Source organism: Corynebacterium sp. HMSC072G08 (assembly GCF_001809185.1).
In the GTDB taxonomy this organism is placed as follows: domain Bacteria; phylum Actinomycetota; class Actinomycetes; order Mycobacteriales; family Mycobacteriaceae; genus Corynebacterium; species Corynebacterium phoceense.
Genome location: NZ_KV796420.1, coordinates 1 through 57,671 on the forward strand (window position 1 = coordinate 1; position 57,671 = coordinate 57,671).

The 57,671-nt window shown below is 64.8% G+C and carries 52 protein-coding genes (1 of these 52 running past the window's edge); 12 read left to right on the plus strand and 40 right to left on the minus strand.

Features of this window, described 5'->3' with window-relative positions; genetic code table 11:
- Positions 1-176 precede the first annotated feature (176 nt).
- On the minus strand, positions 177-854 hold the full coding sequence (locus tag HMPREF2559_RS04880) for an NAD(P)H-binding protein (RefSeq protein ID WP_066493275.1): 678 nt from the start codon (positions 852-854) through the stop codon (positions 177-179).
- Between the two features lie 53 nt (positions 855-907).
- On the opposite strand from HMPREF2559_RS04880, the gene HMPREF2559_RS04885 reads away from it, so the two are divergent.
- Together HMPREF2559_RS04885 and HMPREF2559_RS04890 are read left to right on the plus strand one after the other, a co-directional pair.
- On the plus strand, positions 908-1,177 hold the full coding sequence (locus HMPREF2559_RS04885) for an ACT domain-containing protein (protein ID WP_066493272.1): 270 nt from the start codon (positions 908-910) through the stop codon (positions 1,175-1,177).
- A gap of 6 nt (positions 1,178-1,183) precedes the next feature.
- Positions 1,184-2,548 (plus strand): PFL family protein, encoded by a 1,365-nt coding sequence (locus HMPREF2559_RS04890; protein WP_066493269.1) that lies wholly within the window; start codon positions 1,184-1,186, stop codon positions 2,546-2,548.
- Positions 2,549-2,603: 55 nt separating this feature from the next.
- Here the strand turns inward: HMPREF2559_RS04890 and HMPREF2559_RS04895 are convergent, their stop codons facing one another.
- The 13 genes from HMPREF2559_RS04895 to HMPREF2559_RS04960 all read right to left on the minus strand — a co-directional run bounded on the left by HMPREF2559_RS04895 (position 2,604) and on the right by HMPREF2559_RS04960 (position 15,326).
- Positions 2,604-3,683: an ATP-binding cassette domain-containing protein gene (locus HMPREF2559_RS04895; RefSeq protein ID WP_070539733.1), complete on the minus strand. Its 1,080-nt coding sequence runs from the start codon at positions 3,681-3,683 to the stop codon at positions 2,604-2,606.
- On the minus strand, positions 3,674-4,354 hold the full coding sequence (locus HMPREF2559_RS04900; protein WP_066493265.1) for a CbiQ family ECF transporter T component: 681 nt from the start codon (positions 4,352-4,354) through the stop codon (positions 3,674-3,676). Before HMPREF2559_RS04900 ends, HMPREF2559_RS04895 begins: the two co-directional genes overlap by 10 nt.
- A gap of 4 nt (positions 4,355-4,358) precedes the next feature.
- On the minus strand, positions 4,359-5,120 hold the full coding sequence (locus HMPREF2559_RS04905) for a glycosyl transferase family 9 (RefSeq protein WP_066493263.1): 762 nt from the start codon (positions 5,118-5,120) through the stop codon (positions 4,359-4,361).
- A 99-nt stretch (positions 5,121-5,219) separates the two neighbouring features.
- Positions 5,220-5,429, minus strand: coding sequence for a hypothetical protein (locus tag HMPREF2559_RS04910; RefSeq protein ID WP_066493261.1), 210 nt, complete (start codon positions 5,427-5,429; stop codon positions 5,220-5,222).
- Between the two features lie 188 nt (positions 5,430-5,617).
- Positions 5,618-6,559, minus strand: coding sequence for a nucleoside hydrolase (locus HMPREF2559_RS04915; protein ID WP_066493259.1), 942 nt, complete (start codon positions 6,557-6,559; stop codon positions 5,618-5,620).
- Entirely contained in the window at positions 6,559-8,190 is a 1,632-nt protein-coding gene (locus HMPREF2559_RS04920; protein WP_066493256.1) for an ABC-F family ATP-binding cassette domain-containing protein, read from the minus strand. The genes HMPREF2559_RS04915 and HMPREF2559_RS04920 overlap by 1 nt, the downstream gene beginning before the upstream one ends.
- 594 nt (positions 8,191-8,784) lie before the next feature.
- Positions 8,785-9,195: a metal-sulfur cluster assembly factor gene (locus tag HMPREF2559_RS04930; RefSeq protein WP_066493253.1), complete on the minus strand. Its 411-nt coding sequence runs from the start codon at positions 9,193-9,195 to the stop codon at positions 8,785-8,787.
- Complete coding sequence (gene sufU / locus HMPREF2559_RS04935; RefSeq protein ID WP_066493252.1) at positions 9,192-9,650, minus strand: Fe-S cluster assembly sulfur transfer protein SufU; 459 nt, start codon at positions 9,648-9,650, stop codon at positions 9,192-9,194. The genes HMPREF2559_RS04930 and sufU overlap by 4 nt, the downstream gene beginning before the upstream one ends.
- 11 nt (positions 9,651-9,661) lie before the next feature.
- Positions 9,662-10,930: a cysteine desulfurase gene (locus tag HMPREF2559_RS04940; RefSeq protein WP_066493250.1), complete on the minus strand. Its 1,269-nt coding sequence runs from the start codon at positions 10,928-10,930 to the stop codon at positions 9,662-9,664.
- A gap of 118 nt (positions 10,931-11,048) precedes the next feature.
- Positions 11,049-11,807, minus strand: coding sequence for a Fe-S cluster assembly ATPase SufC (gene sufC / locus HMPREF2559_RS04945; protein WP_066493245.1), 759 nt, complete (start codon positions 11,805-11,807; stop codon positions 11,049-11,051).
- 53 nt (positions 11,808-11,860) lie between these two features.
- Positions 11,861-13,060: a Fe-S cluster assembly protein SufD gene (sufD, locus tag HMPREF2559_RS04950; RefSeq protein WP_066493244.1), complete on the minus strand. Its 1,200-nt coding sequence runs from the start codon at positions 13,058-13,060 to the stop codon at positions 11,861-11,863.
- A 3-nt stretch (positions 13,061-13,063) separates the two neighbouring features.
- Positions 13,064-14,470 (minus strand): Fe-S cluster assembly protein SufB, encoded by a 1,407-nt coding sequence (sufB, locus tag HMPREF2559_RS04955; RefSeq protein ID WP_148138780.1) that lies wholly within the window; start codon positions 14,468-14,470, stop codon positions 13,064-13,066.
- Positions 14,471-14,525: 55 nt separating this feature from the next.
- Positions 14,526-15,326 (minus strand): helix-turn-helix transcriptional regulator, encoded by an 801-nt coding sequence (locus HMPREF2559_RS04960; protein WP_083297780.1) that lies wholly within the window; start codon positions 15,324-15,326, stop codon positions 14,526-14,528.
- Between the two features lie 232 nt (positions 15,327-15,558).
- Between HMPREF2559_RS04960 and mptB the strand changes: the two genes are divergently transcribed.
- The 5 genes from mptB to HMPREF2559_RS04985 all read left to right on the plus strand — a co-directional run bounded on the left by mptB (position 15,559) and on the right by HMPREF2559_RS04985 (position 21,172).
- Positions 15,559-17,346: a polyprenol phosphomannose-dependent alpha 1,6 mannosyltransferase MptB gene (mptB, locus tag HMPREF2559_RS04965; protein ID WP_070539737.1), complete on the plus strand. Its 1,788-nt coding sequence runs from the start codon at positions 15,559-15,561 to the stop codon at positions 17,344-17,346.
- A 6-nt stretch (positions 17,347-17,352) separates the two neighbouring features.
- Positions 17,353-18,276 (plus strand): ABC transporter ATP-binding protein, encoded by a 924-nt coding sequence (locus HMPREF2559_RS04970; protein WP_066493325.1) that lies wholly within the window; start codon positions 17,353-17,355, stop codon positions 18,274-18,276.
- Between the two features lie 25 nt (positions 18,277-18,301).
- Positions 18,302-19,084 carry an ABC transporter permease gene (locus tag HMPREF2559_RS04975; RefSeq protein WP_066493235.1) on the plus strand — a complete coding sequence of 261 codons (783 nt, stop codon included), beginning with the start codon at positions 18,302-18,304 and terminating at the stop codon, positions 19,082-19,084.
- A gap of 166 nt (positions 19,085-19,250) precedes the next feature.
- Complete coding sequence (locus tag HMPREF2559_RS04980) at positions 19,251-20,186, plus strand: COX15/CtaA family protein (RefSeq protein WP_082723340.1); 936 nt, start codon at positions 19,251-19,253, stop codon at positions 20,184-20,186.
- Between the two features lie 20 nt (positions 20,187-20,206).
- The gene (locus tag HMPREF2559_RS04985; protein WP_066493232.1) at positions 20,207-21,172 is read left to right on the plus strand and encodes a quinone oxidoreductase family protein; all 966 of its coding nucleotides are present in this window, start codon (positions 20,207-20,209) and stop codon (positions 21,170-21,172) included.
- 96 nt (positions 21,173-21,268) lie between these two features.
- Here HMPREF2559_RS04985 and HMPREF2559_RS04990 read toward each other — a convergent pair whose 3' ends face one another.
- Positions 21,269-22,213, minus strand: a complete 945-nt coding sequence (locus tag HMPREF2559_RS04990; RefSeq protein WP_070539809.1) for a heme o synthase — start codon at positions 22,211-22,213, stop codon at positions 21,269-21,271.
- A 353-nt stretch (positions 22,214-22,566) separates the two neighbouring features.
- Here HMPREF2559_RS04990 and tkt point away from each other — a divergent pair, with 353 nt between their 5' ends.
- The 5 genes from tkt to pgl all read left to right on the plus strand — a co-directional run bounded on the left by tkt (position 22,567) and on the right by pgl (position 29,380).
- Positions 22,567-24,699 carry a transketolase gene (gene tkt / locus HMPREF2559_RS04995; RefSeq protein WP_070539739.1) on the plus strand — a complete coding sequence of 711 codons (2,133 nt, stop codon included), beginning with the start codon at positions 22,567-22,569 and terminating at the stop codon, positions 24,697-24,699.
- Positions 24,700-24,734: 35 nt separating this feature from the next.
- Positions 24,735-25,820, plus strand: coding sequence for a transaldolase (gene tal / locus HMPREF2559_RS05000; RefSeq protein WP_070539741.1), 1,086 nt, complete (start codon positions 24,735-24,737; stop codon positions 25,818-25,820).
- 198 nt (positions 25,821-26,018) lie between these two features.
- A complete protein-coding gene (gene zwf, locus HMPREF2559_RS05005) occupies positions 26,019-27,557 on the plus strand; it encodes a glucose-6-phosphate dehydrogenase (RefSeq protein ID WP_082750359.1) in 1,539 nt (512 codons plus the stop codon).
- A gap of 48 nt (positions 27,558-27,605) precedes the next feature.
- The gene (locus HMPREF2559_RS05010; protein WP_066493224.1) at positions 27,606-28,589 is read left to right on the plus strand and encodes a glucose-6-phosphate dehydrogenase assembly protein OpcA; all 984 of its coding nucleotides are present in this window, start codon (positions 27,606-27,608) and stop codon (positions 28,587-28,589) included.
- A 29-nt stretch (positions 28,590-28,618) separates the two neighbouring features.
- Positions 28,619-29,380: a 6-phosphogluconolactonase gene (gene pgl / locus HMPREF2559_RS05015; protein WP_070539743.1), complete on the plus strand. Its 762-nt coding sequence runs from the start codon at positions 28,619-28,621 to the stop codon at positions 29,378-29,380.
- Positions 29,381-29,811: 431 nt separating this feature from the next.
- Here pgl and secG read toward each other — a convergent pair whose 3' ends face one another.
- The 25 genes from secG to carB all read right to left on the minus strand — a co-directional run.
- The gene (gene secG, locus HMPREF2559_RS05020) at positions 29,812-30,048 is read right to left on the minus strand and encodes a preprotein translocase subunit SecG (RefSeq protein ID WP_066493216.1); all 237 of its coding nucleotides are present in this window, start codon (positions 30,046-30,048) and stop codon (positions 29,812-29,814) included.
- A 158-nt stretch (positions 30,049-30,206) separates the two neighbouring features.
- The gene (tpiA, locus tag HMPREF2559_RS05025) at positions 30,207-30,986 is read right to left on the minus strand and encodes a triose-phosphate isomerase (protein ID WP_070539745.1); all 780 of its coding nucleotides are present in this window, start codon (positions 30,984-30,986) and stop codon (positions 30,207-30,209) included.
- Positions 30,987-31,052: 66 nt separating this feature from the next.
- Entirely contained in the window at positions 31,053-32,270 is a 1,218-nt protein-coding gene (pgk, locus tag HMPREF2559_RS05030; RefSeq protein WP_070539812.1) for a phosphoglycerate kinase, read from the minus strand.
- Positions 32,271-32,523: 253 nt separating this feature from the next.
- Positions 32,524-33,531, minus strand: a complete 1,008-nt coding sequence (gap, locus tag HMPREF2559_RS05035) for a type I glyceraldehyde-3-phosphate dehydrogenase (protein WP_066493213.1) — start codon at positions 33,529-33,531, stop codon at positions 32,524-32,526.
- A 664-nt stretch (positions 33,532-34,195) separates the two neighbouring features.
- The gene (gene whiA, locus HMPREF2559_RS05040) at positions 34,196-35,179 is read right to left on the minus strand and encodes a DNA-binding protein WhiA (protein WP_168162235.1); all 984 of its coding nucleotides are present in this window, start codon (positions 35,177-35,179) and stop codon (positions 34,196-34,198) included.
- A gap of 147 nt (positions 35,180-35,326) precedes the next feature.
- Positions 35,327-36,310: a gluconeogenesis factor YvcK family protein gene (gene yvcK / locus HMPREF2559_RS05045; protein WP_070539748.1), complete on the minus strand. Its 984-nt coding sequence runs from the start codon at positions 36,308-36,310 to the stop codon at positions 35,327-35,329.
- Positions 36,311-36,478: 168 nt separating this feature from the next.
- Entirely contained in the window at positions 36,479-37,360 is an 882-nt protein-coding gene (rapZ, locus tag HMPREF2559_RS05050; protein ID WP_066493206.1) for an RNase adapter RapZ, read from the minus strand.
- A gap of 27 nt (positions 37,361-37,387) precedes the next feature.
- Positions 37,388-39,502: an excinuclease ABC subunit UvrC gene (gene uvrC, locus HMPREF2559_RS05055; RefSeq protein ID WP_066513350.1), complete on the minus strand. Its 2,115-nt coding sequence runs from the start codon at positions 39,500-39,502 to the stop codon at positions 37,388-37,390.
- An 8-nt stretch (positions 39,503-39,510) separates the two neighbouring features.
- Entirely contained in the window at positions 39,511-40,053 is a 543-nt protein-coding gene (locus tag HMPREF2559_RS05060) for a PH domain-containing protein (protein WP_066493202.1), read from the minus strand.
- 20 nt (positions 40,054-40,073) lie between these two features.
- Positions 40,074-40,562 (minus strand): 6,7-dimethyl-8-ribityllumazine synthase, encoded by a 489-nt coding sequence (ribH, locus tag HMPREF2559_RS05065; RefSeq protein ID WP_066493198.1) that lies wholly within the window; start codon positions 40,560-40,562, stop codon positions 40,074-40,076.
- A gap of 12 nt (positions 40,563-40,574) precedes the next feature.
- Positions 40,575-41,834, minus strand: a complete 1,260-nt coding sequence (locus tag HMPREF2559_RS05070) for a bifunctional 3,4-dihydroxy-2-butanone-4-phosphate synthase/GTP cyclohydrolase II (RefSeq protein WP_066493196.1) — start codon at positions 41,832-41,834, stop codon at positions 40,575-40,577.
- A 30-nt stretch (positions 41,835-41,864) separates the two neighbouring features.
- On the minus strand, positions 41,865-42,500 hold the full coding sequence (locus HMPREF2559_RS05075) for a riboflavin synthase (protein ID WP_066493193.1): 636 nt from the start codon (positions 42,498-42,500) through the stop codon (positions 41,865-41,867).
- 124 nt (positions 42,501-42,624) lie between these two features.
- On the minus strand, positions 42,625-43,644 hold the full coding sequence (gene ribD / locus HMPREF2559_RS05080) for a bifunctional diaminohydroxyphosphoribosylaminopyrimidine deaminase/5-amino-6-(5-phosphoribosylamino)uracil reductase RibD (protein WP_066493192.1): 1,020 nt from the start codon (positions 43,642-43,644) through the stop codon (positions 42,625-42,627).
- A complete protein-coding gene (gene rpe, locus HMPREF2559_RS05085; RefSeq protein WP_068801794.1) occupies positions 43,644-44,309 on the minus strand; it encodes a ribulose-phosphate 3-epimerase in 666 nt (221 codons plus the stop codon). Before rpe ends, ribD begins: the two co-directional genes overlap by 1 nt.
- Positions 44,310-44,349: 40 nt before the next feature.
- Positions 44,350-45,894 carry an RsmB/NOP family class I SAM-dependent RNA methyltransferase gene (locus HMPREF2559_RS05090; RefSeq protein WP_070539750.1) on the minus strand — a complete coding sequence of 515 codons (1,545 nt, stop codon included), beginning with the start codon at positions 45,892-45,894 and terminating at the stop codon, positions 44,350-44,352.
- Positions 45,891-46,838: a methionyl-tRNA formyltransferase gene (fmt, locus tag HMPREF2559_RS05095; protein ID WP_068801796.1), complete on the minus strand. Its 948-nt coding sequence runs from the start codon at positions 46,836-46,838 to the stop codon at positions 45,891-45,893. The genes HMPREF2559_RS05090 and fmt overlap by 4 nt, the downstream gene beginning before the upstream one ends.
- Before the next feature lie 26 nt (positions 46,839-46,864).
- Positions 46,865-47,362, minus strand: coding sequence for a peptide deformylase (def, locus tag HMPREF2559_RS05100; protein WP_070539752.1), 498 nt, complete (start codon positions 47,360-47,362; stop codon positions 46,865-46,867).
- Between the two features lie 448 nt (positions 47,363-47,810).
- The gene (locus HMPREF2559_RS05105) at positions 47,811-49,841 is read right to left on the minus strand and encodes a primosomal protein N' (RefSeq protein ID WP_066493183.1); all 2,031 of its coding nucleotides are present in this window, start codon (positions 49,839-49,841) and stop codon (positions 47,811-47,813) included.
- Between the two features lie 27 nt (positions 49,842-49,868).
- The gene (gene metK / locus HMPREF2559_RS05110) at positions 49,869-51,095 is read right to left on the minus strand and encodes a methionine adenosyltransferase (RefSeq protein ID WP_066493180.1); all 1,227 of its coding nucleotides are present in this window, start codon (positions 51,093-51,095) and stop codon (positions 49,869-49,871) included.
- Positions 51,096-51,208: 113 nt separating this feature from the next.
- Positions 51,209-52,462 carry a bifunctional phosphopantothenoylcysteine decarboxylase/phosphopantothenate--cysteine ligase CoaBC gene (gene coaBC, locus HMPREF2559_RS05115; protein ID WP_068801798.1) on the minus strand — a complete coding sequence of 418 codons (1,254 nt, stop codon included), beginning with the start codon at positions 52,460-52,462 and terminating at the stop codon, positions 51,209-51,211.
- A 77-nt stretch (positions 52,463-52,539) separates the two neighbouring features.
- Positions 52,540-52,836 carry a DNA-directed RNA polymerase subunit omega gene (rpoZ, locus tag HMPREF2559_RS05120; protein WP_066493173.1) on the minus strand — a complete coding sequence of 99 codons (297 nt, stop codon included), beginning with the start codon at positions 52,834-52,836 and terminating at the stop codon, positions 52,540-52,542.
- 56 nt (positions 52,837-52,892) lie between these two features.
- Positions 52,893-53,471, minus strand: a complete 579-nt coding sequence (gmk, locus tag HMPREF2559_RS05125) for a guanylate kinase (RefSeq protein WP_066493168.1) — start codon at positions 53,469-53,471, stop codon at positions 52,893-52,895.
- Positions 53,472-53,496: 25 nt separating this feature from the next.
- Positions 53,497-53,817: an integration host factor, actinobacterial type gene (mihF, locus tag HMPREF2559_RS05130; protein ID WP_066493167.1), complete on the minus strand. Its 321-nt coding sequence runs from the start codon at positions 53,815-53,817 to the stop codon at positions 53,497-53,499.
- Between the two features lie 372 nt (positions 53,818-54,189).
- A complete protein-coding gene (gene pyrF, locus HMPREF2559_RS05135) occupies positions 54,190-55,035 on the minus strand; it encodes an orotidine-5'-phosphate decarboxylase (RefSeq protein ID WP_197418412.1) in 846 nt (281 codons plus the stop codon).
- A gap of 22 nt (positions 55,036-55,057) precedes the next feature.
- Positions 55,058-57,671: the 3' portion of a carbamoyl-phosphate synthase large subunit gene (gene carB, locus HMPREF2559_RS05140; RefSeq protein ID WP_070539754.1), read on the minus strand. It continues 722 nt past the right edge of the window; 2,614 of the gene's 3,336 nt are visible here — the last part of the coding sequence; its start codon lies beyond the right edge, outside the window; the stop codon is at positions 55,058-55,060.

Here is a 57,671-nt window from a genome sequence, read left to right on the forward strand (position 1 = left end):
GCCCGAAATCGCCAACTATAGTGTGCAACCGAAAAAGTTCTCCACAGGCTTTCCTGAGAAAAACTTGCGTTGTGGTGCGGATTCGGTACTATGGCGCGCCCGCGCGAGGCACCCTCATGGTGGGCGGAAAAACTACGGCCCGGCGGCCTGCAGAAGACCGCCGGGCGGATACGGATCTAGATGGACGCGACGGAGTCGGAGCCGTCAATGAACGCCAGCGGCGACTCCGGGAATGAGTCGCGGGAAACGACCTCCGTGACGACGTCGGCGACAAGCTCGCGCGAGGTGTGCGTGTCCTTGGCGCCGGAAGCCTCGTCCGGCACGACCTTTAGGCCGCCGGCGGGTTCCTCGGTGAGCGCGGAGGGGCCGAGAATGAGGTAGTCGAGCGAAGAGATGTTAAGGCGGGCATCGACAGTCTTCTTCGCCGAAACGTAGGCGTCCCAGGAGTTGCCCTCCAGCGACGGGGAATTCTGAGTCGCCCCGATGTAGGAAATCATGACCAACTTAGGGACAGCGCGGTCCGAGGCGGCGAGAGCCTCCAAGGCGTCGATGACGGTGAGCGCACCATCGCGGTCCACGGCGGTGGTCAGCTCAGCGCCGCCGCGGCCGCCGTTGCCGGCGCCCCAGACCACGACGTCGACGCCGTCGAAGAGCTTCTCCCAGTCCGTCTGCGTCAGCGAAGTAATGTCGCCGAGTACCGGCTGCGCCCCCAACTCCCGCAGCTCGTCGAAGTATTCTTTCTTGCGCACGAGCGAGCGCACGGTGTGACCCGCGGAGACGAGCTTCGGTGTGGAAAGTAGCCCGATCTTGCCGTGGCCGCCGATGTACATGACAGTTTTAGTAGTAGAGGGCATGCCGCCCCACCGTACCACCGACGTAGGAGCGCAGCCGTATAGAATACACAGACATGTATGCCATCATGACTGTCACCGGTGCAGACTCCACCGGCATTATCGCCGCCGTCACCACCGCGATCGCGGAGAAGAACGTCAACGTCGTCGACGTCTCGCAGACCCTCATGTCGGGTTTCTTCACCATGATCCTGCGCGTCGAGTTCGACGAGAAGGAAACGACCATCGCGGACCTCCAGACGCACATGGCTCCGGTCGCCGAGGCCACCGGCCAGGCCATTCGCCTGCAATCCGAGGCCATCTTCACCGCTATGCACGAGGTCTAAGCAGCCATGTCGACACGTTTTAATACCTCCGGTGTCATCGACACCATCGAGATGATCGACAAGTACCGTCTCGATATCCGCACCGTGACCATGGGCATCTCCCTGCTCAGCTGCGCGCGTTCCACCATGGCGGAGACCGCGCAGGCCATCTACGACCACGTCACCCGCCAGGCTTCCCGCCTCGTCGAGGTGTGCGAAGGCATCGAGGCCGAGCTTGGCATCCCCATCGTCAACAAGCGCATCTCCGTCACGCCCATCGCGCTCGTCACCGCCGGCGTGGACGGCAGCCCGGTTGAGGCCGCCAAGGCGCTCGACAAGGCGGCCAAGGAAGTCGGCGTCAATTTCGTCGGCGGCTACTCCGCCCTCGTCGAGAAGGGCGCGACCACTGCGGACAAGCGTCTCATCAACTCCATCCCGGAGGCCCTCGCCAACACGGACGTCGTCTGCTCGTCGGTCAATATCGCGTCGTCGCGCGCCGGCATCAATATGAACGCCGCCAAGCGTCTCGGCGAGATTATCAAGGAGTCCGCGGAGCTTACCAAGGACGATTCCGCCATCGCGTGCGCGAAGCTCGTCGTCTTCGCCAACTCCGTAGGCGATAACCCGTTTATGGCCGGCGCCTTCCACGGCATCGAGGAGCCGGATTGCGTCGTCTCCGTCGGTGTCTCCGGCCCTGGCGTCGTCGACCGCGCGCTCGGCTCGCTCGAGGGCGCCACCCTCGACCAAGTCGCCGAGGAAATCAAAAAGGCCGCCTTTAAGATCACCCGCGCCGGCCAGCTCGTGGGCAACCTCGCGGCGGAGCGTCTCGGCGTGCCGTTCGGCATCATCGACCTCTCGCTTGCCCCCACCGCCGAGCTCGGCGACTCGGTAGCGCACATTCTCGAACACATGGGCCTGGACCAGGTCGGCACGCACGGCACCACCGCGGCGCTCGCGCTGCTCAACGACGCGGTGAAGAAGGGCGGCATGATGGCCTGCTCCCGCGTAGGTGGCCTCTCCGGCTCCTTCATCCCGGTCTCTGAAGACAAGGGCATGATCGACGCCGTGCGCTCCGGCAGCATGAAAATCGAGAAGCTCGAGGCCATGACGGCCATCTGCTCGGTGGGCCTCGACATGATTGCGATCCCGGGCGACACCTCGGCCGAGCTTATCGCCGGCATGATTGCGGATGAGGCAGCCATCGGCGTCATGAACCATAAGACGACCGCCGTGCGCGTCATCCCGGTTCCGGGTACGCAGCCCGGCGACGAAGTCAACTTCGGCGGACTCCTCGGCTACGCCCCGGTCATTCCGGTCAATCAGGTGGGCAATTCCACCTTCATTCACCGCGGCGGCTTCATCCCTGCCCCGGTCCACGGTTTCCGCAACTAGCTTGCCGATGCCCCCTTCTCCCCGCCGCCGCAGCCCAGCGCGAGCCCAAGGACGGTCACACGGTGTTGATGCTGCACTCGCGCACCGTGGCATAGGCCGTGATCTCTGCGACGAATGCTGGGTCATGGCACGTGATGATAAGCGCGGAGCCGGCGCTGAGCGCGCGGTACAGGAGAGAGTGCAGGGCGGTGCGGCCGGTGGCATCGGCAAGCGTGTCGGGCTCGTCGAAGACCACGACTTCGCGGCCCTGCGCTACGGTGGCCGCGACCTGGGCTACGCGCAACTGCGAGGCCGACGCGTCGAGGGGATGCTCGTCCGGCGGAAGCCCTAGCTCTGCGGTGAGCGCGGCGTCGCCCACGAGCTGCGCGAGCGTTGGGGTAATCGCCTGGTCCATGGGCGATTGAAGGGCCATGCCGAGCGAGGAGTGCGCGGGCTCGTGGCCGTCGAGTCCCGCGGCGGCGCGCAGAAGCGTCGTCTTGCCCGAGCCGTTGCCACCGCGCAGCCACGTGACACCGCCATGCTGCACCGGGATGGTGACGGGGCCGACGGCAAACTCGGCGTGCTCGGGGGCTTTGAGCTTCCACCAGCGTCGGCGCTGCGTGCCGCGGGTGGCGCTGAGCGGCCCGAGGGTGAATCCGTCGCCGGGCGCGACGGGCGTGAGGTCGGGTCGGGTGGAACGGGTGTCCGCCTGGACGAGGACGACGGCGGTCTCCCCCAGCCCGTGGAGCAACAGTTCGACTTGGGCGCGCGAGTTGGGATCGAGGCCGGCGTAGGGCTCGACGACGATAAGCACCTTGGGATGTGCGATGGCGACGGCCGCGCAAACAAGGCGGCGGGTCTGGCCGCCGGAGAGCCGGGCCGGGTCGCGTTCGGCCAGCTCGGTGAGACCGACGGCGGCGAGCATGTCTTCGACGCGTGCGGCCATCTCGGCGCGCGGGGTTCCGCGGTGCTCGAGGGCCAGGGCGAGTTCTTCGCGGACGGTGGCGCGCAGGAGCGAGACGTGGGCAGAGGCGTCGGCGCCGATGACGGTGTCGACGCCCCACTGCGTCGCGAGCTGGTGGGCGACCTCGTCGGCGTTTTCGTCGAAACCGACCGTGACGGTCGTGACCTCGCCGGGAATGGGTTCTAGAACCATGCGATAACCACCGTAGCGAGAACGAGGAAGCAGCGCAGCGCGCGTTGTGCTGCAGAGTCTGGGACCGGTTGAAGGAGGGTGCGCGGGCCGGGCTCGTCGAAGCCGATGGCGGCGAGAGCGTGGCCTCGCTGGGCGCCCTGCGTGAGCAGTCGCGCGATGACCGGGATGATGACGCGCGGACCGACGTTGCGCAGGCCGATCTTCACACCGGCGAGGCGATTGGCGTCGCGGACTGCGGACATGGCCTGGCGGCCCTGCGGCAGGGACTGCAGGGACGCACCGACGACGTAGGCGGCCTTATATCCGACGCGAGAGACCTGCATCCACTTGGAGACCTCGGAGACAGACAGCGCGGCGGCCGCGGCGAGGACGCAGCCCATAAGGGCGGCGAAGCGCAGGGACAGCGAGCCTGCGAGCGCCAGGCCATCGCTGGTGAGGAGGGGTGCGATGCGGTGCTCGCCGTAGGGGGCGTGGATGAGCACCATGGACAGCGCCGCCGGCACGGTAAGCGCCAGCGTCGTGGCGATGACGGCGACCGAGCGCGCAGCCCAGGTGCCGAGCACTAGTGAGAGGGAAAGGATAAGCGCCGAGGATAGCGGCGTATTAACCGCCACCACGAGGAACCAGCCGCACGCGGCGGCGAGCAAGACGGTGGCGGGGTGTGGGGACATGGGGTTAGGCGGCATCGGCAGGCTGGGGGCGCAGGGAGGCCAGCGTGCGCTTGGGCAGGGCCTTGAGTGCGGCCCAGACGATGAGGAAGACGATGGCCTTATCCAGCGGATCCGAGATGAAGGACTGCATGGTCACCGAGGCGAGCAGCGAATTGCCGAGCTCGCGGAAGAGCGAGACCACGGCGCCGGTACCTACGCCGGCGGTGCCGCCGTAGACGAAGGCCGCGACGGGGGCGGCGATGGCGCCGGTGATAATGCCGATGATGGCGCCGGAGACGATGACAGACCACCAGTGCTTGAACGCGCCAGACTTGACGGCCAAGCCGGCGAGCCAACCGGTGGCGGCGGCGCCTGCGGCGAATGGGAGGGCCGCGGGGTTAATGAGGCCCCAGACGACGGACGAGAGCGTGCCGGTAGCCAGGCCCGCAATGGGGCCGGCGAGCGCGGAGACGAGGACCGTGCCCACGGAGTCGAGGTAGAGCGGCAGGCCGATGGTGCCGACGATCTCGCCGACTACGATGTTGAGCACGAGCGCGACGGGGATGACGGCGATGGTGCGTGCGGGCAGCGACGGCAGGGAACCAGCGAGGAGCAGGATGGCGCCTCCGACGTAGCCGCCGAGCGTAATGAGTGCGGAGCTCGAGCCCGCCACGGATTCCCAATCGGTGGGTCGGGCGAGGACGAGGTACAGCCAGGTGAAGAGAACGAGCAAGCCGCCGATAACGACGAGCGTCCGGCGCGCGGGAGTAAGCGAGAGTTGTGACATGTGTTCCTTAAGAGGTCGGCCGCGCGGGGCGCGGTACACGAATGGAGCACGTGCGCGTTCCTATGTCACCTCGGACGCGGCGTGCAAACAGCCCATAGTTTACGACGCGAGCGCGGTGGCACAAACTTGAGGCACGCGGGGGTGACGAGAAAGGCCGAAGGCCTGCCGCTGGTTGTGCTGGCGGCAGGCCTTCTTGGAGTTGAGCTTCTTCTTGTCCGGTATCCGTGTTGCGCGGGCACGCAGGACAAGATGCTCCTGGAGTTGCTCGGGGTTCATCTTCCACATGGAGCGGTCTTTCTTTTGCGCCATCACACCTCCTTTCGCGGTCAGAGTCTTCAGAGACGTGGCTTAGTCTAGCGTCTGCGACGTGTCCGCGATGTACAGGTCAAGCGCCTTCCAGACTTTTCCTGCCGAAGAGGATGATGCAGAACAGCTCGGGAAGCCCGATGGCCATGGTCTTTCGCAGACAGGGGTGGACTCCCCGACCCTAACACCCGCTACTCGGCGAGGAAACGGGCTGCGCGGAGAAGTTCGGTGTGGGCGGCGTCGATGTCGGCGGCCGTGACCAGACGGGCGTTGTGCGGGGCGTCCCAGTGACTGCGGAGGTCGGCGACGGAGGTGCCGCGCAGGAGCGGCGAGTCGGCCTCGACGGCGATGGTGGTATCGACGGCGTCGAAGGTGATGCGGTCGAGCGCGATCATCGTCGTGAGGAGATCGTGAATCTGGGCTTGGTAGCCCTCGCCTTGGGCCTCGTGGAATTCGAAGTAGAAACGCAGCAGTTCGGGCAGGACGGTCGCGATGGGCGCGTCGCCTAGGACGTCAATGAGTTTGTCGAGACGCGGCGAGTCTATGAGGAATTGTTCGGTGACCTCGAGCGAACACAGCGTGGCTAGGTGGCCGGAGTGCCCTAGTTTCTCAAAGAAGCGCGCGGCTGCGTGCGGATCCACATGGAAATTCCACTCCGCCGTGGGCGTCGTGTTGCCGCGGTAGTTCACGGCGCCGCCCATGACGGTGAGCGACGCGAAGTCGTCGAAGCTGCGGCCGGCGGCCCACGTCGCGGCGTTCGTAAGCGGCCCCGTGATAATGAGGTGCGCGCCGACTGCTTGCGCACGCCTCCAGATGGCCCGCCAATCCGCTGCAAACTCATAGGAGTCCGGCGGCGAGAGATAGCCCACGCCGTGCGGGCCGTGGGTCTCCGGCGTCGTGACAAGCGGGACGGCGAGGGGGCTGGGCTGGCCGGGAGCAACGGGGACTTGGCTGAGGCCGAGAGTTTCCAACGCCCACGCGGCGTTGCGCGCGGTCTCCCCCACGCTCACATTGCCAGCAGACGTGGTCACGCCCACGAGCTCAATCTCGCCGACGTGATGGAGCGCGGCGAGGTAGGCCAACGCGAGGGTGTCGTCGATGCCCGGGTCACAGTCGAGAAGAACGCGCTGCATTAGGCGAGCTCCACGATCTCCATGTACTCATCGTTCCACAGGTCCTCGTCGCCGTCGGGCATGATGATGACGCGCTCAGGCTTGAGGGCTTTGACCGCGCCCGGGTCGTGGGTGACAAGGACGACGGCGCCGGTGTAGGTGCCCAGCGCCTCGAGGACCTGTTCGCGCGATTGCGGGTCGAGGTTATTGGTGGGCTCGTCGAGGAGCAGCACGTTGGCACGGGACGACACGAGCGTGGCCAGGGCCAGACGCGTTTTCTCACCGCCGGAGAGCGTGCCTGCGGGCTGTTCCAGCTTGTCGCCGGAGAACATGAATGCGCCGAGCAAGCCGCGCAGGTCCTGCTGGCCGGCGTCGGGGCAGGCCTCGATGGTGTTTTCCCACACCGTCTTGTCCGGGTCGATGGTGTCGTGTTCCTGCGCGAAGTAGCCAATGCGCAGGCCGTGGCCCGTAACAATGCCGCCCTCGCCGTCCGTGCGCTCGACGCCCGCGAGGAGTTTGAGCAGCGTGGTCTTTCCGGCACCGTTATAGCCGAGCACGACGACGCGGGAGCCCTTGTCGATAGCGAGATCGACGCCCGCGAACACCTCGAGGGAGCCGTACATCTTGGTGAGCCCGTGCGCGTTCATAGGGGTTTTGCCGCAGGGCGCCGGCTCCGGGAATTCGATGTGCGCGACCTTGTCGGCGACGCGGACGTCGTCAAGCTGGTTCATCATGCGGTCGGCGCGCGCGAGCATCTGCTTGGCGGCGGCGGCCTTCGTGGCCTTGGCACCCAGCTTGGCGGCCTGCTTTTTCAAGGCCGAGGCCTTCTTCTCCGCGTTGGCGCGCTCGCGGCGACGGCGGGCCTCGTCCGTGGCGCGGGCGTCGAGGTACTTCTTAAAGCCCATGTTGTAGACGTCCGCCTCGCCGCGCACGGCGTCGAGGAACCACACCTTGTTCACAACGGCTTCGAGCAGCTCGACATCGTGGGAAATCATGACGAGCCCGCCCTCGTGCTTAGCGAGGAAGCCGCGCAGCCACGTGATCGAGTCCGCGTCCAGGTGGTTGGTGGGCTCGTCAAGGAGCAAGGTGGTCTGGGACTTGCCTTCGCCTGACGATGCCGCGAACAAAATCTGCGCCAGCTCCACGCGACGGCGTTGGCCGCCTGACAGGATCTTTAACTGCTGGTCGAGGATGCGCTGCGGCAGGCCTAGATTGTCGCAGATCTGTGCGCACTCCGCGTCAGCTTCGTAACCGCCGAGGCCGTGGTACTCCTCCTCGAGGCGGGAGAACTTGCGGATGGCCTTGTCACGGTGCTTATCGTCCGTGGCGGTTTCCATGATCTCCTGTTGCTTGGCCATGCGGCGTTTGATGTCGTCGAGGCCGCGGGCGGAGAGCACGCGCTCGCGCGCGGTCTGCTCGATATTGCCCTCGCGGGAGTCCTGCGGGAGGTAACCAATGGGGCCCGAGCGGGTCACGGAGCCGCCGTAGGGCTCCGTCTCCCCTGCCAGGATGCGCATGGTCGTCGTCTTGCCCGCTCCGTTGCGGCCGACCAGGCCGATACGATCCCCAGGCTGGACGCGTAGGTGCTGGCCCGGGGCGTCGAGCAGGGTACGGGCGCCGACGCGCACTTCGAAATCATTGGTCACAATCACAAGGAGCCAGTCTATCAACCCGGATTTCTAGGTGGAACTCGCCACCAACTCGCTAGCACAGCTATATTGTGCGGCTATCGCGCACAGCGGCACGGCGGCCCACCGCCGGCTGGCACCGAGTAGACACAGACGTTTCCCTTTGGACATGCGCGTCCCCCAATCTGCCTAGTGCGCTGCGTCCCATCGCTGCCGATGAACAGGATGTGTTCACGACGGCGGGACACGAAGCCTTTCAACGAGGACTCGAAGATGCCGTCGGCCCTATCGACGAGCCTGGCCGTCGCGGCCGCGCATCATAATCGGGGAATCGAGGAACGCTTCCCGGAAGTCGCCGTATGTGGATAAGCGGAACGTCCACTTCTACGTCAACCGGCTGGGGTTTCACATCGTCGAGTTCTACAACCCGCACCATCCGGAACCTCACGCGCCGGCTGACGGTCATCGCGAGGACTGCGAGAAGCGCGAAACTCCCCTCCTCCACAGCATCGATGACTACTTCTTCCGGTTCGAAAAGCGGCGCGGTGAGGCCCCCGATACGCGACAACCCGCGCTCACGCGTAGGTGCGCAAGTGCGAGTTGGTGCGTTCGGACGGCTTAGACCGCGAAGCCGAGGGCCTGGAGCATTTCGCGGCCCTCCTCGGTGATCATGTTCGGGCCCCACGGCGGCATCCAGACCCAGTTAATCTGGACGGCTTCGGCCAGCTTGTTGCCGACCACGGCGTCTTCGACCTGTTCGCCGATGACGTCCGTGAGCGGGCAGGCTGGCGACGTGAGCGTCATATTGATCATGACAGTCTCCTTGCCGTCGACCTCTTCGAACCAGAGGTCGTAGACGAGCCCGAGATCGACCACGTTGATGCCGAGCTCGGGGTCGATGACGTCACGCATATATTCGGTGACGTCAAAGGCCTTGGAAATCTGTTCCTCGGTCTGCGGCGGGCGCTGGCCGCCGCCGTCAAAGTTCGAGCTTTCGTTCTGGTACGGATCGATGAGTTCGTCGCTCATTGTTTATTCTCCAGTTCGTTGAGGGCGTCCGCAGTGGCGGCCTGGAAGGCCTTCCAGCCGAGGAGTGCGCATTTCACACGGGCTGCATATTTCGCCACGCCGGCAAAGGCAATGCCGTCGCCGATGAGGTCCTCGTCGCCTTCGTACTCGCCACGCGAGGTGACCATGTGGTCGAAGTCCTCGAGTTTCTTCATGGCTTCCTCAACGGGCAGGCCGACGACTTCTTCTGCCATGACGGACGTGGAGGCTTGCGAGATGGAGCAGCCTTCGCCGTGGTACGAAACGTCCTCGACGGTCGTGCCGTCGTCCGAGAGCTGCACGCGGAGGGTGAGCTCGTCGCCACAGGACGGGTTGACGTGGTGCACCTCGGCCTGGAACGGGTCGCGCAGGCCAGCATGATGCGGGTGCTTGTAATGATCCAGGATGACGTCCTGGTACATGGAATCAAGGTTCATGGTGCACTTCCCTACTTTGCGTCGTCTTCGTCGACGCCATCGACGCGGAAGAACTTACGTGCGTAGTGGATGGCCGCGACGAGCGCGTCCACTTCCTCGCGGGTGTTGTACAGGTAGAAGCTCGCGCGGGTCGTCGACTGAGCGTCGAGAGCGCGGTGCACAGGCCACGCGCAGTGGTGGCCGGTGCGCACGCACACGCCCTGATCGTCGAGGACCTGGCCGAGGTCGTGCGGGTGGATGCCCTCTACGCTGAAGGACACGGCGGAACCGCGGTTTTCCGGGGTGGTCGGGCCGTAGATGCGCAGGCCCGGAATCTTCTGCAGCTCCTCAAGCGCGTAGGCGGTGAGTTCCTGCTCGTGCGCATGGATCTTGTCCATTCCGATCTCACTGAGGAACTCGACGGCGGCGCCGAGGCCGACGACCTGCGAGGTCATCTGGGTGCCGGCCTCGAAGCGCTGCGGCGGCTCGGCGAAGGTGGTGCCTTCCATCTTCACGATCTGAATCATGGAGCCACCGGTGAGGAAGGGCGGGAGCTGATCCAACAGTTCGCGCTTGCCGTACAGGACGCCGACGCCGGACGGGCCGCACATCTTGTGGCCGGAGAACGCAGCGAAGTCGACGTCGAGCGCGTGAAAGTCGACCGGCATGTGCGGCACGGACTGGCACGCGTCGAGGACCACCATGGCACCCACGGCGTGGGCGCGGCGAACGAGCTCCTCGACGGGAGCTTGGGCTCCGGTAACGTTCGACTGGTGGGTAAACGCGACAACCTTGACAGAGTCGTCGAGCTCGAGCGAGTCGAGATCAATGCGGCCATCGGCGGTCGCCGAGTACCACTTAAGGGTCGCGCCAGTCCGGGCGGCGAGCTCCTGCCAGGGCACTAGGTTCGCGTGGTGCTCGACCTCGGTGATGACGATGGTGTCGCCTTCGCCGACGTAGAGGTCGCCCGCACGCTTATCGCCAAGCACGAAGGCGACCTCGTTGAGGGCCTCGGTGGCGTTCTTGGTAAAGGCGATCTCGTCGCCGTCGGCGCCGACGAACTTCGCGATGTTCTCGCGCGCGGTCTCGTAGGCATCCGTGGCTTCCTCCGCGAGCTGGTACGAGCCGCGGTGCACGGGAGCGTTGGTATGGAGGACAAAGTTCTCCTCAGCCTTCCACACCGACAGCGGGCGCTGCGAGGTGGCACCCGAGTCGAGGTAGACCAAGGGCTTATCCTCGCGCACGGTGCGCGAGAGGATCGGGAACTGTTCCCGGATGGCGGTCACGTCTAGGTCAGACATGACACCTCCTTGTTGAAAATCACGTCTAAGTTTGTGTCTAAATATTCGGTTATGCCGCCATGCGGCGGTGGGACGCGAAGGCCCGCCGGGAATGGTCCTGGCGGGCCGGGCGCGGGTGCTACTTGATGAACTTCTCGTAGCCCTCAGCTTCAAGCTGGTCTGCCAGTTCGGCACCGCCCGTCGTGATGATGTGGCCGTTGGCGAAGACGTGGACAAAGTCCGGCTTCACATAGTTGAGGATGCGCTTGTAGTGCGTAATCATGAGAATGCCGCCGCCGGTCTCCTCCTGGTAGCGGTTAATGCCCTCGGAGACGATGCGCAGGGCGTCGACGTCAAGGCCGGAGTCGGTCTCGTCCATGATGGCGAACTTCGGCTTGAGCAGGTCGAGCTGCATGACCTCGTGGCGCTTCTTCTCGCCGCCAGAGAAGCCCTCGTTGACGGAACGGTGTGCAAACGACTTATCGATGTCGAGCTTCTCGCGGGCGGAGGTGAGCTCCTTGTTCCACTCACGAAGCTTCGGGGCCTCGCCGCGGACGGCGGAGACGGCGGAGCGCATGAACTGTGCCATCTTCACGCCGGGGACCTCGGTCGGGTACTGCATAGCGAGGAAGAGGCCGGCGCGAGCACGCTCGTCGACGGACATCTCGAGGACGTTCTCGCCGTCGAGGAGGATCTCGCCGGAGGTGACCTCGTACTTGGGGTGACCAGCGATGACGTAGGACAGCGTGGACTTGCCGGAGCCGTTGGGGCCCATGACGGCGTGGGTCTCGCCAGAGTTAATGGTGAGGTTGACGCCCTTGAGAATCTCCTTGGGAGTCTCATTCTCATCGGACGGAACGACCTGCGCGTGGAGGTCTTTGATTTCCAGGGTAGACATATAAGTTTTCCTGCTTTCGCTAAAAGGCGTGTGGGTGCGTGACGCGGGGTGTTTTAGGCGTTGATCTTGGCAAGCTCAGCAACGACGCGAGCCTCGAGGTCCTCGCGGAGGGACTCGACCGGAATGCGGCCGATGACCTCGGAGAAGAAGCCGTGGATGATGAGGCGGCGGGCCTCAGCCTCCGGAATACCGCGAGACATAAGGTAGAACAGCTCGAGGTCGTCGAAGCGGCCGACGGTGGCGGCGTGGCCGGCACCGACGATCTCGCCGGTCTGGATCTCCAAGTTCGGGATGGCGTCTGCACGCGCGCCCTCGGTGAGGATGAGGTTGTTATTGGTCTCGTAGGTGTCGGTGTTCGTGGCAGACGAACGGATGAGCACGTCGCCCACCCAGCAAGTGCGAGCTTCGTTGCGGTTCGAGGCGCCCATCGCGGCGACGGGGTTCGCGTCGTCTTGGCCGGCGACACCCTGGAGCGCGCCCTTGTAGAACACACGGGAACGGCAGTTCGGCACGTCGTGGTCCACGAGCAGGCGGTTCTCGAAGTACTGGCCGGAGTCCGCGAAGTAGACGCCGAGCATTTCGGCATCGGCACCCGGGGCGTCGAAGACGACGCGCGGGACGAGACGGACGATCTCGCCGCCGAAGACCGCAGTGTTGTGGCGGAAGACGGCGTCGCGGCCGAGCTTGACCACCTGGTGGCCGAGGTGGACCGCGTCATCTTCCCAGTCCGCGTCGACGACGACGGTGACGTTTGCGCCATCACCGAGGATGAACTCGACGTTATCCGCGTGCGTGCCGGAGCCAACGTACTTGAGCACGACGGTGGCCTGCGCGTGGTGGCCGACCTGGATGGAGGTCGCGCCAAAGGAGGTCACTCCCTCGCCAGCACCCGTGATGGTGATTTCCACCGGCTCGGCCGGGGTGGCCTCAGCGTCGATGGTCACAAGCTGAGCCTCGGGCATGGAGGTCCATGCCTGCGCCGCGACACGGTCGGCGGGGGCACCGGCAGTGCCCAAGCGGGCATCGGAAGGCTCAAGCCTCTCCGTGGAGACGCCAGCCGGCGTGGTGACCTGAATCTTCTGCGCGACAACCGGGGCGAACTGGCCGTTGTGCAGGCCGCGGAGCTTGCGCAGCGCGATAAAGCGCCAGACCTCGTCGCGGCCGTGCGGGACCGGGAAGTCCTCGACGTTGAAGGAAGTAAACTGATCGCCCTTCGTGACGTCAGCCGGGTTGAATTCGTTGGAGGCGACCACTGTCTAGCCCACCGATCCTTCCATCTGCAGTTCAATAAGGCGGTTGAGCTCGAGGGCGTATTCCATCGGGAGCTCCTTGGCAATCGGCTCGACGAAGCCGCGGACGATCATCGCCATGGCTTCCTCTTCCTCGAGGCCGCGGGACATGAGGTAGAACAGCTGCTCCTCAGAGACCTGGGAGACCGTTGCCTCGTGGCCGAGCGTGACGTACTCGTTGCGGATGTCGTTGTACGGGTACGTGTCCGAACGCGAGGTGTTATCCACGAGCAGGGCGTCACACTCGACGTTGGCCGTGGAGTGGTACGCGTTCGTGTTGACCTGGACCAGGCCGCGGTAGGCGGCGCGGCCACCGTTGCGGGCCACGGACTTAGAAATGATGTTGGACGACGTGCGCGGTGCCATGTGAACCATCTTGGAGCCGGTGTCTTGCACCTGGTCTTCACCTGCGAACGCCAGGGAGAGGACTTCGCCTTTGGCGTGCTCGCCGGTCATCCACACGGACGGGTACTTCATGGTGACCTTGGAGCCGATGTTGCCGTCGACCCATTCCATGGTGCCGCCCTCTTCGACCTTGGCGCGCTGGGTCACGAGGTTGTAGACGTTGGTGGACCAGTTCTGAATGGTGGTGTAGCGGCAGCGTCCGCCCTTCTTCACCACGATCTCGATGACACCGGTGTGCAGGGAGTCCGAGTTATAAATCGGGGCGGTGCAGCCCTCGATGTAGTGCACGTACGCGTCCTCTTCGACGATGATGAGGGTGCGCTCAAACTGACCCATGTTTTCGGTGTTGATGCGGAAGTAGGCCTGGAGCGGGATGTCCACGTGCACGCCCTTGGGGACGTAGACGAAAGAGCCGCCGGACCAGCAGGCGTTGTTCAGGGCGGAGAACTTGTTGTCGCCGGCCGGGATAACGGTGCCGAAGTACTCTTGGAGGATTTCCGGGTACTCGCGCACGGCGGTATCGGTATCGACGAAGATAACGCCCTGGGCCTCAAGATCCTCGCGGATCTTGTGGTAGACAACCTCGGACTCGTACTGTGCGGCGACGCCGGAGACGAGACGCTTCTTTTCTGCGTCCGGAATACCCAGCTTGTCGTAGGTTTCCTTAATGTCAGACGGGAGATCGTCCCAGGTCTGCGCCTGCTTCTCGGTGGAGCGAACGAAGTACTTAATGTTGTCGAAGTCGATGTCCGAAAGATCGGGGCCCCAGGTCGGGACCGGCTTCTTGTTAAAGATGCGCAGCGCCTTGAGACGGGACTCCAGCATCCATTCCGGCTCGTTCTTCTTCGCCGAGATGTCACGGACGACGTCTTCGCTCAGGCCGCGGTGTGCAGCCTGGCCAGCCTCGTCCGAGTCATGCCAGCCGTAGTCGTAACCACCGATGGAGGAGATGATCTCGTCATCACTCATCTTGGTTTCAAGCCCCGGTGCCGGTTGTGTTTGAGTCACAGCCCGCTCCTTTCACTTACTTTCTATCGATTACTGTCAGGGGGATATTTACGGGGATATTCGTGGTGCAGATGCCGTGACCGTCCGCAATAGAGGCCAAGGGCTGCACGTGTGTGCCTAATAGGGCGGAAAAGACTTCCTGCTCCGCCTCGCACAGCTCCGGGTGCTCCGCCGCGACGTGCACGACCGGGCAATGGTGCTGGCAGATCTGGATGCCGCGACCCGCGTTCGTCACCGTCGCGGCATAACCGTGGGCATCGAGCGCCTCGGCCAGCTTGCGGGCGGTGTCTTCCACGTCCTCGCCGGCGTCCGTCAACGGAGCGACGTCGTCGAGAAGACGCTGGAAGCGCGCCTTGGCGAAGAGCTTGACGGCCTCGGGTCCGCCCACGGCGCGCAGCGCGTCGAGGGCATCGGAAGCCAGCTCATCGTAGGCGTGGCCGAAATGGGCACGGCCCTGATCCGTGAGGCGGAAGTGTTTGGCCGGACGTCCACGCCCACCGGACCCGAGCTTGCCGGGGCGATGGACGATTTCGGTAAGGCCGTCTTCCACCAGAATGTCTAGATGCCGGCGCACGCCGGCGGCGGAAAGCCCAAGCTTCTTTCCCAGGTGGGATGCCGTCACAGGACCGTCTTTGAGCATGAGAAGCATAATCTGGCGGCGGGTGTCCCCCTCCGTCGACCGGGTTTCTTTCTGCACGTCTGCCTCGCGGGACGGCTGCGCGTGTTTCTTTTCTGCGCGTGCGGTGCGCGTGGAGCGCGTGCCGCGCGTAGCAGTTGTCTTCGAGGCGTTGCTGCTCGCCGAAACGGAGCGGGTCATCTCCTCGTCCACCTCCTGCTGGTTGTGGCGCCGTGTAGCGCGGCGCCGACATGAATAGAGAATCCTCATTCTGAGAAGTCCAAAGGGGCTTTACGCCTTTAGACAACACTAGTGTTCCCTAATTCATTCCCAAATGCCACCAGGGCTGCTCGACGGCGTGTCGTTGGTGCCCCCATTCCCCGTGTCGACCGGTATTCGGGCCCAAGTCGGCCTGCCCGCTAAAGTAGGGCGGGTGAAGGAGAACAACGCGGACCACGCGAGCACGACGGATACGTCGGCCCTGCGCGACGCTCTTCCGCGCCTCGGCGCCCCGGGCTCGCGTTCGGCGCTGCTCCATGCAGACGGCGCCACCGGAACCGAGTCTGACGCGCGCTTCGACCTCCTGCCTGTCGATGCCCCCGTGACGGAGCGCTCCACCATCAATCAGCTGCGCCGCTTCTTTGCGCTGCGCTGGATGGGTACGGCAGGCTCCCTGCTCATTGCATTCGGCGGCCTGGGTGCCGGCGCTTTGCCCGTGGTGGGCAATCCGTACGATAACGTGCCCTCGGGCGCGCTCATGTCGCGGCTGTTGCAGAGTTCCTCGGCGCTCGTCTTCGTCGGGATCGGCCTGCTCGTCGTGGCATGGGTAGGCATGGCGCCGTTTGTAGGCCACCGGATCCATCTGCCGCGCTACCGCTGGCGCGCGAGCGAGAAGGACCCGCGGGGTTGGTACCTCGTGCGTCCCGCCACGCCGCGCCGTGTACAACGGCTCGTCACCGAAGGTCAGATGTGGCGCACGTGGGCCGGCTGGGTCGTCCCGCTCATTTTCACTGCACCGTTGTTTACACAGGACATTTACTCGTACCTCGCCAACGGGTCCATCGTTCACCAGGGGCTCGACCCATACGCAGGCGGTCCGGTGGAGATCCTGGGCGCGGATAGCCGGCTCGCGCGCTCTGTGCCCTTCATCTGGGCCAACTCTCCCTCGCCCTATGGGCCGGTCTCGCTCGGGCTCGCGGCTGCCATCAGCGTACTCACCCACGACTCGATTATGGCCGGGGTCATCGCGCACCGCCTCCTCTCGCTTGCAGGCATCGTCGCCGCGGGCTGGGCCACGGGACGCCTCGCCCGCCGCTGCCGCGTCTCCCCCGCCGCCGCCCTCTGGCTCGGCGTCCTCAATCCGCTCGCCATCCTCCATCTCGTAGGCGGCATCCACAACGAGTCCATCCTCTTGGGCCTCGTCCTCGTGGGCGTCGAGCTGGCGTTACGGGGCATCGATAAGCTGGGCCGCCTGGGTGACTGGCGCTGGCTGGGCTGGCTTATCGCCTCGGGCGTGCTCATAAGCTGCGCGGGCATGGTCAAGGTCACCGGTTTTATTGGGCTCGGTTTTACGGGCATGGCGCTTGCGCGCTGCCTCGCCCTGCGCCGCGGCTACTCGACGGCCCGGGCACTCGCGACCGCGGTCGCGGTCCAGGTCGTGACCCTGGCTGCATCCATTCTCGCGGTCTCGGCCATCACGGGGATCGGCCTCGGCTGGGTCACCGGTCAAGGTGGCGCTGCGACCATTCGTTCCTGGATTTCCATCTCCACGGACATCGGCGTCATCACCGGCTTCCTGGGCATGCTCCTGGGCCTGGGCGACCACACGGACGCCATCCTGTCTGTCACGCGCGCGGCCGGCGTGTTGCTCGCTGGCGCGTTTATGCTCCGCATGCTCTGGGCCACGTACCGCGGCGCCATCCATCCCGTGGGCGGCCTTGGCGTGGCCACCGCCGTCCTCGTCGCACTCTTTCCCGTCGTGCACCCCTGGTACATCCTGTGGGCTGTCTTTCCCCTGGCAGCGTGGGCAAACCGCCATTTCTTTCGCACCATCGTCGTGGCGTATTCGGTGCCCATGAGCTTCTTCGTGCTGCCCCGCGGCTTGGGCCTGCCGCCGGGCACGGTGCTCGTCATCTACCTTGCAGCGCTGGGCGCCTTCGCGGTTGTTGCTGGGACATGGGCGCTTCTTTTGCGTCGCGCGGGGCTTCATGACTTAGACTGAGTGTCCGTGAATACAACTTTTGACGGACACGAGGCAGCGCTCATCGTCGACTCTGTGGTCAAGGCTTTCGGCGCCACCCGCGCCGTCGACGGCCTGAGCTTCCACGTGAGCCGCGGCGAGCTGCTGTGCTTCCTCGGTCCCAATGGCGCCGGCAAGACGACGACCATCGAAATGTGCGAGGGCTTTGCCGCCCCCACCTCGGGCTCCATCCGCGTGCTGGGCCTTGACCCAGCGACGAATCCGGACGGCGTCCGCGAGCGCATCGGCATCATGCTCCAAGGCGGCGGCTCCTACTCCGGCATTCGCGTCCGCGAGATGCTTGAACTAACCGCGCGCTACTCCCGCAACCCGCTTGACCCGGACTGGCTCATCGAGGTTCTCGGGCTCGAAGGCGTGGCGAAGAATACCTACCGGCGCCTCTCCGGCGGCCAGCAGCAGCGCCTCTCACTCGCGCTCGCGCTCATCGGCCGCCCCGAGCTCGTCTTTCTCGACGAGCCCACCGCCGGCATGGACGCGCAGTCGCGCCTCGCGGTGTGGGAACTCATTCGCGCTCTCAAGCGCGACGGCGTGACCGTCGTACTCACCACCCACCTCATGGACGAGGCCGAGGCCCTCGCGGACCGCGTCATCATCATCGACCATGGCCGCAAGGTCGCTGAGGGTACCCCCGCGGAGCTCATGGACGACAACCGCGGCGCGCAGCTCACCTTTGAGACCGATTGCGAGGTTGACCTCGCCGCACTTCCAGTCAAGGCCGTCGCGCAGCGCCCCTTGCACTACGCGCTTGCCGATGCCCCCACTCCTGCCACCATCGCCGCCCTCACCGCCGCACTCGCCGACCAGGGCGTGCTCCTGCGCCGCCTCGACGCGGCACACGCAACGCTCGAGGACGTCTTCCTCGAACTCACCGGCCGCGAACTGCGCAGCTAACTCACGTTCAAGTTTTGGAGACACCATGACGACATATCAACCCGGCACCTTCACGCCAGCGCCCCAGCGCGCCGGCGTGGGCGCCATCCTCAAGGCGCAGGGCGCCATCGAGTCGAAACTCTTGCTGCGCCACGGTGAGCAACAGCTGCTCAGCATCGTCATCCCCATCATGCTGCTCATCGGCGGCGCGCGTCTCGGCGACGCTGTCTCGCTGCCCGGCAGCGCCCAGGCCAACGGACTCGACGAGCTCTTCCCCATGGTCCTCGCCGTCGCGGCGACCTCGGCGGGCTTTACGGGCCAGGCCATCTCGCTCGCCTTCGACCGCCGCTACGGCGCGCTCAAGCGCACCGGCGCCTCGGGCGTGCCCGCGTGGGCCATCATCGGCGGCAAGATCATCGGCGTGGCCTCGATGGTCCTTGTCCAAGTGGTCGTGCTGGGCCTGACGGCTTATCTCGTGGGCTTTCGCACCTCACCGGGCGGCGTGCTGCTCGCGGCCGTCACACTCGTCTTCGGCGTCGCGGCGTTTACCGCGCTCGGCCTCATCCTAGGCGGCACGATGTCGAGCGAGCTCGTCCTCGCTCTCGCCAACCTCGTCTGGTTCCTGCTGCTCGGCGTCGTGGGCTGGGCCATGTACTCTACGGGCCTGGGCCACAACGGCGTATTCACGCTCGTGCCCACGGTGGCACTCGCCGGCGGGCTCACTGACGCCTTCCGCGGCGAGATTCCACTCTTCCAGATCCTCGTCCTCGTGGGTTGGGCGGTCGCCGCGTCGGCTATCGCGGTGAAATGGTTCCGGTTCGACGGCTAAAACCTGCTGAATGTGACTTTTATCTTGAATAGGTCCGGTACGGCCCTAATTGTTACGGGAAGTTCCGTGAAGAAAGGTAACCTCAAGAATCGTGAACATCTCTGAACGTATTCGTCTCTTCTTCCGCGAGGCCGTGCCCACCTTGCACCAGCAGCGCGTTATCGCGATGATCCTGCTGCTGTGCCAGGGCGGGATCACAGTGAGCGGTTCCATCGTCCGCGTCACCGGATCCGGCCTGGGCTGCGATACGTGGCCCAATTGCCAACAAGGCTCTCTCGTGCCCGTGCAGGGCGCGGCGCCTGCCATTCACCAGGCCATCGAGTTCGGCAACCGCCTCCTCACCTTCGTCGACGCCGCGGCCGCTGCCGCCGCTGTCATCGCCATGTACATGGCCTGCCGCCGCACCGAACTCAAGGTCTACGCCTGGCTCAACGTAGCCGGTATCGTGCTGCAAGCGGTCATCGGTGGCATCTCCGTCCACCTTGACCTGCGTTGGTGGGCCGTGGCGCTCCACTTCCTGCCGTCCATGGTCCTCGTCTGGCTCGCCGCGATGCTCTACAACCGTATCCTCCAGCCGGATGACGGCACCCCGGAGCACACCTTCCCGCAGTTCATCCGCTCGCTGGCCGTCGTGGCCACCGTTGCACTGTCCGTCGTCCTCATCACGGGCACGATGGTCACCGGCTCGGGCGTCCACTCCGGCGACGACGGCGTGGGCATGGAAGGCCGCCTCGAGGTCGACACCGAGTGGATGGCACTCACGCACGCGTTCTGCATGTACATCTACCTCATTCTCACCGTGGTCACCGTCATCATGCTCTACCGCCACCGCGCACCGCAGGTGGCGAAGAAGGCGGGCCTGGTGCTCATCCTGGCGATTGTGATTCAGTGGGCCATCGGCGTCATTCAGTTCCGCCTCGGCATTCCGCGGTGGACCGTCCCCGTCCACATCGCCATGTCGTCTGTGGTCACTGCCTTTACCGCACTGCTGTGGTCGAACGGCATGATCCGCTCCTACGGCACGCTGGATCTCATCACCGGCTCACCGCGCGGTGACGAAAAGTATGCCCTGCGCCGCGAATCTCTAGCGGCACGTGTCTAGGGTTCGGTAGCCTAAGTAGCATGTTTGCTATTCAGGTTTCCCGCCCCGGCGGCCCAGAAGTCCTCGAGTACGTCGAGGTCAACGCCCCCACTCCCACCGACGATCAGGTCTTGGTCGCCGTGGACGTGGCGGGCGTTAACTATATCGACACCTACTATCGCGAGGGCATTTATCACGCGAAGACCCCCTTCGTCCCCGGGTTTGAGGGCACCGGCCGTGTGCTCAAAGACCCGCGCGGCGAGATTGCCGAGGGCACCAAGGTGGCCTGGGACCAGTCCTTCGGCTCCTACGCGGAGCAGGTCTGCGTCGACCGCAACCGCCTCGTCGCCGTGCCCGATGATTTCTCCGACGAGGTTGCAGCCTCCATGCTCCTCCAGGGCATCACGGCGCACTACCTCACGCACGGCGTCTACCAGCTCGGTGAGGGCGCGTCCTGCCTCATCACCGCCGGCGCCGGCGGCGTAGGCCTCATCGCCACCCAGATGGCCAAGACGCTCGGCGCGACCGTCTACACGGTCGTCTCCTCCGACGAGAAGGAGCAGCTGTCCTACGACGCTGGCGCCGACCATGTCTTCCGCTACTCCGAGGGCCTGGCCGAGGAAGTCCGCCGCTTCAACGGCGGCCGCGGCGTCGACGTTGTCTACGACGGCGTGGGTAAGGACACCTTCCAGGAATCCCTCGAGGTCGTTCGCCCTCGCGGCACGGTCTGTCTCTTCGGCGCTGCATCTGGCCCCGTCCCGCCGGTCGACCCGCAGGTGCTCAACACGCACGGCTCTGTCTTCCTCACCCGCCCGTCCATCGGCGCGTGGACGTCCCAGGAAGGTGAGTTCCAGATGCGCGCCCAGGCCGTCGTCCAAGCGGTCGCCGACGGTCACCTCTCGTTCCGAGTCGCAGCGAGCTACCCACTCAAGGACGCAGCCCAGGCGCACCGCGACCTCCAGGACCGCAAGACCACCGGCTCCATCGTCCTGCGCGTCCACGACTAAGCATCGACAACCCAGAAGGGATCCGCCAGACGGGTTCTAGCCAGTTCCAATACTCGCTCGATACCCTCTGCGGATCCCTTTTTTGTGCGGAAGCCCCTAGAAGAGCACCGCCGACCAGCCGAGCATGCGGCCGATGGGCTCCCAGCCCACCACGGCGTCGATGGACAAGCCAATGAAGAGCACGGACAGGTAATTGTTCGAGTAGATGAACAAGCGCATGGGCTTGACCTTCTCGCCCTTCTTCACGCCTTGGTGCAGGCGCACGGCCATCCACAGGAAGACCGCGCCCGAGAGAATCGAAGCGACCAGGTAAATCCAGCTTGCCGCCGGAATGATGAGGAAGGACACGATGAGCGTGCCAATCGTATACCAGATGATTTGGCGGGTGACGACGACCTCGGGGGCCACCACGGGGAGCATCGGCACGCCCGCCGCCTTGTAGTCCTCGCGGTACTTCATGGCCAAGGCCCACGTGTGCGGCGGGGTCCAGAAAAAGATGATGAGGAAGAGCACGATGGCCTGCCACCAGCGGTCGGGCTCGGCGTCGGGCGCGTTATCGCGGATGACGGCCCAACCGACCATGGCGGGCATGCAGCCGGCGAGGCCGCCCCACACGATGTTCTGGCTGTTGCGCATCTTCAAAAACTTCGTGTACACGATGGCATAGAAAAAGTTCGTGAGGATGACGAAGAAGGCCGCGAGCCACGAGTGAGCGAGCACGCCCAGCCACAGCACGGACAGCGCCAGCATGATCCACGCGAAGATGGCGGCGTTGCGGCGCTTCACGGTGTGGCGGACTAGGGGACGTGCGCGGGTGCGCTGCATCTTCTGGTCGAGCTCGAACTCAAGCACGTTGTTAAAGGTGTGCGCGGCGGCCGCGCCCATCCAGCCGCCGAAGATGGTGGACACGATGAGCCACAGGTTGTCGGCTACGGCGTCGACGCCGCGCTGCGCCTGGAGCATGGCCGGGATGGCGGCGACGAGAAGGAGCTCGATGATCCTCGGCTTCGTCAGCGCAATATAGGCCTTGATTGTCTCCAAGGGATAGCCCTCCAGCTTTCCAATTCGCATGTGTATCCAGCGCCGCGGCCTGTACCCCGGCGGGAAGGTGCGCAGCCCCACAAGGCGCGCATTCTAAGTAGTCGCATGTACTTATTCAAAAGTTCCCGTGGTCCGCGCGCTGATTTTCTACAGGTTGCCTCCGCAGGTCGGCCAGCGCGCAGCGCGAAAGGTGCGCCAACAGCACCCCACAGACTACCGGTAAGTGGGCAGAGATCCCGAATCTGGCGCGCGGAGGAATTATTGGTGGGGGTAAGCGGCGTGGCCGTCTACACTAAAAGGGGTCAGTTAATAGATATGTATACGAGAAGAGTGAGTGAGGTTTAAAGACTCTTATGTCGACGTCCCCCTCGAATTCCACCGCCCCAGCGCTGACCCCAGAGCTGGAAGCCAAGACGGTCCGCAACTATCCCGCCGACTGGAGCGATCTGGACACCAAGGCGATCGACACCGTGCGCGTGCTCGCTGCCGATGCCGTCCAGAACTGCGGCTCCGGCCACCCCGGCACCGCCATGTCCCTGGCTCCCCTGGCGTACACGCTCTACCAGCGTGTCCTTAACCACGATCCGAAGGACCCCGAGTGGGCTGGCCGTGACCGCTTCGTGCTGTCGGTCGGGCACTCCTCGCTCACCCAGTACATTCAGCTCTTCCTCGGCGGCTTCGGTCTCGAAATGGACGACCTTAAGGCACTGCGCACATGGGGCTCGCTCACGCCGGGCCACCCGGAGGTCCACCACACCAAGGGCGTCGAAATCACCACGGGCCCGCTGGGCCAGGGCCTCGCGTCGTCTGTGGGTATGGCGATGGCCGCCCGCAAGGAGCGCGGTCTATTCGACCCGGAGGCTCCCGCCGGCGAGTCCCCGTTCGACCACTTCATCTACACTATCTGCTCCGACGGCGATGTCCAGGAGGGCGTAACCTCTGAGGCCTCCTCGCTGGCTGGCACGCAGAAGCTGGGCAACCTCATCGTCTTCTGGGACGACAACAACATCTCTATCGAGGACGACACCAACGTCGCCTTCCAGGAAGACACCGCGGCCCGCTACGAGGCCTACGGTTGGCACGTCCAGACCGTCGAGTCCGGTGAGGACGTCGTGGCCATCCTCGAGGCCGTGAAGAAAGCCCAGGCGGAGTCCGAACGTCCGTCTTTCATTCGCGTAAAGACCGTCATCGGCTACCCGGCCCCGAACAAGATGAACACCGGTGGCGTCCACGGCGCTGCCCTGGGTGACGACGAGGTCGCCGCTGTCAAGGATGTCCTCGGCTTCGATCCCGAGCAGTCCTTCTTCATCGAGGACGAGGTCCTCGCGCACACGCGTAAGCTCACCGAGCGCGGCGCCGCCACCCACGCCGAGTGGCAGAAGAAGTTCGACGCGTGGGCTACGGCCAACCCAGACAACAAGGCGCTCTTCGACCGCATGACCGCCCGTGAGCTGCCGGCCGACTTCGACGCGGAGCTGCCCGCGTGGCAGGCCGGTGAAAAGCTCGCCACCCGCAAGGCCTCCGAGGCCGCCATCCAGGCGCTCGCTGCCAAGGTTCCGGAGATGTGGGGCGGCTCCGCCGACCTCGCTGGCTCTAACAACACGGTCATCAAGGGCGCGGATTCCTTCGGTCCGGACTCCATCACGACCACTACATGGACCGCGTCGCCTACCGGCCGCAACCTCCACTTCGGTATTCGTGAGCACGGCATGTCCGCCATCATGAATGGCATCGCCCTGCACGGCAATACTCGCGTCTACGGCGGCACGTTCCTCATCTTCTCCGAGTACATGTACCCCGCCGTCCGCCTGGGCGCGCTCATGTCCACGGATACCTACTACGTGTGGACGCACGACTCCATCGGCCTCGGCGAGGACGGCCCGACCCACCAGCCGGTCGAGACCCTCGCTGCCCTGCGCGCCATCCCGAACCTCTCCGTCATCCGCCCGGCCGACGCGAACGAGACCGCCCAGGCCTGGGCCGCCGCGTTCGAGTACAAGGCCGCTCCGAAGGGCCTCGCGCTCTCTCGCCAGGGCCTGCCAGTGCTTGAGGGCACCGCAGAGAAGGCTCACGACGGCGTGCGCCGCGGCGCCTATGTCTTGGTGGAGGGCTCCAAGGAGACCCCGGACGTTATCCTCATCGCCACCGGCTCCGAGGTTCAGCTCGCCGTCGAGGCCGCACAGACCCTCGAGGAGGCCGGCACCGCCACCCGCGTCGTCTCCGCGCCGTGCCTCGAGTGGTTCGACGAGCAAGACGAGGCCTACCGCGAGTCCGTCCTCCCGTCCGCCGTTCGCGCCCGCGTCTCCATCGAGGCCGCCGTCGCCATGCCGTGGTTCAAGTACACCGGCACCTTCGGCCGCAACGTCTCCCTCGAGCACTTCGGCGCTTCCGCCCCGGCCGAGGAACTCTTCGAGAAGTTCGGCTTTACTGCCGATGCCGTCGTTACGGCCGCCCAGGAGTCCCTGGCCGCCGCAGCCAAGGCCTAAATTTTGCACCTACGCGCAAAGGAGTTTTGTTGAGTATGAGCAACTACATTGACACGCTGCACACCCTGGGCACCTCCACGTGGCTCGATGACCTCTCCCGAGATCGCCTCCAGTCAGGCAACCTGCAGGAGATCATCGACACGAAGTCCATCGTCGGCGTGACTACCAACCCGGCCATCTTCGCTGCGGCGATGGGCCAGGGCACGGCCTATGACGAGGACATCGCCAAGCTCAAGGCGGAAGGCGCGTCCGTGGACGAGGCCGTCTACTCGCTCGCCATCGACGACGTCCGCGCTGCGTGCGACGTCTTCGCGCCCATTTACGAGGCCTCTGGTCACAAGGACGGCCGCGTGTCCATCGAGGTCGACCCGCGCATTTCTGACGATGCCGCCGCGACCATCGCCCAGACCCGCGAGCTGTGGGCCAAGGTCGACCGCCCCAACCTCATGATCAAGATCCCGGCGACGGACGGCTCCTTGCCGGCCATCTCGGACGCGCTGGCCGAGGGCATGTCGGTCAACGTCACGCTGATCTTCTCCGTGGCGCGCTACCGCCAGGTCATCGCCGCGTTCAAGGAGGGCATCCGCCGCGCCGCCGAGGCTGGCGTTGACGTGCGCACCATCCACTCCGTGGCCTCCTTCTTCGTCTCCCGCGTCGACACCGAGGTCGACAAGCGCCTCGAGGCGATCGGCTCTGAAGAAGCACTCGCACTGCGCGGCCTCGCCGGCGTGGCGAACGCACACCTCGCTTACGGCCTCTTCGTCGACGAGTTTGCGAACGCCACGGATCTGCCGGAGGGCACCAACGTCCAGCGTCCGCTGTGGGCGTCGACCGGTGTGAAGAACCCGGAGTACCCCGCCACGCTTTACGTCTCCGAGCTCGCTGGTCCCAACACGGTCAACACTATGCCGGAAAAGACCATCGACGCCGTTCTCGATTTGGGCAACCTGCACGGTGACACACTCACCGGCACCGCTGCCGCGGCCCAGGAGACCTTCGACAAGCTCGCTGCCGTCGGCATCGATTTCGACGATGTTTTCGCCGTCCTCGAACGTGAGGGTGTAGAGAAGTTCGTCGCCGCCTGGAACGAGCTGCTCGAGTCCATGAGCGCCCGCCTCTAGTCGCCGCCACGCGCGCTATTTACGGCCGACACCGCCTCACCGCGGTGCCGGCCTTTTCACGTTGTGGGCACCGTGGAGCCGCCGCGCGCCCCACGCTGTTCCTCTTGAGCGCCGTGAGGGGTTAGACTAACTGTCGTTCTTAGTGGCTGCCGCGATCCTCGCGGCACCCTCACTGTGGTGAAAGGAAGCATCTGCCCCGTGACTGCCCCACGACCCTGGGTCAATCCCCTGCGCGACGCCAACGACAAGCGCCTACCGCGCATTGCGGGCCCCTCCGGCATGGTCATCTTCGGCGTAACCGGAGACCTCGCCTACAAGAAACTCCTTCCCGCTATCTATGACCTGGCGAACCGCGGCCTGCTTCCTGCTGGTTTCACGCTCGTGGGCTTCGGCCGCCGCCAGTGGTCGAAGCAGGATTTCTGCGACTACGTGCGCGGCGCCGTAGAAAAGGGCGCACGCACCACCTTCAGCGAAAACGTGTGGACGCACTTGGCCGAAGGTATCGAATTCGTCACTGGTAGCTTCGACGACGCCGGCTTCGATCTCCTCCGCGACCGCCTTGCCGAGCTCGACGTCGCCCGCGGTACCGGCAGCAACTGGGCCTATTACCTGTCGGTCCCGCCGGACTTCTTCTCCACGATCTGCCACCAGATGCAGCGCGTCGGCATGGCCACGCCCGCCGAGGGCACGGACGCCTGGCGCCGCGTCATCATCGAAAAGCCCTTCGGCCACGATCAAGAGTCGGCACGCAAACTCAACGCCATCGTCAACGCCGTCTTCCCCGAGTCCTCGGTCTTCCGTATCGACCACTATCTCGGCAAGGAAACGGTGCAAAACATCCTGGCCCTGCGTTTCGCCAACCAGATCTTCGAGCCGATGTGGAACGCCCACTACATCGACCACGTCCAGATCACCATGGCCGAGGACATCGGCTTGGGCGGCCGTGCAGGCTACTACGACGGCATCGGCGCCGCCCGCGACGTCATCCAGAACCATCTCCTCCAATTGCTCGCGCTCGTCGCCATGGAAGAGCCCTCTTCCTTCGAGCCCGCCGCGCTTCAGGCCGAGAAGATCAAGGTTCTGCGCGCCACGAAGCCCGAGTACCCGCTCAATAAGACGACCGCCCGCGGCCAATACGCCGCCGGTTGGCAAGGCTCCGAGTATGTCCAAGGCCTGCGCGAGGAAGAGGGCTTCGACCCACACTCCTCCACGGAGACCTATGCCGCGTGCACGCTCTCGGTGAACTCCCGCCGCTGGGCCGGCGTGCCGTTCTACCTGCGCACGGGCAAGCGCCTGGGCCGCCGCGTCACCGAGATCGCCCTCGTGTTCAAGCACGCGCCCTACCAGCCCTTCGGCGAAGGCCAAACCGAGGCCCTCGGCCAAAACGCCGTCGTCATCCGTGTCCAGCCGGACGAGGGCGTGACCATGCGTTTCGGTTCCAAGGTCCCCGGCTCCACGATGGAGGTCCGTGACGTCAACATGGACTTCGCCTACGCCGAGGCCTTCACGGAGGAATCCCCCGAAGCCTATGAGCGCCTCATCCTCGACGCCCTGCTCGATGAGTCCTCGCTGTTCCCCACGAACGCCGAGGTCGAGCTGTCCTGGTCCATCCTCGACCCCATCCTCAACTACTGGGCCGAGGCCGGACAGCCGGAGGAATACCCCGCAGGCACGTGGGGCCCGCGCTCGGCCGACCGCATGCTCGCGCGCCGTGGCCACGCCTGGCGCCGCCCCTAACCACCAGCTCGAGTCGTTCTCCACAGACCAGAAGGGTTTACTTCCAGCATGATTATCCCGCTGCCGCACACGAGCACCCGCGAAATTGCCTCGAAGCTCGTCGAGGCCCAGGAGCACTACACGCTCACCACGGGCCGCGTGCTCACGCTCATCGTCGTGGCTGATGTCGCGGACGATATCGAAGCGATTCTTGCCTCGGTGCGCGACGCCTCGCACGAGCACCCCTCGCGCGTGCTCGTTGTCGTCACCGGCGACCGCAGCGCCCCCACCGCGCTCGACGCGCAGCTGCGCGTGGGCGGCGAGGCCGGCGCCTCCGAGATGGTCGTCATGCGCCTCCACGGCTCGCTGGCAGACCAGGCCGAGGCCGTCATCACGCCGCTGCTGCTTCCCGATACCCCCATCGTCGCCTGGTGGCCCAGCCAGTTCCCCGAGGCCCCGTCCCACCATCCCGTGGGCGCGCTCGCCCAGCGCCGCATCACCAACGTTGGCGCCGCCGAGTACAACGTGGAGACCGTCTACCTGCGCCTGCAGCAACTCTCACGCGGCTACGCCCCCGGCGATTCGGACATGACGTGGGCCTCGCTCACCCTCTGGCGCGGCATCGTCGCTTCCGCGCTCGACCGCCACCCGCACGAGCCCGTCGAAGCCGTGGAAATCTCCGGCCCGGCTGGCGATCCCGCCGTGGACCTCGCCGCCGCGTGGCTCGCCGATCGCCTCGCCGTCGCCGTACGCCGCACCGACTGCGATATCACGCTCGGTGACACGGACCTCAACTCCGTCGCCGACCCTACCAAGGGCGACGCATACTTCCCCATCCGGAAGCTCGTCTTCTACCGCGCGAACACCGATATCACCGTCGAGGTTATCGACGAATCCACGGTGCGCGTCTCCGTCCCGGGCGCTCCCGAATCCCTCGTGGCTCTGGGCGTGCGCACCCAAGCCGAGGTCCTTTCAGAGGAGCTGCGCTACCTCCATGCAGATAAAACCTATGCCCACGCATTGCGCGCACTCAACCGCGTTTCATACTCATAACCCACATTTTTAAGGCACAATAGATAACCATGGTTACCGTTCACCGCGTCGACGACCTTCAGGATCTCATACGACAGACCGCCCTCGCTTTCATCGAGACTGTGGCCGCCGCACAGGCGCCTGGCGGCGGAGTCCATGGGGATGGCGTCGCACGCGTCGTGCTCACTGGTGGTGGCGCGGGCATCGGAATGCTCCGTGAGCTCGCCCGTCTCGACGCGGCGGCGGATTCCCAGGGCGAGGACTTCCCGGCCCTGCGCGTTGATTGGTCCCGCGTGCACATTTTCTTCGGCGACGAGCGCAATGTGCCTACCTCTGACCCGGACTCAAACGAGGGCCAGGCCCGCGGCGCGCTGCTCCAGCACGTCGACATCCCCGAGCCCCACATCCACGGCTATGACCTCGGCGCCATCGCCATGGAAGCCGCCGCCCAGGCCTATGAGGCCGAGCTGGAGGAATACGCGCCTCAGGGCTTCGACCTCCATCTGCTCGGCATGGGCGGCGAGGGCCACATCAACTCTCTCTTCCCACATTCCGATGCCGTCCGTGAGACCGAGCGCCGCGTCGTCGCCGTCTCCGACTCACCCAAGCCCCCGGCCGAGCGCCTCACGCTCACGCTCCCGGCCGTGCAGTCGGCAAATCGCGTCTGGCTGCTCGTCGCCGGCGAGGCCAAGGCCGAGGCGGCCGCGCGTGTCGCCCACGGCGATGACCCCGATTACTGGCCGGCCTGCGGCGCACAAGGCCGCGTCGAGACCATCCTTTACGTCGCTGAAGACGCCGCCGGCGATATCTAAAGCCCTCGCACAGCTTTCCCGCTCGCCCTCAATCGTGGTGGGCGGGTATTTTTTTGAACATACTCGTCGAATTACGTTCAGAGTCGAGAAGGCCTTACCCTAGTTGCCCGCCGGCCCAGCCGCGTCGGCGCGCGGCCCCGTCCTGCACAGAAGCTTTCGTGACCACGGCACCAGCTGAACCGTCATCGCCATCGACCCCCGCCCCCGCCACCGGGGACCCACGAATTTCAAGGACGTGACTACTACGCAGGCACTGCCCCCGAGGACGCCACGGCCGACTCCGGAGTGGCTCGAACACGGCAACCTTGACCGGAAAATTGCTTTCATTCTCAATGGCATTGCAGCCGGGCACGGCGTCACCCTGGCATAAATAATGCGGTGGTCAGCTCCCAAGTGGAGCTGGCCACCGCACGGTAGCGCGAGCTACGAGCCTATCCGGCGAAAGCCTGGATGAGGTTAAGACCAACGATGCACCCGAGCCACACGATAACCATCACGATGGTGTAGCGGTCGAGGTTCTTCTCGACGACCGTGGAACCCGACAGGTTGGACTGGACGCCGCCGCCGAAGAGGCTGGACAGGCCGCCGCCCTTGCCCTTGTGCAGAAGCACGAAGACGGACATCAGGATAGCTGCGATAACCAGAATGATCTGGAGGGTCAGAACCATGTAAACGTTCCTTGTTTGGGTGTATAAGTCTCTTCCGCGCCACGCGCCGTATGACGGCGGGCACGATTGCTTCCCTCAACAATACACGAAGCACGGGCCGGATTGAGTACCGGTCCGTGCTGGTGTTGTGCGAGTCCTACCGCTTGGCGGTCTAGAAACTACGCGTTGATAGCAGCGTTAGCTGCGAGCTTAGCGAAGTCTTCGCCGTTGAGGGAAGCGCCGCCCACGAGGCCGCCGTCGACGTCCGGCTTGCCCACGATCTCGGCGACGGAGTCAGTCTTCACGGAGCCGCCGTAGAGGATGCGGATTCCGTCAGCGACCTCGTCGCCGGCGAGCTCGCGCACGAGCTGGCGAATAGCAGCGCATACTTCCTGTGCATCGTCCGCAGACGCAACCTTGCCGGTGCCGATGGCCCAGACAGGCTCATAGGCAATGACGGTCTTCTTCAGATCCTCGGCAGACAGGCCCTCGAGGGAGAAACGGGTCTGGTTGACAACGTAGTCAACGTGGGTGCCGGCCTCACGGACAGACAGCGGCTCGCCCACGCAGACGATGGGCGAAATGCCGTGCTTGATAGCAGCGGCAGCCTTCTCCGAGACCAGCTTGTCGGTCTCGCCGTGGTACTCGCGACGCTCGGAGTGGCCCACGACAGCCCAGGTAACGCCGAGCTTGGAGAGCATCTCTCCAGAAACCTCGCCGGTGTAGGCGCCGGAATCATGCTTGGAGATGTCCTGAGCGCCGTAGGTGATCTGCAGATTGTCGCCATCGACGACAGTCTGGACGGAGCGCAGGTCGGTGAACGGGACCATGAAGGCCACGTCGACCTTCTCGTAGTAGTCCTTAGGCAGGGCGAAGGCGAACTTCTGGACCTGGGAAATAGCCTCGAGGTGGTCGAGGTTCATCTTCCAGTTACCAGCAATAAGCGGGGTACGTGCCATGGTGTGAGGTGTCCTTTTCTAGTGGAGTTCGATTAGCGAAGTCGAGTGCGTGACGCGAGGCTTTACTTAAGCCTGCAGAACCTTGACGCCCGGCAATTCCTTGCCCTCGAGGAATTCGAGGGAAGCCCCGCCACCGGTCGAGATGTGGCTGAAGCCGTCCTCATCCAGGCCCAGCAGACGGACGGACGCGGCGGAGTCACCGCCGCCGACGACGGTGAAGGAGCCGTTGTTGGCGGTGGCGTCGATGATGGCCTGTGCGACACCCGCGGTGCCCTTGGAGAAAGCTTCCATCTCGAACACGCCCATCGGGCCGTTCCAGAACACGGTCTTGGAGGTGGCGATGACCTCGGCGAAGTGCTTGACGGACTCCGGTCCGATGTCGAGGGACATCCAGCCCTCCGGAATACCGTCGAGGCTGACGACCTTGGTCTCGGCGTCAGCAGCGAACTCGGACGCAGCGGTGAGGTCGACCGGCAGAACGAGCTTGTCGCCGAAGCGCTCGAGCAGCTCCTTGCAGGCATCAATCTGGTCTTCCTGCAGCAGGGACTTCTGAACGTTGTATCCCTGAGCGGCGAGCAGCGTGTAGCACATACCGCCACCGATGATGACCTTGTCTGCCTTGCCAGCGAGGGCCTCGATCACGCCGAGCTTGTCCGAGACCTTGGCGCCGCCGAGGACGACGACGTACGGGTGCTCTGGGCTCTCAGCGACTGTAGCGAGGGTCTCAACTTCCTTCTGCACGAGCTTGCCAGCGTAGGCCGGCAGACGCTTGGCAACGTCGTAGACAGATGCCTGTGCGCGGTGGACAACGCCGAAGCCGTCGGAGACGAAGGCGCCATTGTCAGCAGCCAGTGCGACGAGCTCATCGGCAAAGGCACCGCGCTCAGCCTCGTCCTTAGAAGTCTCGCGAGCATCGAAACGAACGTTCTCGACGAGCAGGACGTCGCCGTCGTTGAGACCGTTGGCGCGCTCGTGTGCGTCCTCACCGGAGACGTCGGATGCCAGCGCGACGTACTGGCCAAGGGCCTCAGACAGCGCCTCCGCAACTGGTGCGAGTGAGTACTTCGAGTTGACTTCGCCCTTCGGGCGACCAAGGTGGGCGGTGAGGATGACCTTTGCGCCACCGTCGACGAGAGCCTTGATGGTGGGCAGCGAGGCGTTGATACGACCCGGGTCTGTGATGTTGCCGTCCTCGTCGAGCGGGACATTGAAATCAGAACGGACGAGGACGTGGCGGGACTCCACGCCTTCGGCGAGCAGATCATCGAGGGTCTTGAATGCCATGAGCATATCTCCTTGGAAGTGATTTATTAGTCGACGTTGTCGTTCGAGCTATGCAGTTTTAAAGCTAAAGGAGACGCGAATGTCGATGTGATGACGGGGCGCGCCTAGCCCCTAAAAGAATACCGGCCCGCGCGAGCCCTGGAGGGCGTTCGCGAGGGCCGGTAACTCATATCAGGTGCTTATCCGCCGAGCCGGTAATGGATGCGTGTACGTTCATGCGATTCACGAAGCGCGGCGGTGAGCAGCCTGACTCTTACAGCTTGGAGGCAACGAGCTTGGTGGTGCGGACGAGCTGGCTGGTGTAGCCCCACTCGTTGTCGTACCAGCCGAGGACCTTGACCAGGTTGCCGTTGGAGACCTTGGTCATGCCAGCGTCGAAGATGCAGCCGTGGGAGTCGGTGACGATGTCGGTGGAGACAATCGGATCCTCGGTGTAGCCCAGGGTCTCACCGAACTCGCCGGTGGCAGCTTCCTTGATGGCGGCGTTGATTTCCTCAACAGTGACGTCGCGGGATGCCTGGAAGGTCAGGTCGGTTGCGGAGCCGGTGATCACGGGAACGCGCATTGCGTAACCGTCGAGCTTGCCCTCGAGCTCCGGAAGAACCAGGGACACGGCCTTGGCAGCGCCGGTGGAGGTCGGAACCATGTTCTGGGCTGCGGCGCGAGCGCGGCGCAGGTCGCGGTGCGGAGCATCCTGGATGCGCTGGTCACCGGTGTAAGCGTGGACGGTGGTCATGAGGCCCTTCTCAATGCCGAACTTGTCGTTGAGGACCTTGGCCATCGGAGCCAGGCAGTTGGTGGTGCAGGAGGCTGCGGAGATGACGTTGTGGTTTGCAGCGTCGTAGGAGTCGGAGTTGACGCCGTAGACGAAGGTTGCGTCCACGTTCTTCGCCGGAGCGGAGATGATGACCTTCTTGGCACCAGCCTCGATGTGAGCCTTAGCAGCCTCGCCATCGGTGAAGAAGCCGGTGGACTCGATGACGACGTCGACGTTGAGGTCGGCCCAGTTCAGGTTCTTCGGGTCGCGCTCAGCGGAAGCGTGGATTTTCTTGCCGTCGACGGTGATGGACTCGTCATCGTAGGAGACCTCAGCACCGAGCTTTCCCAGCACGGAGTCGTACTTGAGCAGGTGAGCCAGGGTGTGGTTGTCGGTCAGGTCGTTAATGCCGACGATCTCCAGGTCGCCCGGGTTCTGCTGGACGGCGCGGAAGAAGTTGCGGCCGATGCGGCCGAAGCCATTGATGCCTACGCGGATAGTCACGTTAGTGTCTCCTCAAAAATTGACGTTCGTTATTCCATGGGATTACCGAGGTTTCAAGCGTCATTGTGGTCTCTCCCGCTCAACGCGCTGAGCGCCGTGCGGATTACCTATGGTGTTCTTCTGTGTGACGAAGTCCTCGACAACTTCCCAACGCTTCCGAGTCTACCGACTGTTTCCGAATGCTGCAGCAAGAAACTGCCCGTCCCCACTAAAAACCACATCAGAGTACCAGTTTCGCTATGGGATACATCACGAATCACGACGAAAAACACCGCAAATCACCAGCTAGATGGACGTATTTCCCCAATGCCCGTTTGTGTTGATTTACGTTGCGATAAATATCACCCCACACTCTGACTAAAACAAGGTAAGGCAACACCACTGAGAAGGGACTGCACCCTGGATCGTCTACCGCAGTGCTTCAAGCGGAGCAGCATCGCACCAGCCCAGGCCCAATTTCTGTATCTTTGGCTGGTTGCGCCCTTGTGAACCCCCATCCTCCATCGCGCCACAATGTGCACTCTGTCATCGGAAGCACTGCGCCCGCGTCTCGGACATGAACATTAGGCAAACACTCGGCGTTCTTCACGCCTACATACAGGAAAACGGACGCACACGGACATAAAGAAATGCCTCACGAAGTCGTGAGGCGCGTCCACAGCGACTACTCGCTGTCGTTCTTCGGTCCGTGTGCGTACTCATGCGTATCCGGAATACCGAGTTCTTCCGCACGCTTGTCGGCCATCGATAGTAGGCGTCGAATGCGGCCGGCGACGGCGTCCTTGGTCATGGGCGGATCCGCGTGGCGGCCGAGCTCCTCAAGCGACGCATCGCGAAATTTCACGCGGAGGTAGCCGGCATCTGCCAGATGCTCGGGCACGTCGTCGCCCAGAATGTCCATCGCGCGGGACACGCGATTGGCTGCGGCCTCTGCGGCACGCGCGGAACGACGCTGGTTGGCATCGTCGAAGTTCTCCAGACGCGTGTTGGAGGACTCGTGAGCCTCCGAGCGCAAGCGCTTGCGTTCCCACTCTAAGCGCGTGCGGTGCGCGCCCATCCTGGTGAGCAGGGCACCGATGGCATCCCCTTCGCGCACGACCACGCGGTCGGCGCCGCGAGTTTCTTTCGTCTTAGCGGCAATGCCCAAACGGCGCGCGCAGCCAACGAGCGCTAACGCAGCCTCTTGACGCGGGCACACAATTTCCAGAGACGACGAGCGTCCAGGTTCCGTGAGCACGCCCTGAGCAAGAAAAGCGCCGCGCCACGCAGCCTCGGCGTCGGCGACAGAACCGGAAACGACCTGCGGTGGCAAGCCGATGACGGGGTGGCCAGAGCGCGTAATGAGACCAAGGCGGCGCGTGAGTTCCTTTGCCTCGCCCACGCGCATCTGTACGCGCGGACGTTTTGACGTCGAGCCCGGTCCCACGATGTGGGTTGAGGACTTCACGCCGTAGAGATCGTCGAGGAATTCCGCGAGCCGCTTGGCCGTCACTTCATCATCGAATTCGACTTCGTAGCTCATGTGGTCGCCGTTGACGTGCAGTTCGCCAGCGAACCGAAGCATGGCCGACGCCTCTGCCGCACGCGCCGACTGACGCGGCAGCGTGACCTGGGCCAGCTCCTGTTTGACCTTTTCTGTAAGCGACAAAGCCACCTCGACGCTCCCTTTCTTCCTCGCCTTGGGTGCGAGGCTGCGGTCCGATGAATACGACATGCTTTCCTTACCTGGGGCGTAGAAAGCTGCCGGGGCACGCAGCTCCGGCACTTAAAGCGAACAATAGTCTAGCGCGCCGGGCTAGACCTCGCCGCGATAGATCTCGCCGAAGACGAGCGCAAGTTTCGCGGGATCGTGGAGATTACGGCGCCCGCCGTCCTCGTCTTGTGCGCTCACTTCAGCGAAAACCACCGCGGCGCCGAGAGAATCAGCAGCACGTTGCAGATACTTCTTCTCCGTATCCGCCAGCGGTGCAGCCGAGTCAACGACGATCCGGTCAATGTGCAGTCCTGCAGCATGCTGTGCAAGTACCTGTACATGGCGCTCCGCGGAAAAACCGTGGGTCTCCCCTGGCTCAGCGGACAGATTCAACACCACGACGCGCGGTGCGCTGGAAGCGTTAATTGCATCGACAATGTCGGGCACCAGCACGTGCGGGATGACGGAGGTGAACCACGAGCCGGGGCCAAGCGTGATGAAGTCCGCACGTGACAAGGCTTCGAGGGCTGCGGGGTTAGCAGCCGGCGCCTGCGGAAGAATGCGAACGCGGCGCACATTACCCGGCGTGGTGGCGACGGCGACCTGTCCGCGGACTGGGCGCATGACCGTCGGGTCCTCATCGAGCCCGGCGACCTCAGCCTCTATGTCAAGCGGCTGCTCGACGACCGGGTAGACGCGGCCATGCGAGCGCGTGAGACGCGCGACGATATCGAGCGCCTCCTGCATCTCCCCGACCACTTCCGTGAGTCCGGCGATGAGCAGATTGCCCACGGCGTGACCGGCAAGAGCGCCGGTTCCGCCAAAGCGGTGCTGCAACGTGGTGGCCCACAACCCTTCTTGCTCGCCGTCGTCGGCGAGGGCCGCCAGCGCCATGCGCAGGTCTCCGGGCGGGATAAGATCGAGCTCACGGCGCAGCCGGCCGGACGAGCCGCCATCATCTGCGACGGTGACGATCGCCGAGATTTTCTCCGAATCAAGGTCACGGGCGGCAAGTAGGGTTTGAAAGAGGCCATGCCCGCCGCCCAGGCAGGCGATGTGATGGGGAGTGGCAGGGAGTCGAGCCATGGGGAGTTCGCCGCTCCTTTCTAACAAGTAAGGGGTAGCGCACAGGGAGCGCACTAAGTTGGGGAAATCCTATACAATTATTATGCCGTTATTAGTAATCGGCCAAAAAGGTCGCGTCGTTACGGGGTAAGGAGTAAAGGAAAGGTTCCCCGTGAGACGCATCTGAATTTAATCGCGTGTGATGTCGCGGTGGAGAACGCTGACATCGACGCGATCTTCGTCGCGCAAGCGGCGCGCGATCTCTTCAGTGACGGCCACCGAACGGTGATGCCCGCCGGTGCAGCCGATGCCGATGGTGATAAAGTTCTTTCCTTCGTGCCTGTATCCAGCAAGCATGGAGTCCAGCATGTTGATGAAACGGTCAACGAAATCCGCGGCACCTGGCTGCGAGAGAACGTAGTCGCTCACGGGCGCATCCGTGCCGCGGTATCCACGAAGCTCCGGCACCCAGTAGGGATTAGGGAGGAAACGCACGTCCATGACGAGGTCGGCGTCGCGCGGCGAACCGTGCTTGAAGCCGAAGGACTCCAGCGTGATGTGTTGCTTTTCGGAGCCCATGTTGCCGAATGCGGCCTCGATGGCCCGGCGGAGGTCATGCACCGAGAGGTTCGTGGTGTCGATGATGACGTCGGCGCGGGTACGCACGGGAGCGAGCTGCACGCGTTCGCGCTGTATGCCGTGCTTGAGGGTATCCCCGCCCTGGAGCGGGTGCGTGCGGCGGACGCCATCGAAACGACGAATGAGTACGTCGTCGCGCGCGTCCATGAACAGCACCGTCGGGCGCATATCGGCCTCTTCGAGGCCGTTGATGGTGTCGATGAGCGAACCAGGGAAGACACGGCTGCGCACGTCGACAACAACGGCGACTTTGGTCACCGGCGAGTCCTCTTGGGCGCAGAGTGTGAGCAGCTCGATGACCATGACCGACGGAATATTTTGGGCCACGTAATAGCCTTTGTCTTCAAGGACCTTGGCGGCGGTAGACAAGCCACCGCCAGACATACCCGTCAACAGGATGGGGGGAGTTTCAAACTGCGTCATATGCCCCATAGTAGACGCGGGGCGTACCCGCGCGCTCTAATGAAGGTGTTCGTAGACAGTGTGCGCCAATTTGGGACCAAATCCCTTGACTTCTCCAATCTCTTCCACCGATGCGAGCTTCAGCTTCTTCACGGAGCCGAAGTGCTTGACCAGATCGGTCCTGCGCTGCGGGCCAAGGCCTGGGATGGAATCGAGTACGGAGGAGCGCATGCGCTTCGAGCGCTGTTGGCGGTGGTACGTGATGGCGAAGCGGTGCGATTCGTCACGGACCTGCTGAAGCAAGTACAGCGCCTGGGAGTTGCGCGGCAGAATGACGGGGTCCTCCTCCCCCGGCACCCAGATCTCCTCGAGACGCTTGGCCAGGCCGACGAGGGTGACGTCGACGATGCCGAGCTCGTCGAAGACCTCCTGGGCCGCGGCGACCTGCGGTGCGCCACCGTCGACGATGAAGAGTTGCGGCGGGTAGGCAAAACGGCGACCGGCCTCGGCGGAGTCCTCCGCCACGGCCTCGTCACTAAACGTGGACTCCTCGACTTCCTCGTCGGGGTTCGCCAGCTTGTCTTCGTTATGCCGCTTGAAGCGGCGGCGCGTGACCTCTGCGATAGAGCCCACGTCGTTGGAGTGGCCGTCGCCGGCGGCTTCCTTGATGCGGTATCGCCGGTAATCCGACTTGCGTGGCAAGCCATCCTCGAAGACGACAAGGGAGGCCACGACGTCCGTGCCCTGGATATGCGAAATATCCGTACATTCGATGCGCAGCGGCGCCTGCTCCATGCCAAGCGCCTCTTGGATGTCCTGGAGTGCGGCCGAGCGTGCGGTGAGATCGCCCACGCGCTTGAGCTTGTGCTGGCGCAACTGTTCCTTCGCGTTCTTGCGCACGGTCTCCATGAGCGCGCGCTTGTCGCCACGCTGCGGCACGCGCAGCGAGACATGGGTGCCGCGCAGTCGCTCCAGAAGCTCTTGGACTTCCGTGGCCTCGTCCGGCATGGCCTGGACCAGGATTTCGCGTGGGATGACCTGCACCTTCTTTGCCTCCTCGTGGGAGGCTTGGTCGACGCCGCGGCGTGCGAAGTCTCCCTCGAGGGGCGCGGAGGCGCCCTCGGGCGACGGCAACGCGGTGGAGGGGGCATCGGCAAGCTTGGCGTCCTCGGCGTCCTCCTGGGCTTGACGCTCGACGGCATCGGAGTAGAACTGGATGAGGAAGTTCTGGATGACGGCGCCGACCGCCGGGTCTGGCTGGCCCTCCTCGAGGGGCTCAGAGCTGGCCTGGTCCCCGACCTTGTCCACGACCCAGCCGCGCTGGCCGCGGATGCGCCCGTCGCGGACGTGGAAAATCTGGACGGCGGCCTCGAGCTCGTCCGTCTCGACGGCAATGAGGTCCGCGTCCGTGCCGTCGGTGAAGACGACGGCTTGCTGCTCCATAATTTTATTGATGGCACCCAAGTCGTCGCGCAGGCGGGCGGCACGCTCAAACTCGAGGCTTTCCGCGGCCTCTTCCATCTCCTTGGTGAGACGACGCGTAACCGGCGCGGTATTGCCGTTCATGAAGGAGACCAGGTTATTGACAGTCTCGCGGTGCTCGGCGGGGCTCACGCGGCCGATGCACGGGGCATCGCACTTGCCAATGTAGCCAAGGAGACATGGGCGGCCGAGGGTCTGGTGACGGTTATAAACGCCCTTGGCGCACGTGCGCATGGGGAACACGCGCGTCAATAGATCGAGGGTCTCGCGCACAGCCCACGCATGGGAATACGGTCCGAAGTAGCGCACGCCCTTGCGGCGCGGGCCGCGATAGAAGAAGGCACGCGGAATCTGCTCCCCAACGGAGACGGCCAGCATGGGGTACGTCTTGTCGTCGCGGTACATGACGTTGAAGTGGGGGTCGAAGCGCTTGATCCACGTGTACTCGAGCTGGAGGGCTTCGACCTCGCTGGCGACGACGGTCCACTCCACGCTCGCAGCAGTGAGCACCATCTGGCGGGTGCGCGGGTGGAGCTGCGTAATGTCCTGGAAGTAGTTGGACAGGCGCGCGCGAAGATTCTTCGCCTTCCCGACGTAGATGACGCGCCGGTTGTCGTCACGGAATTTATAAACGCCCGGGTCCGTGGGGATAGCCCCCGGCGCCGGGCGGTACGTGGTGGGGTCGGCCATAGAGAGGCTTAATCCTCCGGCATGTAATCGGCCTCAAGGTCGCGGAAGGCCTGCACGTCGCGGATAACGGTGGCCTTATCGCCGGACTGCAAGGCCCAGACGGGAACGAATTCGAAGTTGGGCAGCTCGATGTGTGCCATGCGCGAGCCCTCCGGGAAGGACAGGCCATAGATGAGCTGCCACGGGTAGAAACGCGTGCCCACGAGGTTGCGGACCTCCACGCCGTCCGAATTCGCGCGCAGGCGCGGACGAGTGAGCATGAGCCACACGAAGAAGGAAATGATAATGCCCACGCCCGGGTAGGCGAAGCGGTCGATCGTCGTCACCGACGCGCCGGTATACGACAAGCCGACGGTCACGCCCATAAAGATATGAACGGCCATGATGACGATGACGCAGATGATAGCGATCTTGCGCAGGTACGCGGACTTTAAGGTGAGCTCCCACGGCTTGGTGGACGTCGACGCGAACGGGTCCGCGGCGGTGTACTCCAGGACTTCTTCATCCGTGAGCTCGATGCGACGCTGGGCGTCTTTCGACTGTTCAGTCATATGTAGCAGTGTCTCCTGGGCTAGGCGCGCGTGCGCGCGGTCTCTTCTACCTTACGCAGGGTGGCAACGGTATCCAACGCGGCGACCATGGCCTCCGCGCCCTTGTCTTCCACGGAGCCGTCGAAGCCCGCGCGATCCACCGCCTGCTGGTGATCGTTCGTGGTGAGCACGCCGTTGGCAATCGGCTTACCGGTATCGAGCGCAATGCGCGTAAGCCCCTGCGTGACGGAGTCGCAGACGTACTCGAAGTGTGGGGTGCCGCCGCGGATGACGCAGCCGAGCGCCACGACTGCGTCATAGTTTTGTGCTGCGCGCTGCACAACGACAGGCAGCTCGAGCGCGCCCACGACGCGGAAGGAATCCACGGTGGCGCCAGCCTCCGTGCCTGCCGCGATGGCGCGGGCTTCGAGCTGGTCGCAGATCTCCGCGTTCCACGTGGAGGTGACCACGGCGACGGTCATTCCTTGCGCGTCGACGGCCTTGACCTCGGGCAGTCCTTCTTTGCTCATTGTGGGTCTCCTCTACTTGGCGTGGTCCGCATCCCAGCGCGCGACCTGCGGTAGGTCGTGGCCCATGCGGTCGCGCTTGGTGCGCAGGTACTCAATATTATCGGCGTTGGCCTCGATTTCCAGCGGGGTGCGGCCGGTAATCTCCACGCCGAAGCCCGCCAAGCCCTCGCCCTTGGCCGGGTTATTGGTGAGCAGGTTGACGCTCTTGATGCCTAGGTCGCGCAGGACCTGGCCCGCAGCCGAGTATTCGCGCGCGTCCTCGGGCAGGCCCTGTTCAAGGTTGGCGTCAACAGTGTCGCGCCCGTTGTCCTGCAGCTCATAGGCTTTCAGCTTATTGAGCAAGCCGATGCCCCGTCCCTCCTGGCCCCGCAGGTACACGATGACGCCGCTGCCGGCGTCGTGAACTGCCTTCTGCGCGGCGTGGAGCTGCGGGCCGCAATCACAACGGTGCGAACCAAAGACGTCGCCGGTGAGGCACTCGGAATGCACGCGCACGAGGACATCCTCGGCGCCGTCGAGGGCCTTGAGGTCGCCCGCGACGAGCGCCACATGCTCTTGGCCGTCCAGGATATTACGGAAACCGAGCGCGGTGAACTCGCCGAACTCGGTGGGCAGTCGCGTCTCGACAACGCGGTCGACCTGGTTCTCGTGGTGGCGACGCCACTCGATGAGCTGCTCGATGGAGATCATCTTCAGGCCGTGGGAGTCGGCGAAGCGGCGCAGCTCCGGCGAGCGCGCCATGTCCGTGGGGTCTTCCTCGGAGACGATTTCGCACAGCACGCCAGCCGGTCGCAGGCCTGCCAGGCGGGCCAAGTCTATCGATGCCTCCGTGTGGCCGTCGCGCTCCAGTACACCGCCCGGGCGCGCGGCGAGCGGAACCACGTGGCCGGGGCGCGTGAAGTCGCCCGGGTGTGACTCGGGGTTGGCGAGCGCGAGAATGGTCTCGCAGCGCGACTTCGCGGAAATGCCCGTGGAGCCCGTCGCGAGATCGACCGTAACGGTATACGCGGTGCCGCGCACGTCCTGGTTCTTCGCCATCATGGGCGGCAGGTTGAGGCGGTCGCAGTCATCCGGGGTGAGCGGCGCACAGATGTAGCCGGAGGAATACCGCACCATGAAGGCGACGAGTTCTGGCGTGGCCTTTTCCGCGGCGAAGATGAGGTCGCCTTCGTTTTCACGGTCCTCGTTATCAACGACGACGACGGCTTTACCGACTGCGATATCTGCAATGGCTTCCTCGACGGTATCGAGGCGCACGCTCTGTTCACTCATGTCTGTCAACTCTAGTCTGGAACGCTCGTACTACTTACTTTCGGGGTGCATGTCCGCTGTATCCACGGTGAGCTGCATTTTCTCGACGTATTTGGCCAGCACGTCAACTTCAAGGTTGACGCGTGCGCCAGGTGTAAGCTCGCCCAGAATGGTCTCGCGCAGCGTGGCTGGAATAAGGGAGACCTCAAACCACGGCTCGCTCGCCCCTGGCTGGGAGATAGCCGCGACCGTGAGCGACGTACCGGAGACTGCGATGGAGCCTTTCTCCACGACATAGCGCTCCAGCTCGCGCGGCAGTTCGAAGCGCAGAACCTCCCAGTGCTCGGACGGCGTACGGCTGAGCAACCGCGCCGTGCCGTCGACGTGGCCCTGCATGATGTGGCCACCCAGGCGCGTGGTGGGTAGCAGCGCGCGCTCGAGGTTCACCGGCGCGCCCACGGTGAGCTCCCCCAGCGCCGTCCGGTTGAGCGACTCCTGCATGACATCGGCCGTAAACGTGTCGCCGTCCAGCGTCGCGACGGTCAAGCACACGCCGTTGACGGCAATGGATGCGCCGAGTTCCGCATCACTCGTCACGAGCGGACCCGTGAGGCTCAGACGCATCGCATCGCCCTGCGGCTCCATCGCGCTCACGCGGCCAACCTCTTCCACCAATCCGGTAAACAATCCCAAGCTCCTTTAATCAATTCGATTCTTCCAACGCCGCTGTGGGCGTCCTATTCCGGTTCGTTCCCTACGTGGCTGCCAAAAATCGTCTTCTGCGAACGACTTTCTCGACAATTTTCGGCAACTACGACCGCTCGACCGTGAAATCCACGACGAGATCCGCACCCAGTTCCTCCACGCGGGTGCGCCGCAACGCCAACGCATCCGTCAGAGTCGATGCGACCGGTTCGGCAAACACGCCACGCCCGGCCCCAAGCAACGTCGGCGCGATATACGCGCGCACGGCGTCGACGAATCCCTCCTGCACGAAGGAACTCGCAAGCCCCGCGCCGCCTTCGACGAGCACGTCCCGCGCCCCAGACTCCCACAGCGCGTCCAGCGCCGCGGACGGCGAGGCGTATTGCTCAAAGCCGAGCTCCTCGAGGTGCGCGGCACGCCCCTCAAGTGAACGCGCGCCCACCACGACGCGGCGCGGCTGTGCCGCGTAGAGCGAGCCATCCGCGCGGCGGGCGGTGAGCGAAGGATTATCCGCCAAAGCGGTGCCTGTGCCGATGAGGATGGCGTCGCGACGCGTACGGTCCACATGGACGTGCGCCCGCGCGTCCGGGCCGGTGATCCACTGGCTCGTGCCGTCCACCGCGGCGGTGAGACCGTCGAGGGTCTGCGCGAACTTGAGGGTCACGTGCGGGCGCCCCATCCGGATGGCGGCGAGCCACGGGACAAGGGCGTCCTCGACGGACGCCGCCGCGGCACGCTCCTCAACGGATGCGAGGCGCGCTGGAATGCCGCGCGCGGCGAGAGTCTCGGCCCCGCCTGCGGCCTGCGGATTCGGGTCTGGATGCAAGTAGACGACAGACGCTACGCCTGCGTCCGCGAGCGCCACCGCGCACGGACCGGTGCGGCCGGTATGCGAACACGGCTCGAGCGTGACGACGGCCGTTGCGCTCTCCGCTAAAGGCCCAGCCTCGCGCAGCGCCATGACCTCGGCATGCGGCCCGCCCACGGGTTGGGTGCCGCCTACGCCCACAACCTCGCCGTTCGGAGAGACAAGCACTGCGCCCACGGGCGGGTTGGGGCTCGTCGTGCCCTTGACGCCCAGGCCCGCGGACTTGGCGAGCGCGAGCGCCTCTGCAATCGAGGCCACTACAGGGTCGCCAGCTCGCGCAGTTCAGCGACGGCCGCGGCGCGGTCATCCTGCTTGAACACGGCGGAACCGGCGACGAACGCGTCGCAGCCGGCCTCGGCGCAGGCGCGAATGGTCTCGGCGGAGACGCCGCCGTCAATCTCAATCACCGTGTCGAGCCCGCGCTCATCAATCGTCGAGCGCAGCGCACGCACCTTGTCGAGCATCTCCGGCATAAACTTCTGACCGCCGAAGCCCGGCTCCACGCTCATGACGAGCACCTCGTCAAAGTGCTCAAGCCTATCCAGCCACGGCTCGATGGGCGTGCCCGGCTTAACGGAGAACCCAGCGCGCACGCCCAGATCGCGAATCTTGCGAGCGAGCGCCAGCGCGGCCTCCTCGTTGGCGACGGCCTCGACGTGGAAGATGATGCAATCCGCGCCGGCCTTGGCGTAGGTCTCGACCCACTTCTCCGGCTCCTCGATCATGAGGTGCACGTCGAGCTCCTGCGCGGTGAGACCGTCCACCGTGGAGGTAACGTCTGGGCCAAAGGACAGGTTGGGCACGAAGTGGCCATCCATGATGTCGACGTGGAGCCAGTCGCCCGAGGCGACGGAGGCGACCTCCGTGCCCAGCTGGGCGAAGTCGGCGGCGAGAATGGACGGCGCAATAATCGGTTCAGACATGCCTAAAGTCTAGCGTGCGTGACCGCGCGCCACGGGGAACTTAGGCCCCGCGACACAGTGCGGCGAAGAACATCGCGTCCGTGCCGTGACGGTGTGGCCACATCTGCACGGACAGCTCACGGCCGGTGTCCCCCATGTCAGGGATGAGCTCGTGCGCATCGAGCTCGACGGCGCCGAGCTCTTGCTTGGCACGGTCGACGATGGCGCGGGTCTCGCGCAGGTCCGGCGAACAGGTCGAGTACACGACGATGCCGCCCGGGCGCACGAGGTTCAGCGCCGAGCTCAGGAGCTCGAACTGCAGGGGCGCGAGCTTTCCGATGTCCTCTTCTTCCTTGCGCCAGCGTGCCTCCGGGCGTCGGCGCAGGGCGCCAAGGCCCGAGCACGGCGCGTCGACGAGGACGCGGTCGAAGCCGGGCTCAAGGTCCGGTGTGCGCCCGTCGGCGACATGGACGTCGACGGGCAGGCCGTCCGTGGTTTTACGCACGAGTTCGGCGCGGTGGGGCGAGACCTCAACGGCGTCGACGCGCGCACCCTCGATACGAGCGAGCGCACCCATGAGTGCCGCCTTGCCGCCGGGGCCAGCGCAGAGATCGAGCCAGCGTCCGCCATCGGTGCCCTCGATGGGGGCCTCCGCGACGGCGCGGGCGATGAGCTGCGAGCCTTCGTCCTGAACCGCGGCCAGGCCCTGCTTCACGGGTTCGAGGTCGCCCGGGTCGCCGTGCTCCATGTAGACGGCGTACGGCGAATACTTGCCTTCCTCGAAGCCGGTCATAAGCGCGAGTTCCTCGGCGGAAATTTCGCCGGGGCGGGCCACGAGGTGGACGAGCGGGCGCTGTGAGTCAGCATCGAGCGCCTCCTCGAGCTCACCGAGTCCGAGCACGCGAGAGAAGGACTCGGCGATCCAGGCCGGGTGCGCATGCTTGAACGCAAGCGCTGGAATTTCTCCGGCGGGAGCCAGCCGGTTGAGCCACGCCTCCGGAGTCGTGCGGGTAATTGTGCGCATGATGCCGTTGGCAAAGCCTTTGGCCTGCTCGTGCCCGGCGGCTTCGACGAGGCGCACCGTCGTGTCGACCGCGGCGTGCGGTTCCACGCGGGTGTAGAGCACTTGGTAGGTGCCCAGGCGTAGCGCGGTGTGAACCTCGCGCGCCATGGCCTCGAGACCGCGGGTCGCGCAGCGCGCGATGACCGCATCGAGGACGCCGAGGGCGCGCAGCGTGCCATAGGTCAGTTCCGTAGCAAATGCCGCGTCACGGCCCTCGAGCTTCGCTTTACGCAGCGCCTTGGGCAGCACGAGGTTGGCAAAGGCGTCATCGGTCTCGACACGCAGCAGCGTATCGAAGGCAACGGCGCGCGGTGCGTCGACGCCTACCTGGCGCGCGGAGCGCAGGAAATCCTTGGCGGCCTGCTTACGGGAAGTGCCGCGGCGCTGCTGGCCCTGGCCCTTGCCGCGATCGCGGTTACGGGAACCGCGGTGGTCATCGCGGCGCTGGCCACGGTCGCGGCGCTCCTCGCGCCGTTCGCGGTTGTCGCGCTCGGGTTTGGGCTTGTCTCCCGACTTCGAACGGGAACGGAATCCTCCGGTCATTGGAACATCACCTCTCCACTTTCGACATCCGCGAGCGCACCACGCGCCCAGTCTGCGGCGTTCATCATTTTCTTTCCTGGCGGTTGAATCTGCCCCAAGCGTACGGTGTCCGTCGCTGTTCCGACGAAGACTGCCTTCTTGGTGACGGCGAGCTGGCCTGGGGCCAGCGGCGAGGGGGCATCGGCAAGCTGGATGGGGCCAATCTTGATGCGATCCGCCCCCAACATGGTCCAGGCCCCGGGGCCTGGGGTGTGTGCGCGGATGTGGCGATCGACGGCGAAGGCAGGCGTCGACCAGTCGATGCGCGCGTCCTCGGTCGTAATCTTGTGCGCGTACGTCGCCTCCCCCTCCTGCGGGCGCGGATCGATGATCCCGGCAGCGAGACCGTCCATTGTCGCGACAAGGAGATCGCCGCCGGCGTGGGCCAGGCGCGTGAGGAGATCGTCAGCGGTGTCCGTGTCGCGGATAGCCTCGGTCATCGTGCCGAGGACGACGCCGGTGTCGAGCCCCTCGTCGATACGGAAGGTGGTGGCACCCGTGATGTCATCGCCAGCGGCGATGGCGGCTTGGACCGGAGCGGCGCCGCGCCAGGCGGGCAACAGCGAGAAGTGCAGATTCACCCAACCGTGCGTAGGCACGTCGAGGAGATCCTTGGTAATGAGATTGCCGTAAGCGACAACCGGAATGCACTCGGGCTGGAGTTCCGCGAGACGGGCGCGCAGGGCCTGGCCGTCCTCGGTGCCGGGCCCCAGCGTGGTGGGCGTAAGCACCTCAATACCGTGCTCCATGGCCAGCGCCTTGACCGGGCTGGGGTGGAGCGTGCGGCCGCGACCCCGGCGCGCGTCGGGACGAGTAATGACGGCCACGACCTCGTGCTCGGAGGCGATGAGCTTCTCTAAAGCCACGACGGCGGGTTCGGGCGTGCCAGCAAAAATCAGTCGCATGTGGGTTCTCCTTTTTACGCGTTGAACTAGTCGGAGGCGCGGACCTCGGCCATGGCCTGCTTGCGCACGTCGCCTTGGAGGCGGTCGAGGAAGAGCACGCCGTCGAGGTGATCCGTCTCGTGCTGAACGCAACGCGCCATGAGTCCGGAGACGGCCATGCCAACGGGGCGGCCGAAGACGTCGAAGCCGGAGACGCGCACCGTTTCATGGCGCACAGTTTCCGCCGAGATATCCGGAATGGACAGGCAGCCCTCGGGGCCGACCTGGAGCATGTCCCCCAGCGGCTGCCACACGGGGTTGATGAGCGCGCCACGCATCCCCGGCTGCACGTGCGAGCAGTCATAGACGAAGATGCGCTTGGTGAGCCCAATCTGGTTGGCGGCCAGGCCCACTCCGCCAGCGTCTTCCATGGTCTCGAACATGTCATTGGCGAGCCGCTCGAGACTCGAATCAAACGTGTCGAATGGCGTGGCGATGCTGGTCAAGACCGGATCGCCGTAGATGCGGATATCGCGAATGCTCAAGGTGCTGCTCGTTCTCCTGCGTAATAGTTTTTGGTCATAGACAGTCAAGTGACCAGAATAGTGCACGTCGGACCCGAAAAGCGCGACGGCCCCGCGCCGTGGGCTCTTCCTTCTCGAGAAAACTCGCAGGGCGGCGTGGACTCACGCGACAACTGAGTTGTTGCCCAGTTGCTACCTCGTCGCAGGCTGGGTACAGCCTGGCTGCTGCGTCGTTGCTGCGTCGATGCTGCGGCGGCGGACCAGGAAGAGTCCAGCCAGGGCGAGCACGAAGCCAACAAGGATGAGCATCCAGACGGTGGCGCAGGGTTGGTCAGCTCGTCCTTATCGGACGCAATTCCATGCCAGGCTATTCATTAAACGCCAAACACACGCTACGGGGGTGAAGATAAACCGTGTGAAATGCATGGTGTCATTAACACCATTAGCTTGAGAAACAACCTATTCCGATTTAACCGATGTTTATGGGGTCTACTTGGATACGCAGCGGGAGGTCGTCTTTGCGGATGCTGCGAGCGGCATTCGCTTTCCGCAGCGCGGTGCCCAGCTGTGCACGCGGCCCCAGCGGGATGCGAATGAGGACGCGTTGCGCCGGGCCGTACTTCTCCTCGTCATACTGTCCCGGCGGGGTCACTCCGACAGGCAGCAGGACCGGACCAAGGACTTCGGCATGATCGGGAAGTTCAGCGGTGCGTAAGAACTCTTCGAGCGAAGCATGGGCGCCATCGACGGCAGCCATGTGGACCGCGGGCGGGAAACGCACTTCACGGCGGGCGGCGAGCTCCGCCTGCGCGGCGCCCACCATGTCCCACCGGCACAGGTAGTCGACGACGGGCAGCTCCGGCTCCGCGGTAATGATCACTTCCCCGCCCTTCATGGCAGGACTCACGAGGGTGACGGCATGCGCCCACGTATCGAGGGCGTCCTCGGTGGCGCGCATATCCTGGCGCCCAAGCAGCGCGCCGGGCTCGAGGAGCAACGCTGCGCCGTAGCGCTCCCCGCCCTCCACGTGGGGCTCGGCGCCGGGCGTGGCGATCACAAGCGCCGGCTTAAACGGGATCTCGTCTATCACCTTGTTACCGCCGGAGACGATGATCCGCGTCTTCGTAAACGCACGGCCGAGTTCCTCGGCGGTGCGCTCAGTGCCCAGGACGATGGCGCGGAGTTTGGGCGATCCGCACTCGGTGCACCGGTGCTTGGCGTCGACGCGGCCGCACCAGGCGCAGGTGGGCAGCGAGCCGCGCTCAGGGTCGGAGCCCTGCTGACTCATGCCCAGTGGGCCGCCACAGTGACGACAGCGAGCGGGGTTGCCGCAGTTGCCACACGAGAGGATGGGCGCGTAGCCCTTACGTGGGACCTGGACTAGGACGGGTTCGCCGCGTTCGAGCGCACCACGGGCGGCTTGGTACGCGGGGCCGGACACGGAGGTCGTGCCGCCGCGCATGTCGCGGGAGATAGTAAGGCCGTAGCGGCCCACCGCGGCAATCTGCGGGCAACGGGCATGCAATGTCGCGGCGCTCGCCACAAGGTCATGAGCCCAGCCAGACTCGACGAGGAGCTGGGTCTCCGCCGTGCGCGCATGGCCGGCGAGGATAAGGCTGGCATGTTCCAACGCGGAGCGCGTTGTGAGAACCTCACGGGCGTGCACGTAAGGCTTGAGCGGATCGACAAGGTTATCGTCGCCATCGTCAAGGATGACCGCCAATCGCAGGTCGTGTACAGGTGCGAAGGCGGCAGAACGCGTGCCCAGCACAATACGCGCCTGGCCCTGGAGAGCCGAAAGGTAGCGTCGGTAACGCGCCTGAGGGCCCAAGGAGTTCGCCAACGTGGTGACCTGCTTGGCGCCTACGACGGCGCGGAAAGCTGCTTCGAGACGATCGAGGGACTTCTGGTTTGGAACGACCATGAGCACTCCTCCCCCGTCGCGGGCGACCTTCGCGCCTAAGGCCGCGAGCGCGCTGGCCCAATCATCGCCGGGCGCGATCTGCCACGCGGCGCGGGCGACGTTTCCGGCGAGGACGGCATCGACAAAGGATTCACCATGGAGATAAGCGGACCATCCGGACAGGTCAGGCTCGACAGACTCGCCGAGTTCCTCCCATGGCGTGGTGAGATCTGACTCTTCCGCCTTCGCGTGGCGCGGCGGGATTGCCACGCGAATGATATCCGAGCGCGCGCCGCCGTAGCGTTTGGCAAGCGACTCCACGAGAGCAGAGAGCTTCTCCGTATAGACGGGATATGGCGAAACCACGCGGTCGATAAAGCGCAGCGTTCCTTGGAATTCAGTCTCCGCGCCGCGGGCCAGGATGATGCCGTCCTGAAGTTGGCCATTGAAGCGAATGCGCACGCGAACACCGGGTTGGGCGACCTCGGACTCCGCCTCGTCGACGTAGTAGTCGAACGCCCGGTCCAAGTGCGCCACCCGCAACAACGGCAACACCCGCACGACCGGGTCAACGGCGGCGGGTGTTTTCTTAGGCATAGCGCTCGATTCTAGCGCGTGCGGGAGCTAGAGACCGGCGGCGGCGCGCAGCAGCGGCGCACGCGAGGTGTCCTCCCAGGGCAGGTTCACGTCGGTGCGGCCAAAGTGACCATACGCGGCGGTCGCGCGGTAGATCGGACGCAGCAGGTCAAGGTCCGCGATGATCTTGTGCGGGCGCAGGTCGAAGACCTCGTTGACGGCGGCCTGAATCTGGCCGTCGGTGAGCCCGTTCTTGGCGGTGCCGAAGGTCTCGACGTAGAGGCCGACCGGCTGGGAGCGGCCAATGGCGTAGGCCACCTGGACCTCCGCGCGGTCCGCGAGCTCAGCGGCGACGATGGTCTTCGCGACCCAACGCATGGCGTAGGCCGCAGAACGGTCGACTTTGCTCGGGTCCTTACCGGAGAAGGCGCCGCCGCCGTGGCGGGCCATGCCGCCATAGGTATCGACGATGATCTTGCGACCGGTGAGGCCCGCGTCGCCCATAGGGCCGCCGAGAATGAAGGAGCCCGACGGGTTGATGAGCAGCTTCGTCTGCTCGTCGTAGTAGCGATCAAGGTCGTTGGCCTTGATGACGTACTCGACGACCTCGGTGCGCAGCGGCTCGACGAGCCACTCGCGGTCGACCTCCGGATCGTGCTGGGTGGAGATGACGATGGTGTCGATGCGCACCGGGTTTTCGTCTTCGTCGTAGGCGAAGGTGACCTGTGTCTTGCCGTCCGGGCGCAGGTGCGGGACGATGCCCTCCTTGCGCACGGCGGTGAGGCGGCGTGCAAGGTGGTGAGCCGTGGAGATAGGCAGCGGCATGAATTCCGGGGTCTCGTTCGTGGCGTAGCCAAACATGAGGCCCTGGTCGCCGGCGCCGGTCTGCTCGAGGTCGTCACCGGCCTCGCCGGAGCGAATCTCGTCCGCGACATCGACGCCTGCGCCGATCTCCGGGGACTGTTCGCCAATGGCGACGTTGACGCCACAGGTGGTGCCGTCGAATCCGACGTCGGAGGAGATGAATCCGATGTCGACGAGGGTTTTGCGCACGAGTTGCGGGATTTCGACATAGCCCGTCGTGGAAACCTCGCCCACGACGTGGACCTGGCCGGTCGTTACGAGGGTTTCCACGGCGACGCGGGCGTGGGGGTCTTTCTCGAGCAAGGCGTCGAGGATGGTGTCGGAAATGGCGTCACAGATTTTATCGGGGTGGCCTTCAGTGACCGACTCAGACGTAAAGAGTCGGGTCGCGGTCACGGCGTTATTCGTCACGTTATGTGTGTCCTTTGTATAACAGGGGTGAATAGACGGCGCATGGTTCTGGCCCCAAGCGTTGACAAAGGGCAATATTAGACCAAGCGGTCTATCTTGGCAATTAACGCGGCCTACTCCGAGGCAATTGCATTCACGGCATCCAAGATCTGGGCCGCGACCACCTGTTTACTGCCCAGCTCCACAACGGTCGGCTCAGCACCGCGACGCAGAATCCAGCCCGAGTTCGTCGTCTGGCCGAATACTTTGCCCACGCCGACCTCATTCGCCATGAGCACGTCGCAGCCCTTGCGTTCAAACTTCGCGCGCGCGTAATCGAGCGCCGAATGCATCGCATCGCCCGTCTCCGCAGCGAAGCCAGCGATGACGACGCCGTCTTTGAGCTCACCGGCGTCGCGGCGCGCGACGAGCCCTTTGAGGATGTCCGGATTCTCCACGAGGTGCAGCGTCGCAAGCTCTTCGTCCGCGCTCCCCTTCTTCATCTTCGAGTCGGCGACGTCCGCGGGACGGTAGTCCGCCACAGCCGCAGCCATGATGATGACGTCGGCCTCCGGCGCGCGCTCGTTCATGGCGGCTTCCATCTCCCGCGTCGAGCCCACGCGTACAATCTCTGCGCCCGAGGGAGTCTCCAACACGTCCGTCGCGCCAGCCACGATGGTCACGCGCGCGCCACGCTGCGCGGCAATCTCCGCCAACGCATAGCCCTGGCGCCCCGACGAACGGTTGCCAATATAACGCACTGGGTCCACGTTCTCCTGGGTGCCGCCAGCCGAGATAAGCACGCGACGACCCTCCCAGTCGAAGGGCGTGCGATAACCGGCGAGCTCCGTGCGGACAAACTCCGCAATCTGGGACGGCTCCGGCAGGCGTCCTGGGCCAGAGTCCTTGCCCGTGAGTCGGCCATGTGCGGGCTCCATGACGGTCACACCGCGGCGGCGGAGCGTGGCGACGTTCTCCCGCGTGGCCGGGTTGTTCCACATCTCCGTGTGCATGGCAGGCACGACAATGACAGGACACGTGGCCACGAGCACCGTCGCAGTGAGCAAATCATCGGCGCGTCCGGCCACGAGGCGTGCAAGGACGTCGGCGGTAGCGGGCGCGATAACGACGGCATCGGCATGCTGGCCCACGTTGACGTGCTGGACCTCGTCGACGGCATCGAAGACCGTCGTGGAGACAGGATGGCCGGACAGGGCCTCGAAAGTCGCGGCACCGACAAACTGCAACGCGTTGGGCGTAGGCACGACGCGCACGTCGTCGCCATGCTCTTTCAAGTCGCGCACGAGATGGCAGGCTTTATAGGCGGCAATGCCTCCGGCGACGCCGACAACAATTTTTCGAGGTAATGCAGAAGCGGAAGAAGTCACGGGCCAATACTACGCGAAACCCCGCGTCCGGCCCGTGAAACGGGTAGACGCGGGGTGGTCGCGACGGAGCGAGCGGCTTACTTTCCTTCCTCGTGGTCGAGGAGGCCAGCCTGAATCTCGCGCAGGGCGATAGACAGCGGCTTCTCGCCCGGCTCCGGGGTTACCAGCGGGCCGACGAACTCGAAGACGCCGTCGTCCTGCTCCTGGTAGTAGCTGTTGATCTGTCGCGCGCGCTTCGCGGCGAAGATAACCAGCGCGTACTTGGAAGAGACCTTCTCCAGCAGCTCATCGATCGGCGGGGCGGTAATGCCCGTGGGCGGATCGAAGACCGGCTCGACCTTGGCCTCGTTGTTCACGGCGGTCACGTTAGTCACATGCACCTTTTCGTCAATTGTGGTTGTGAAAGAATTCTTTGGGCAGTCTCCGCAGCTTAAGCGGACTCTCCTTGCAGGATAGCACTGATAGCTGCGACGGCGTCATCGAGATTTTCGTTGACGATGACGGTGTCGAACTCATCTTGTGCCGCCAGCTCCTTGCGGGCTGTCTGCAGCCTGCGCTCAATGACCTCCGGCGTTTCCGTACCGCGGCCGGTGAGGCGCTCGACGAGCACCTCCCAGGACGGCGGAGCCAGGAAGACAGTGTGAGCATCGGGCAACGCAAGCTTGACGTTGCGTGCACCCGCCAGGTCTACTTCCACCAGCACGGGACGGCCGGCCGCGCGGGCCTCCGCCACAGGGCCTGCCGGCGTTCCAGAACGCTGCAGGCCTCCGTGAATCTCTGCCCATTCCAGCATGGAGCCGGAATCGATCTGAGATTGAAACTCCTCCGGAGTAACGAAGAAGTAGTCGACCCCATCGCGTTCGCCGGGACGGGGCTGGCGCGTCGTCATGGACACGCTGAAGTAGAGCTGGTCTACGTCGTTGCGCAGGCGCTGGACCACAGAGGACTTACCCACGCCGGCAGGGCCCGCCAGAACGACGAGCTCACCGTGTGTTTGTGCTCCAGACACTTCTGCCTTCTTCTAGGTCCGGGGTTTAGGACTCGTAGCCGAAGTGCTCGAGCAGGGCACGACGCTGACGGTCGCCCAGGCCGCGCAGACGGCGGGTCTGAGCGATCTCGAGGTTGTCCATGATCTCCTTGGCCTTGACCTTGCCGACCTTCGGGAGAGCCTCAAGGAGTGCGGACACCTTGGTCTTGCCGATGATCTCGTCGGTCTCGGCCTTCTCCAGGACCTCCTTGAGGTTGGTCTCGCCGCGCTTGAGTGCTGCCTTCAGCTCAGCACGAGCCTTACGGGCCTCAGCGGCCTTTGCGAGTGCTTCCTTGCGCTGCTCGTCAGTCAACTTAGGGAGTGCCACTTCGGTATCCTCCGATATTTCTAGGTGATTAATGGGTCTGCTTGGCGCTACAGGCGCCGAAGTTCTCGGTAAAAACTGCCTCTCAACGGGGCAACTCGTGCAAGTTACATCCATGGAAGCATACCGACTTCTGGCAATCCTAGCACCGGTTTTGTTCCTGCGACGATAACAGGGCCGAACGCGCCGCCACTAGTGCGACGTTGTGGCACGTCATCGCGCTGCGTGTCATAAAATACCAGCACAACGGCCTAAGGATTAAATCGAGCTGGGATTTTCTTGAAAAAACTCCCCTACCTGCGCAAATACTCCGGCCCGAAAACGCACAAAGAGCCCGGATGGCCTGCATCCGGGCTGCTCAAGGCGGTAAAAACTCTAGGCTTCCGCTCTAAACTCCGCGGCCTGGCTGCGCACCGCGTCGCACAGCGCGTCGACGCTCGGCCCGTGGCGCAGGACGGAGCGCGAAACATTGGCAAAGCCAAGCTCCGGCGCCGCCTGGGTAATAGCGAGCACGTCGCTTGCCGATGCCCCCTGCGCGCCGACGCCCGGCAAGAGCACCGGGCCGCCCAGGGCGTCGAGGACCGGCGGCTGCGCGAGGGTCGCGCCGACGACGACACCGACGTTGCCGGGGCGTCCAACAGCCGCGTGCGGCGCGTTATACGTTGCCGCCTCGTCGACCATGCGCTGGGCGATGGTGCGGCCGTCCGCGTCCGTGATGGACTGCAGCTCGACAGCCTCCGGGTTCGACGTCGCGGCGAGGACGAAGACGCCGCCGCCCACACGCTCGGCCGTCTCGAAGACCGGTGCCAGCGCGCCAATGCCGAGATACGGCGAGACCGTCACCGAGTCTGCGCGCAGCGGCGAGGTCTCCCCCAGCCACGCATCCGCGTAGCCGACCATGGTGCTGCCGATGTCGCCGCGTTTGGCGTCCGCAATCGTGAGGCAGCCCGCGTCGCGCAGGTCCGCGAGCGCGCGCTCGAGAACCGCGAAGCCCTGCGAGCCGAAGCGCTCGAAGAACGCGACCTGCGGCTTGACCACCGCAGCCGTCTCGGCAAACGCCTCGACACACGTCTGCGTGAACGTGCGAAGGCCATCGACGGTGTTGTCGAGGCCCCAGGCCTCGAGCAGGTGAGCGTGTGGGTCAATGCCCACGCACAGACGCCCACGATCGCGGCCGGCGGCGACGAGACGCTCACCGAACGTCGCATCGCTCCGCGTCACCGCGCTGTGCTCGGTGACGGAGTTATTTGGCTGGGGCATGCTCGAGCTCCTGGAGGGAACGCACGGTGAGGTTGCCCTGGCGCAGGGCCTCGATGCCCTGGACCGCGGCCGTAACACCCTGGACCGTGGTCACGCACGGGATGCCAGCCTTGACGGCAGCCGTACGAATCTCGTAGCCGTCGTGGCGAGCGCCTGCCGAACCGGCCGGGGTGTTGAGCACCAGGTCGATGTCGCCGGAGAGGATCTGGTCACGAATGGTGGCCTTGCCCTCGGGGTTCTCGGAGACCTTGACCGCGACCTCGCACTCGACGCCGTTGCGGCGCAGCATCTGGGCGGTACCGCGGGTGGCGACGATTTCGAAGCCCATGAGCGCCAGGCGCTGAATCGGGAAAATGAGCATGCGCTTGTCGTGGTTGGCGACGGAGACGAAGATGGTGCCCTCGGTGGGCAGCGCACCGAACGCGGCGAGCTCGCCCTTGGCGTAAGCCGCGCCGAAGTTGCTGGCCAAGCCCATGACCTCGCCGGTGGACTTCATCTCCGGGCTGAGCAGCGTATCGAGCGGCTGGCCATCCGGGCGACGGAAGCGGTTGAACGGCAGGACGGCTTCCTTGACCGCGATGGGGTGATCGAGCGGCAGCGAGCCGCCGTCGTAGTTCTCCGGCAGCACGCCCTCGGCACGCAGCTCCTTGATGGAGGCGCCCATCATGATGCGCGCGGCGGCCTTCGCCATCTGCACGCCCGTCGCCTTGGAGACGAATGGCACGGTGCGCGAAGCACGCGGGTTGGCCTCGATGACATAGAGGATGTCGTCCTTGAGCGCGTACTGGACGTTCATGAGGCCCTTGACGCCAATGCCGTGGGCCAACTTGCGCGTGGACTCGCGGACGTTCTCAATGTCCTCCGGGCCGAGCGTCATCGGTGGAAGCGCACAGGAAGAGTCGCCGGAGTGAATGCCGGCTTCCTCGATGTGCTCCATAACGCCGCCCAGGTAGACCTCGTCGCCGTCGCACAGCGCGTCGACGTCAATCTCGATGGCGTTATCGAGGAAGCGGTCGACGAGCACCGGGTGGTCCGAGGTGATCTCGGTGGCGCGGTCGATGTAATCCTGCAGGGAGGCCTCGTCGTAGACGATCTCCATGCCGCGGCCGCCCAGGACGTAGGACGGACGCACGAGCACCGGGTAGCCGATTTCCGCGGCGACAGCCTTGGCCTCGTCGAAGGAGGTGGCGGTGCCGAACGCCGGTGCCGGGAGCTCCGCACGGCTAAGCACCTGGCCAAACTCGCCACGATCCTCGGCGAGGTTGATGGCGTCGGCCGTGGTGCCGACAACCGGGACGCCAGCCTCGGTGAGCTTCTCCGCGAGGCCCAGCGGGGTCTGTCCGCCGAGCTGGACGATGACGCCCGCGACGGTGCCGGAGGTAGCCTCGGCGTTGTAGACCTCCATGACGTCTTCGAAGGTCAGCGGCTCGAAGTAGAGGCGGTCGGCCGTGTCGTAGTCGGTGGAGACGGTCTCCGGGTTGCAGTTGACCATGACGGTCTCGTAGCCCGCGCGGGAGAGCTCGAGGGCTGCGTGGACACAGGAGTAGTCGAACTCAATGCCCTGGCCGATGCGGTTCGGGCCGGAGCCCAAGATGATGACCTTTTCGCGGTCGCGCTGCTCGGCAACTTCGGACTCTGCATTCGGGTCGAGCTCGTAGGCCGAGTAGTGGTACGGCGTCTGCGCCTCGAACTCGCCGGCACACGTATCAACCGTCTTGTAGACCGGGCGAATGCCCAGCGACCAACGCAGGCGGCGCACGCCGTCCTCGCCCGCGAACTCGGGGCGCACGGCGGCAATCTGAGCGTCAGACAGGCCCATGTACTTGGCCTCGCGCAGGAGGTCTTCGTCGAGCACGGGGGCATCGGCAAGCCGCTCGCGGAAGTCGACGAGGGCTTTGAGCTCGGCAAGGAACCACGGGTCAATCATGGAGTGCTCGAAGACCTGCTCGACGGTCGCGCCCAGGCGCAGGGCGAGCTCGACGTCGTACATGCGGCCCTCGGTCGGGGTCTCGAGGTCCTTGAGAACGGCCTCGACGTCGGTGGCGCGGTCGCCCGCGAAGTACTCGTCCGGTCGGGTCCAGAAGCCAGCCATCTTGGTTTCCATGGAACGCATGACCTTGTTGAGGCCCGCAATGTAGTTGCGGCCGATACCCATGGCCTCGCCCACGGACTTCATGGTGGTGGTGAGCGTGTCGTCCGCACCCGGGAACTTCTCGAAGGCGAAGCGCGGAGACTTAACGATGACGTAGTCGAGGGTCGGCTCGAAGGCGGCCGGGGTCACGCCGGTGATGTCGTTGGTGACCTCGTCGAGGGTGTAGCCGATGGCGAGCTTGGCAGCGAGCTTCGCGATCGGGAAACCGGTGGCCTTGGACGCCAGCGCGGAGGAACGGGACACGCGCGGGTTCATCTCGATGACGATGATGCGGCCGTCGTTCGGGTTCACGGCGAACTGGATGTTGCAGCCGCCGGTATCGACGCCGACGGCGCGAATGATGGCGATGCCGAGGTCACGCATCTTCTGGTACTCGCGGTCCGTGAGGGTAAGCGCCGGGGCGACCGTGACGGAGTCGCCGGTGTGAACGCCCAGGGCGTCGACG

What these genes read in the sequence shown, in the direction of transcription:
- pgl (WP_070539743.1), top strand. Translation starts at nt 28,619, where the DNA reads ATGGTTACCGTTCACCGCGTCGACGACCTTCAGGATCTCATACGACAG.
- yvcK (WP_070539748.1), bottom strand. Translation starts at nt 36,310, where the DNA reads ATGGCTCGACTCCCTGCCACTCCCCATCACATCGCCTGCCTGGGCGGC.
- HMPREF2559_RS04940 (WP_066493250.1), bottom strand. Translation starts at nt 10,930, where the DNA reads ATGTCTGACCTAGACGTGACCGCCATCCGGGAACAGTTCCCGATCCTC.
- fmt (WP_068801796.1), bottom strand. Translation starts at nt 46,838, where the DNA reads ATGCGACTGATTTTTGCTGGCACGCCCGAACCCGCCGTCGTGGCTTTA.
- HMPREF2559_RS04980 (WP_082723340.1), top strand. Translation starts at nt 19,251, where the DNA reads ATGATCCTGCTGCTGTGCCAGGGCGGGATCACAGTGAGCGGTTCCATC.
- HMPREF2559_RS05070 (WP_066493196.1), bottom strand. Translation starts at nt 41,834, where the DNA reads ATGAGTGAACAGAGCGTGCGCCTCGATACCGTCGAGGAAGCCATTGCA.
- rapZ (WP_066493206.1), bottom strand. Translation starts at nt 37,360, where the DNA reads ATGGGGCATATGACGCAGTTTGAAACTCCCCCCATCCTGTTGACGGGT.
- ribH (WP_066493198.1), bottom strand. Translation starts at nt 40,562, where the DNA reads ATGAGCAAAGAAGGACTGCCCGAGGTCAAGGCCGTCGACGCGCAAGGA.
- HMPREF2559_RS04885 (WP_066493272.1), top strand. Translation starts at nt 908, where the DNA reads ATGTATGCCATCATGACTGTCACCGGTGCAGACTCCACCGGCATTATC.
- HMPREF2559_RS04895 (WP_070539733.1), bottom strand. Translation starts at nt 3,683, where the DNA reads ATGGTTCTAGAACCCATTCCCGGCGAGGTCACGACCGTCACGGTCGGT.
- tpiA (WP_070539745.1), bottom strand. Translation starts at nt 30,986, where the DNA reads ATGGCACGTACCCCGCTTATTGCTGGTAACTGGAAGATGAACCTCGAC.
- HMPREF2559_RS04985 (WP_066493232.1), top strand. Translation starts at nt 20,207, where the DNA reads ATGTTTGCTATTCAGGTTTCCCGCCCCGGCGGCCCAGAAGTCCTCGAG.
- HMPREF2559_RS04930 (WP_066493253.1), bottom strand. Translation starts at nt 9,195, where the DNA reads ATGAGCGACGAACTCATCGATCCGTACCAGAACGAAAGCTCGAACTTT.
- HMPREF2559_RS04915 (WP_066493259.1), bottom strand. Translation starts at nt 6,559, where the DNA reads ATGCAGCGCGTTCTTCTCGACTGTGACCCGGGCATCGACGACACCCTC.
- HMPREF2559_RS04900 (WP_066493265.1), bottom strand. Translation starts at nt 4,354, where the DNA reads ATGTCCCCACACCCCGCCACCGTCTTGCTCGCCGCCGCGTGCGGCTGG.
- uvrC (WP_066513350.1), bottom strand. Translation starts at nt 39,502, where the DNA reads ATGGCCGACCCCACCACGTACCGCCCGGCGCCGGGGGCTATCCCCACG.
- HMPREF2559_RS04960 (WP_083297780.1), bottom strand. Translation starts at nt 15,326, where the DNA reads ATGACCCGCTCCGTTTCGGCGAGCAGCAACGCCTCGAAGACAACTGCT.
- HMPREF2559_RS05010 (WP_066493224.1), top strand. Translation starts at nt 27,606, where the DNA reads ATGATTATCCCGCTGCCGCACACGAGCACCCGCGAAATTGCCTCGAAG.
- HMPREF2559_RS04905 (WP_066493263.1), bottom strand. Translation starts at nt 5,120, where the DNA reads ATGTCACAACTCTCGCTTACTCCCGCGCGCCGGACGCTCGTCGTTATC.
- HMPREF2559_RS04880 (WP_066493275.1), bottom strand. Translation starts at nt 854, where the DNA reads ATGCCCTCTACTACTAAAACTGTCATGTACATCGGCGGCCACGGCAAG.
- HMPREF2559_RS05090 (WP_070539750.1), bottom strand. Translation starts at nt 45,894, where the DNA reads ATGACCGGAGGATTCCGTTCCCGTTCGAAGTCGGGAGACAAGCCCAAA.
- HMPREF2559_RS04910 (WP_066493261.1), bottom strand. Translation starts at nt 5,429, where the DNA reads ATGGCGCAAAAGAAAGACCGCTCCATGTGGAAGATGAACCCCGAGCAA.
- sufU (WP_066493252.1), bottom strand. Translation starts at nt 9,650, where the DNA reads ATGAACCTTGATTCCATGTACCAGGACGTCATCCTGGATCATTACAAG.
- HMPREF2559_RS04975 (WP_066493235.1), top strand. Translation starts at nt 18,302, where the DNA reads ATGACGACATATCAACCCGGCACCTTCACGCCAGCGCCCCAGCGCGCC.
- sufB (WP_148138780.1), bottom strand. Translation starts at nt 14,470, where the DNA reads ATGAGTGATGACGAGATCATCTCCTCCATCGGTGGTTACGACTACGGC.
- rpe (WP_068801794.1), bottom strand. Translation starts at nt 44,309, where the DNA reads ATGTCTGAACCGATTATTGCGCCGTCCATTCTCGCCGCCGACTTCGCC.
- HMPREF2559_RS05105 (WP_066493183.1), bottom strand. Translation starts at nt 49,841, where the DNA reads ATGCCTAAGAAAACACCCGCCGCCGTTGACCCGGTCGTGCGGGTGTTG.
- tal (WP_070539741.1), top strand. Translation starts at nt 24,735, where the DNA reads ATGAGCAACTACATTGACACGCTGCACACCCTGGGCACCTCCACGTGG.
- pgk (WP_070539812.1), bottom strand. Translation starts at nt 32,270, where the DNA reads ATGGCATTCAAGACCCTCGATGATCTGCTCGCCGAAGGCGTGGAGTCC.
- HMPREF2559_RS04890 (WP_066493269.1), top strand. Translation starts at nt 1,184, where the DNA reads ATGTCGACACGTTTTAATACCTCCGGTGTCATCGACACCATCGAGATG.
- sufC (WP_066493245.1), bottom strand. Translation starts at nt 11,807, where the DNA reads ATGTCTACCCTGGAAATCAAAGACCTCCACGCGCAGGTCGTTCCGTCC.
- secG (WP_066493216.1), bottom strand. Translation starts at nt 30,048, where the DNA reads ATGGTTCTGACCCTCCAGATCATTCTGGTTATCGCAGCTATCCTGATG.
- HMPREF2559_RS05060 (WP_066493202.1), bottom strand. Translation starts at nt 40,053, where the DNA reads ATGACTGAACAGTCGAAAGACGCCCAGCGTCGCATCGAGCTCACGGAT.
- tkt (WP_070539739.1), top strand. Translation starts at nt 22,567, where the DNA reads ATGTCGACGTCCCCCTCGAATTCCACCGCCCCAGCGCTGACCCCAGAG.